Below are 55,837 nucleotides of genomic sequence, written 5' to 3'. Positions count from 1 at the left end.
TGACAGGCATCCATGCCTGTCACCTCCCTCCGCAAGCCCTGCGCTCGGCCTCCTGAAGTCGCGATCTGCGGCGCCTGGACGACCGCGCGCTTAGAAGCAAGAGCAAGAGCAGCGGCAGCGGCAGCGGCAGCGGCAGCGGCAGCGGCAGCGGCAGCGGCAGCGGCAGCGGCAAGGATTAAAAGCCACTTTGGCTACTTGATCAATGCCTCCGACTCTAGCTGCGGCAAACGCCGCTCGTCCTGCAACATGATCTCAACTGTCGTCTCGGTAACCCGCCGCTCAGGCTGCACCGCCTGTTGCTGCGCTTTGCGCGCTTCAACCCTGCGCTCGATCATGCTGGGATACCGAGACGCCAACATCATAAGCGCAGCAACAAACAGGAACACCAAAAGTATCGCACCTGCATCACCCTGAGCGCGACGCTTCTTCATCCTTGAACCACCGTGCAAATCCCTGCAAAACGCCCCCATCAACGATCCTTGAATTGCGCCTCACGCTTGGCGATGAACGCGGCCATGCCTTCTTTCTGATCTTCGGTAGAGAACGCCGCATGAAACACCCGCCGCTCGAATCGCACACCTTCGCTGAGGGTGACTTCGAACGCGCGGTTAACGCTCTCCTTGACCATCATGCTTACCGGAATGGACTTGGCAGCGATAGTGGCGGCCACTTTCAGCGCCTCCTGCAACAGCTCGTCCTGCGGCACGACACGCGCCACCAGCCCTGAGCGCTCCGCTTCCTCAGCACCCATCAGGCGACCGGTCAGGCACAACTCCATGGCTTTGGCCTTGCCCACCGCACGGGTCAAGCGCTGCGTGCCTCCCATGCCCGGCAACACCCCAAGGTTGATTTCAGGCTGACCGAACTTGGCATTATCGCCAGCCAAAATGAAGTCGCACATCATCGCCAGCTCACAACCACCGCCCAGCGCAAACCCCGACACGGCGGCAATGATCGGCTTGCGCCGGTTGGCGATGCGGTCGGCATCGCTGAACAGGTCGTCCACGTAGATTTGCGGGTACTTGAGCTCAGCCATTTCCTTGATGTCAGCGCCAGCGGCAAACGCCTTCGCCGAACCTGTGAGCACCACGCAGCCAATGCCAGGGTCGCGCTCGAGCTGATCCAAGGCCTGGTTCAGTTCGCTGACAATCTGCGCGTTCAAGGCGTTGAGCGCCTGCGGGCGATTGAGCGTGATCAGGCCAACCTTGCCATGAATGTCCAACAGGATGGTTTCAAATGCCATGTGGTCTGCTCCTTCAAAGATTGCGCGCAATGACCATGCGCTGAATATCGCTGGTGCCTTCGTAAATCTGGCAAACCCGCACATCGCGATAGATGCGCTCCAGCGGGAAGTCGCTCAGATAGCCATAACCGCCCAGGGTCTGCAAGGCGTGTGAGCACACCTTCTCTGCCATTTCCGAAGCAAAGAGCTTGGCCATGGACGCTTCCACCAGCGCAGGTTGCCCCGCATCGCGCAAGGCGGCAGCGTGCAACACCATCTGCCGGGCGACGGCGACCTGGGTTGCCATGTCCGCCAAGCGAAAAGCCACAGCCTGATGCTCAATCAGCGGCTTGCCAAAACTCTGCCGCTCCTTGGCATAGTCACGGGCCACTTCGAAGGCGGCGCGCGCCATGCCTACCGACTGGGCCGCGATGCCGATGCGCCCGCCCTCAAGGTTGGCCAAGGCAATCTTGTAGCCCTCACCTTCCTCACCCAGTCGGTTGGCCACAGGCACGCGCACGTTGTCGAACACGATCTGACAGGTATCGGAAGCATGCTGGCCGAGCTTGTCCTCGACACGGGCCACCTGATAACCCGGTGCGTCGGTCGGCACGATGAACGCGCTGATGCCGCGCTTGCCGGCCTGCGGATCCGTCACGGCGAACACGATCACCACCCCGGCATTCTGGCCGGAGGTGATGAACTGCTTGCTGCCATTGAGCACGTAGTGCTCGCCCTCACGGCGCGCGCGGGTTTTCAGGCTGCTGGCATCGGAGCCTGCCTGTGGCTCGGTCAGGGCGAATGCCCCGAGCATGGCGCCGGTTGCCAGGGGCGTTAGAAACGCACGCTTTTGCTGTTCAGAGCCAAAACGCAGAATAGGCACACACCCGACCGAGTTGTGCACGCTCATGATGGTCGAGCAGGCACCATCGCCGGCCGCGATCTCCTCCAGAGCCATAGCATAGGCCACATAACCGGTGTCGCTTCCGCCCCACTGTTCAGGCACCAGCATGCCGAACAGGCCGAGCGCTGCCATTTCCTCGATGGCTTCGCGGGGAAACCGATGCTCCTTGTCCCACTGTTCGGCAAAAGGGCGCAGCCGCTCCTGAGCAAAGCTGCGCACGGCATCGGCGATCTGTTGTTGTTCTTCGTTGACCAGCATGGTTTACCTCACTCCAGGCATTCGACAGCCATGGCCGTGGCTTCACCACCGCCAATGCAGATGGCCGCCACCCCACGACGCAGGTTGTTCTGGCGCAGGGCGTGCAGCAGCGTGACCAGGATGCGCGCCCCTGAAGCGCCGATCGGGTGGCCCAGTGCGCAGGCGCCGCCATGGATGTTGACCTTGCCGTGGGGCAGGTCCAGATGCTTCATGGCTGCCAGGGTCACCACGGCGAACGCTTCATTGATTTCAAACAGGTCGACATCGGCAAGCGCCCAACCCGTGCGCTTGATCAGCTTGTCGATTGCCCCGATAGGCGCGGTCGGGAACAGGGCCGGTGCATCGGCGAAGGCCGCATGACCGTGGATAACGGCCATCGGTTTCAAACCTCGCTTGTGCGCCTCGGAGCGACGCATCAGCACGAGTGCCGCCGCGCCATCTGAAATGGAGCTGGCGTTGGCAGCCGTTACCGTACCGCCGTCTCGAAACGCCGGGCGCAATTGCGCGATCTTGTCCAGGCGCGCCTTGGGCGGCTGCTCGTCGTCCTTGACCAGACGGCGTTGCTTGCTTTCAGTCACCTCCACCGGGACGATTTCATCCGTAAAGCGACCATTGAGAATGGCCTGCTGGGCACGGGTAAGCGATGCGATGGCAAAATCGTCCTGGTCTTTACGGCTGAAACCATTGGCCTGGGCACAGTCTTCGGCAAACGTGCCCATCAAGCGACCCTTGTCATAGGCGTCCTCAAGACCATCCATGAACATGTGATCGATCACCTTGCCATGGCCCATGCGGTAACCGCCGCGGGCCTTGTCCAGCAGGTATGGGGCGTTGCTCATGCTCTCCATGCCACCGGCGACCACCACGTCGGCGCTGCCTGCCGCCAGCAGGTCATGGGCAAGAATGGCGGCCTGCATGCCGGACCCACACATCTTGTTAAGCGTCGTACAGGTAGTGTGCTTGCCCAGGCCAGCGCCCAGTGCAGCCTGACGCGCCGGCGCCTGCCCAAGGCCTGCCGGCAACACGCAGCCGAACAGCACTTGATCGACGCTGTGCACCTGCACACCAGCGCGCTCAATCGCGGCGCCAATGGCCGCACTGCCCAACTGCACGGCAGACAGGCTGCTAAGCTCGCCTTGCAACCCCCCCATCGGGGTGCGTACTGCGCTGACGATGACGATGGGATCTTCTCGGGTGTTCATGGGTGTAATCCTCACTTGGCTGCCATGCGCAAGGCACCGTCCAGACGGATGACCTCACCATTGAGCATGCTGTTCTCGATGATGTGGCGCGCCAGCGCCGCGTATTCCTCCGGACGCCCAAGGCGCGGAGGAAAAGGCACGCCCGCTGCGAGCGAGTCACGAACCTCGGGCGTCATCCCGGCCATCATCGGGGTTTCGAAAATGCCCGGCGCAATGGTCATCACGCGAATCCCGTAGCGCGCCAGCTCGCGCGCTGCGGGCAACGTCAGGCTGGCAACGGCCCCTTTGGACGCTGCATAGGCACATTGCCCGATCTGACCATCGTAGGCCGCGACGGAGGCCGTGTTGATGATCACGCCCCGTTCGCCTTCGTCGTCCGCCTCTGCGTCGGCCATCGCCTCGGCACATAACCTCAGCAAGTTGAAGCTGCCCACCAGGTTGATATTGATGACACGGGCAAAACTGGCCAGGCCGTGCGGGCCTTGTTTTCCCAATACCTTTTCAGCGCCCACGATGCCTGCGCAGTTCACCAGACCGTGCAGACTACCGAACGCTGCAAGTGCTGCCGATACGGCCGCTTTTGCAGCTGCTTCGTCACTGATGTCGGCCACGCTGAAACGCGCGCGCTCGCCCAGCTCGCGGGCTTTGGCTTGCACGGCGTCGCCGTTGAGGTCCACAAGCATGACCGAGGCGCCTGCCTCGATGAGCATGTGCGCGGTGGCGGCGCCTAGACCGGAGGCAGCGCCGCTGACGATGAAGTGTTTGTTGGCTATTTGCATGGTCGGTTTCCTTTCAAGCGCTGGCCGTGGTGGCGAGCTGCGCGTGTTGTCGAGCTATTTCCTGATTGCGCAGGATGAAGCGTTGCAGCTTGCCGCTGGGGGTCTTCGGCAACTCGCTGACGAACTCGACTTCTCTGGGGTAGGCATGGGCGTATAGGCGCTGGCGAACATGCTGGCGCAGCTGCTCTTCAAGCTCGGCGCTGGCGCCGTAACCCTTGGCCAGTACCACGAATGCCTTGATCACCTCGGTGCGCTCAGGATCAGGCTTGCCGATCACTGCAGCCTCAATAACGGCTGGGTGCTCGATCAATGCGCTCTCCACATCGAAAGGCCCAACCCGATACCCGGACGTGGTAATCACATCATCGCTGCGCCCGACGAAGCTGATGCTGCCGTCGGGGTTCAGTTCGACGGTATCGCCGCTCAGGTAGTACTTGCCGACAAAGGCCTTGGTCGGCAACCCGTGGTAACCGGCGAACCAGCATAAGGGCGATTGTTCGCGATCCACCGCCAGGATACCCGGCTGACCGGCGGGTAGTTCGCGTCCCTGCTCATCGAGCACCACAATCCGATGCCCCGGTACGGCAAAACCTGCAGAACCTACGTGCACCGGGTGGCCCAGCCCGTGATGGTTACACAGCACCATGCCCAGCTCCGTCTGCCCGTAGTGATCATGAATGGTTACCCCGGCATGCTCGGCGAACCAGCGGATCACTTCCGGGTTCAACGGCTCCCCTGCACTGCTCACCACGCGCAGGCGTCCTTTGACTGGGGTACTGAACTGCTCGCCGGCTGCAATGAGCATGCGAAAGGCCGTTGGCGAGCCGGCCAGGTTGTTGATGCCCAACTGGGTAATGACCTGCGTGCAGCTGTCGACACTGAAGGGGCCATTGTAGAAGGTGGTCGCGTGGCCCAATGAAAGCGGCCCGGTGACTGCGTAATACAAGCCATACGCCCAGCCCGGATCAGCCAGGTTCCAGAACCTGTCCTCGGGGCGCAGATCGATGGCATCACGCATGTAGCCTTGGAACGCTACGATGGCCCGTAGCGGTACTTCAAGGGGTTTTGCAGGCCCGGTGGTTCCAGATGTGAACATCAACAGGAAGGGATCGTCACCTGTGAGCATGACCGGCTCGCAATCAGGCGAGGCGTTTTCAAGACACCGCTGGAAGTCCGGTTCGCCATCGCGGGCATCGACCGTGATCGTGAGCGGGCAAGCTTTGACATCATCGAGCTTTATCCGATTACTGCGGTCAGTCACCACAACACGGGCATGCGACTGATGCAGTCGGTGCTCGATCGCAGCAGGCCCGAAGGCGGTGAACAACGGCTGATAAACGGCACCCAGGCGCCAGGTGGCGAGAATGGTGATCAGCAGTTGCGGGGTGCGAGGCAACAGCCCCGCTACGCGGTCGCCCACACTGACACCATGGGCACGCAGGACACTGGCAAAGCGGGAGGCCAGCGCTTGCAGCCTATCGAAATTCAGCTGCTCGTAGTTGCCTTCACTGTCCAGCCAGTGCAGGGCCACCTTGTCGACGCCCGTGTGGCGATCACAACACTCGACACAGGCGTTAAGGGCCTGCAGCTCGCCCTGCAAGGCCGCCTGCGCGGCACCAAGGTAATGGAACGAGCGAGCGGCCTCGGCGTAGTCACGCATCGTCAGACTCCTGCTTTTTTATTGTTGGAGTGCACGGTTAAGTCCGGACGATGTTCGCGCCGCTCAGGCGTAACCACAATGGCCAAACCATTCATTGTGGATGATCGGTTTGGCCACAACGGCGGTTAGCCCAATCCGCGTTCGCGCCCCAACAGCAATTGCCGGGTCAATTCGAATACCAGCGACTGGTCCTGAGCGGCTTGTTCGGTGTCCAGGCTGTCGAGCTGGAGCTGATAATCGCCAGCGTCCATCGTCGACTGACGCAAGGCCAACGCTGTTCGACGTGCGACAAACTGGGCCTGGTGCGCATCGAACACCTCGGGGTGCCGTTCATGGATGAACCTTGTCCAGAACACACGTTGGGACAGGCTCATTGATAGCGCGTCAGGGGTCATCGCTGCCATCACCTCACGGTAGGCGTTCTCAAGCTGAATGCTGGTCAGCTCGGCAGCATCGGCGTAGAGCATGCTATGGGGCTGACACGGCAAGTTCAGGCGAGCCCGCAACCTCACACGGTAGGCCAGGCTGACGGCAGCCTGGTCCACCCTTTCCCGCGCAGCCAGGCGCTGCAACACATCGCGCCTGGCGACCTGCTCAAGTCGGTCCAGGCGAAACAGTTGCTGCCCGATACCCAATAGCTCATTGCCACGCTCCGGCGCGACGTTGCGCTCAGCCCCATCGACGAGTGCTCTGAGTTGTAGCTCACTGAACCGATCAGCAACGGTGTTCATGCAGGTCAATGGCAGACGAGCCAGACTTTGGATTCGCTGCCGCAGTTGCTCGTTGCCATCAATGGCTTGGAGTAGAGCCCACACCCGCTCCGCCAGCTGGAACGATGCAGTGTCGTAGTCACCGGTATCTTCAAGAAGCCCTAGCAGCCGTACCAGGCCATCGCTGTCCGAATCAGTCATCAGGCGCGACCAGAGAGCCTGACGGCTTACACGCAATTGCGGATCGCCTGCATCGAGCCAAAGATCACAGGTCACCTGCGGGTCGATTACTCGCCGCGGCTCGGGAAGATGGAAATGCTCGGCGATTGAATCAAGGGCAAAGAGCCGCTGCATCTCGACGCTGCTCAACCGGTTTCGCTCCACCATGAAGCTCATTCGGCGGGCGTGTGGCAGCTGTAGAATTTCCGCAGGCACAATGTGCAGGAGGTTGTCACGCAGGTCGACGCGTTCTAAGGTGCTGCACAACTCCAACCCGTGAGGCCATCCACCCAACCTGCAGTGACGCAAGTTGAGTTCCACCAGGCGCGTCAACTGGTTATAGCGCATCCCAAATGCCCCAAGCGGGTTGTAGCTCAGATCCAGGTGAGTCAACTGCGGCAGGCGGGTGAGCGCGTTCAAGGCGTGATCGTCCAGCCGAATGCTGTTGCGTGCAAGGCGCAGGGTTCGCAACTCGACCAGGTAGGCAATTTCCGTAGGCACGCCCAGCAGACCGTTGCTGCTCAGGTTCAACTCTCTCAAACGGGTGAAGCATGAAAGGAATCCAGCGGGCATGTGCGTAATCGGCACGTCACTGATGACCAATGATCTTGTGAGTTCGAACTCGATATGGGCAGGCAGCTCGGGCAAGCTGCCCACATTCAGATTGACAAGGCTCAGCCGCTGACCGGCCGCCTCATCGCCCAGAGGTTCGCTCGTCTGTCGCCAGGCCCGGCGGATCTGGTCGGCGACCTGCCGACGGACCCGCTGACGGGCCGGATTGGACTCGAAGTCTGTCCAGCGGCTCAGGTGTCGTTCGAGATCAGCATGGTCCTCTTCCAGCTCCAACAAGGCGTCATAGGGAGCATGAGGGCCCTCAAGCAAACGCGCTAAGCGGTTGTCGATTGCACTTTCATCCAGGCCAGGGTACAGATTGCGCAAACGGTTCCTTAGCAGGCTGTCGGGGCTACGCCTTAGAGCCGGACGACCGCTGAGTGGGTAGCCTACGCGACCGTCGGGCATACGTCGGCCTGGATTGAACCAACGATCCTTTCCAGGCCAGCCGAGTAGTTGTTCGACCTCGGCGTGCGTTTCAGGCATCTGTGCAATGAGGCGATCACGCAAGGTCGCGGCAGCGTGGTCGCCATCCAGATCAAGCGCTGTGCGCTGGGCAGGCTCCAGCAATGCGAGTAGCGTCTGGTAGAAGTCGTGCGACTCGTCTATCAAAGCTCCATAGCCTACACTTGCCTCTTCGATGGCCCGGAAACGCCCCTCCTTGTGAACGATTTTGATCAGATTTGCATCCGGCGACTGATCACCTATCGTCGCAATCCGGCGTGCACCCGGGCCGTCTGTCCAGAGCTCTATGTGCAAGGCCGGCCATGCGTCCAATCGCTGCAGCAGGGCCAATGCGAGTTCGCCCGCTTCATCGCAGTAAGCGTTGGGCAGGTACACACCGCACATGGCCCGGGTCAGCCTGGCAACACGCAGCAACGACGCACCCTGGCACAGGCAACGCAATGGCAGTTTTCCCGTGCTCAGGGCAAGATCACGCTCGGTTCGCCCAATGTCAGCGGCCAGAGCTTGGACATAACGCTCGGGCAGACCTGGCATGTCGGATCTGATGACTGAGGACAATGGATCATCGCCCTTCGGTATCTGGCAGAGGTGCTTGAACATGAGCCCGCGTAAGCGACCTGCATCCTCAAGAAGGCGCTCATGCAACTGCGACCCTCCACCAGCGACGGTTTGCTCCAGGCACCACTGCATCAACGCTTCTTCGTTTCGTGGGCTTGCACCAGCTTGCAGGGTTGTAAAAAACCTGCTGACACGCGCATCGGCTTCGAAACGCTCCAGGCTGTCACGCAGACTGGCTGGAATGTCCCGCGCCTCTACCAGTAAACCCCGTAGCGCGGCAACATCGATTCCGGCGGCCTGTAACACTTTGCTCGCCTGCTGGTGAGTGAGCGGTCTTGCCTGAGGCCAAAGCTGTTCGAGCATGAGATCGGGCTGATCCGCTTCCAGTGGTCGACCATCGTTCAACCGCCAGCTTCGCTCGCCAAAGTGTTCGAGAACAGGCCCGAAGCCTTCCGGACGCTGAGCATGACGCAAGCGCCATGGCCCACTAGGATCAGGGCGATGCGCCTGGAAATAGCGTTTGCCACTACGGAAGAACGCTCGCCCCCAGTCCCTGTACAAACCGTCGCTCCCAAGTTGTGGGTCCTCCGGCAAGCTGGCGTAGACCTTGAGGTCGTTGGCCCATAGCCGCGACTTCCCATCGAACCCGCGCACCGGTTCCAGTCCTTCTACAAAATCAGTGGTTGCATATCCCCTGGCCAGTATGTTGGCTCCGGCGCCGACAACGGCAGTCACTGCTATCGTCTCGGCCACACCAAGCATGTGCTCCAGAGCTTCGTGCTGATGACCGTGATACCAGTCCGCTGCGCCCTCGAAGACTTCCGAAAGCGTTTGCACTACCAATTGTCCAAGCAGCATTGCGCCCATCACAGGTATGAAAAGTCCAGCCAGATTGACCAGATTCCAACCCAACGAGCGCCACTGGTTGCGTCGCACTTCAGAAGCGTGTCGGTCCACCTGCGCGGTTGGCACCAACAACAGACGCGCGTCGTCCTTGATTCGCTGAACCTGCTGGTCGACCAGCCTTGAGAAAATATCCTCCGTTCCTGTGACGCCTTCAAGCGACAGGTCAGGCACGGGGTCGCTCAAGCGCTTGTTCAATGTATCGAGAAAGGAAGCGCGCCCCTCCACAGAGACCAACTGACTGAAGTAAGCCCGAAAATTCTCCTTCTGCAGAGCGGTCGCGAGCACGGCGTTCATTTCCTGGATGGACGTGAAATGGCGCAATGCCTGGCCAGGATCGCTGGGCCTGTAGAGTATGCTCCCGCGATCCGTACCGTGCTCATCGCGCAACTGGACGAGCACGACATCGCACAGGGTATGCCCCAGCATGCTCAGCAAGCCTGGGTAGGCACGCAGCTCGCCGTGATCGACCTCATCGCTCGCCAAGCCCGCCAACGCAATCTGTTGTCCAGCCGTCAGATCGCCGCGCAGTGCTGCCACTTCGGTAGCTAACTCAAGCGCCGCTCGCTTGTCTGCAATCAGTGCGTTGCAGGTGTCGTCGGTGAACACCTGCGACAAGAGCTTCTGATAGCGCCCGCCAGCATTCAGGTCCCGGCATGCCTGCACCAGGGCATCGATGTCTGCGGTGAGCAAGCTGTCTTCACCTGTATTCACCAGACCAGTGCCCAGGTAGAAGCTAGCCTGCTCGTGAAAATTCTGCATCAGGCGCAAAACGGCAGGCTCTCTCAACTCGATTACCTCATCGATCGGGAGGCCGGTGCCTTGCGGGACTTTGAAATTGCGCCGTATCTCCCGCCACTGCAGCGCATCCAGGGCCGGGCTGCCCGGCAGATCTGCAAGCAGCCTCTGCATATGCAACTCAGCGAAGCTTTGCAGTGGAATCAACCGCCGCGTAGAGGCGCGCACGCGTTCCTGGCTGGCCTGGTGCGCTTTGAAGCGGTCACGCAGCCGGTTGAGCTGAGCGGGAGAAGCGCGCTTGAGCCACTCAGGCAGGCGCGCGGCTATGAAGTCATGGGTAGCGCTTGCGACCTTGGCAGAGGACGCATTGAAGCCGGAAGCAGTCGTGAGGGAAGCTGACATCGTGTAGGTCCTGTCGATGCTGATTCAACCTGGACTGTGTGATGGGCGCTCAGCGAGTGGCAGACGGAAACCCGACCTAATCGACCTTCCCTGCACCCAGGACCAACGTTCGGTAGTGACCCGGATTGCAGCCAAACCACTTGCGGAAGGCCTTGTAGAACGAACTGCTGTCGGCAAAGCCCAAACGCGCTGCGATTTCCAGCATTCCAACCTGCTCCTGCGCCAACCAGCTGATAGCCAATTGGCGCCGCACGCTGTCCTTGAGGGCCTGATAGCTATGCCCCTCCTCTGCCAACCTGCGCCGCAGCGTGGAAGCCGACAGGCATAACCGGCGGGCGAGCCCATTCGCATCGGGCCACGACGCTGGGTCTTGCTCACTCAGCTCGCGTCGAATGCGTCGAGCGAGGCTGTCGGGATCTCGATACTTGACCAGGATGTTGGCAGGCGCCTGGGCCAGGAAACGGTGCAGCTCGTCATCGCTGCGCCGGATGGGCTGATCGAAGCAATCGGCGGCCAGGATCATACGGGTGCGCGGTCGAGAGAACTGTAGGTTTTCCGAAAACATGACACGGTAGTCATCGCAGAATGCAGGTTCGGTACAGCGCAATTCGATGGCCAGAATCGGAATGCGACGCCCTGCCAGCCAACACGCCACACCATGAACGATCATCCAGAATGTGAAGTAGGTGAAGGCTCGTCGAGGCTCATCAGTGGGCTCGACGATGACGATCTCGGCCAGGCTTTGCTGGCGAATCAAGTGAGGCTGTAGATAATCCAGGGTCAACGACAGGAAAGCCAGTGCGGTTTCGATGCCTGCCCCGACCGTTGGTTGCCCCCTGCTGGCACGGCAGAGAAATGCCAGGCTGCCGCTGCGTAGCCCGCGCGGGTCCATGGCAAAGAACTCATCGTTGCAGCGCCGCGCCAGCAGGCGCCAGAGGCGCGCGTAAGCAGTTGCCGGCACACGCGCACCTGGCAGCGAAAGCAGGTGCGGCTCGATGCCTGCCTTGCGTAGCACCAGAGGCGCGTGGCCTGCTTGAGGACAAGCCTGCAACAACGCCTCGCGTACCAATTCGATGGAGATAGTGTCCTTGTCGCTCATTGGCGGCCCAGTTTGCTCGAATGCAGCCATCTTAGGACCACTGGACAAAAACGCTAGCCTTCATGGCTATTGCTCTTGCGGTTGCCCACCCTCCCGCGCCAAGGATTGACGCGTCAGTTCAAGCGCCTTGGCTTTGACTGCCTCATCACTGGCCTTGGCAATCGATCTGGCCTGGGCATCGTAGTCGGCATCCGTGAGGCTTTCACGCCCTTCGTAGAGCGCTTCCATTTGTTGCACGAACGGCTCGCGCACCTGTTCAAACATGGCTTGATGTTGCCGTTGCAGATATTCGAACCAGAAGCCGCGCTCACTGATGTCAACGGCCAGTTCATCGCTGGCCTCGGCCTCGCGAACTGCGGCTTCGGCCTCTGCCAGGTGTTGCTCCGTCACACCTGCAATGGTCCTGAACTGCATGGTGATTGGCTGGCCTGGCAGCTCAAGTGTGCTCGCCAGCCCCACTCTGTATGCCAGGCTGACTTCGACCTGATCGACCTCCGAGCCACTGGCCCCGCGGCTGCTCATGTCCCGCCGCGCATAGGCCTCCACCCGGTCCAGACGAAAGAACCTTCGCGCCAAGTTCAATAATTGGCCTTCTGCTTGATCGCCAGCTCCGGCCTCAAGCGAGGCGCTGAGCAATCTGGTCTCCAGCCAGCCGAAACTGGATATGACACTGTCCACGCACGTTCGAGGTTCACTGGCCAGGGTGAACATAAGCTCCCGAAGGGCTGTATTGCTTTCAATCCTGTCCATCAGGGCCCACAGCCTAGCCTCAAGGTCATCTCTGGCCAGGCGAAAATCACTGGTGTCGGTCAGTTCGCCGACGAGCCTGAAGAAGTCTTCGCTACCCGACTCGTTCAGTAAACGGTTCCACTGAGCGGTACGAGAGGCGCGTTGCGTCGGGTCTAGACGCTCGAGCCACTGGTTGAAGTGGTAGGCGTCGCCGTCTGGGCTGCTATCGCTTGCAGAAGTGCGGCTGGCGTCGATCCACAGATCGCGGTAGAGCGCAGGGAGCGGATTGCCGACCAGTGCCAATCGGTTACGCCAGCGAGTGCGCTGGGCTCTCAAGCTCAGCGGCAACTCAGCGATATGGTTGTCACGCAGATCCACATACTCCAGCGAAACCGCTTGATCGAGGTGAGTCGGAACTTGGGTCAAGCCTGTTCTGCGCAGACCAAGTTGGCGTAGCCGGGGTAGTCGGTTCATCTCGATCGGGATGGCGCCGATGGTGTTATCGCTCAAGTCAAGAACGCTCAACCTCGGGATGCCGGCCAGCAACCGGAAACCAGCATCGCCGATGCTCAAACTGTTTCGTGAAAGGGTCAGTTCGGTCAACTCACGCAACTGAGACAGCCCCTGAGGAAGTTGAGTCAGCGCGTTGTTGTCCAGATTCAAGGTCAAGATGCCTCGAAACGGTGCGAGAAACTCTCCGGGAAGATCGGTAAGGCGCATGTTGACCAGAGAGAGCTCGCTGACGTGGCTGAAACCTTGCGCCGCGCTCAAGTCGGGCAGCTCGCCAACACCGATCCCCGATAGCGACAGCGCCATGCCTTGATCCCCATTGGCATGACGTCTGCCCGCGTACCCCTGAAAGCGCCAGCAGCGCCGTAGCTCGTCCGCGACCGATCGCCGCAGCGCTACATCTGCTGCAGCTGCAGGTTGTGCTGTCCATTGCTCCAACGTCAGATCCAGGCGCGAATAATCGTTCTCGAGCTCAAGCAGAACCGTGAAAGGCGAACCAGGCTGCTCTTGGAGCACTTGCAGGAACCGCTCCAGATTCTGCGCGCTGAACCCAGGAAAAAGGCTACGGACGCGGTCCTGGAGCGTGCGTTCAGCCAAGTGATTCGCGCTGGCGCGACCACTCAACAGGTAACCGAAACGCCGGTCAGCCAGGCGCGCTGGAGCTCGGAAAGTGGGTTGGTGCACCTGCATGCCCATCAGTTCCTGCACAGCCTCCCTGCGTGCCGGTAGTCTCGACTGCAAGCTTGCCCGCATCTGTTGTACGCCATTGGGCCCTGACCAGCCAAACCGCTCAAGCTCGGCTTCAGGTAAAAGCTGCCAGAGCCTTTCCAATAGCCCGCCAGGCCCTGAAAGGCTGTCTGAAGACAATTGGCCATGCTCGTAGAGCGACACCTGTCCTTGCTTCCAAACTAGCATCTTCACCTGTGCAGAATCGTTGACCGGGTACAGCTCAGCCATCACCCGCCCGGTGGGGGAAGACTCACGAATCTGAACATTGCAAGCCAACGGCCATGCGGGCTCCGTTCGCAGCAGCCCGAAGACCAGCGACGGCATATCAGGGTGATAAGCATTGTTCAGATACAGGCTCTGCAATGCACGACAGGCGCGAGCCTCCTGCAATGCCAGGCGTGCCTTTTCGGCAAGTGCCAGATCAATACGACCGCGCTCGAGTAGTCGTTGGCGCTGGTCAGCAGAAGCATTGGCTATCACATCTTCGGCATAGCGCGCAGGCAAGCCAGGAAAAACACGTCTGATTGCCGCGGTTTCAGGAGAGAGGACAAGTTCGTCCGTCAGGTGGCTCATCAGCCCCTGGCGCAGGGTGGGTGCATGCGCGAGCATCGATGCGGTTAATGACGAAGGTTCACGCTGAGGCTCGGTCAACGCACCGACGCACCACTGCAATAGACGTGGGTCACCGCTACCGTGATCGTCCGTGAATGTGGCAAAGAAGCTGTCGATTCGCGCGTCGGCCTCGAAACGCTCCAGCGTGTCGCGCAAGCTAACAGGCAGCGCCCGTTGTTCACCCACCAGCCGACGTAACGAGGTCTGATCCACATCAGCCACGTTGAGTATCTGCGTCAGGCGTGCCGAGTCCAGCTCGGCAGGTACGGGCCATAGATGCCCCAACAAGGCTCGCTCGCCCTCCCACATTTGCGGCCGCTGCCATTTCAGACGCCAGCCCTGCTCGCCGTTCCAGCTTAGCGCCGGCGCGAACCCTGGCTTACCGTCGTTGCGCACCAAGCGCCAGGGGTGGGACTCGGTTTTGCGGCTGACTTCGTAATAGTTGCCCTCGTGAAGCCACCAGTGAGTGTCGCCGTGCCTAAACAGCCCATCCCGACCACGCATGGCTTGGCGAGGCACTCCTACCGCCCGGTAGGGCTTGAGGTCTTCAGCCCATAATCGAGAAGCGCCATCCTCCTGTTCGACCGGCATCATCTCATCAATAAAAGCACTGCGCTTGAAGCCGCGTGCCACGGCCTCACCACCCGTTGCCATCAGCGCAGTGACGGCTACCGTTTCAGCCACGCCCAGCACATGCTCCAGCGCTTCATGCTGATGGCCCCGTGACCAGTCGTGTACCGCGGCCATGACTTCACTCAGCACCTCGGTCACCGTAGCGGCCAGCATCAGCGCCCCCAATTGAGGTACGAACAATGCTGCCATTTGAGTCAGGTTCAGCCCGACTTGCTCGAGCGTGCGCAGCCGCTCAAGCCTTTGCAGCCGATCCACGTCTGCAACCGGCACCAGAAGAAAACGGGCGTCTGCCTTGATACGGGCCACTTGCAACTCGGCCATCTCCGGAAAAAGCAAGGCACGGGCGACCTTGCCTGTCACTTCAAGATCGGGCACGGCGTCGCTCAGACGTTTTTTCAGTGCTGCCTGAAACGCTATCCGAGCGTCGGCCGCGACCTGGCCCAGCAGGCAAGATGCGTGCTCAGGTTGCCTGAACAAGCTCGCCAAGTGGGCGTTGAGACTTGTCAAGTTCGCGAACTGTCGCAAAGGTTGGTGAGGGAGATAGAGCAAGACCCCTCCAGCAGGATCCGCCGAGCCGCCCGACGAGTCATTCGAGCGCTCGAAGATCAGCCCTCCGACCATGGCGTGCCCAAGCACATGAAGATGCTTGGGTACGACCGTGGGATGCCGCGGATCGGGTACTGGCACCTCTCCCAGGGTGTATTCGAAGCTGGTGACATCCGACTCAGGGACCTCCCCCCGTATCCCTGCAAGCTCCATAGCAAGCGCAACCCTTTTGCGCACACTCTGAGCAAGGAGCGTTACGGCGGCATCGTCGAAGAAGGTCTGCAGGTAGGCTTGGTAGCGCTTGCCTGTATCCACCGAACGGCAAACCCCCGCCAATTTCGCGCTGTCTACCAGGAGCGGCGCATTGGGTGACATCCCATGTGCCCCCGAGATGATGCCGCTGCGCGCATCGAAGCTCGATCCGGCCGGAAAATTCTGCATCAGATGGGTGATGGCCGGATGAAACGTGTAATGGTCACGAAGCCCTTCACCACCAAGCATGCTGTAGTAGTCGAGGCGCTCACGCCAGAGGGTATGGGCTAGCTCAACAGATACTCCGAGCTTCTGCTTTATCGCTGTGGTCAGCGTCTGGCGCGCGAACGAATCTGGGGAAAGCAGGCGCTTGAACATGGCTTCCAGCCGCTGCTCGACCCAGCGATTTTCCTCTACGCGCTTGCGTAGACTCTGTATCTGCTCTAAAGAGGCTGCGTGCAGCCAGGAAGGAAGCTGTTTGTCAATAAAACTATCGGTATGGTTTGAGGGCGTAACGAGGCTGACCATCATCGGCTCCAGGTAGGTGACTACACCGCACCTTTGCCGAGTTTTCGAGATTAAAGCAGTTGGAAGTCAGCCAGTGGGAATCCTGCCTTGCGCCCGCCTTGACCCAGCTTTTCAGGGGTGACCGCCAGGGCCAATCCCTTCTTTGCGACGGCCGAGCCCCTGGCGAGTCATTGCGGAAGTTGAACCCGAGGCTTGCTCGAGGCAAAAATCGCCCAACTGGAAATGAACAGTGCTGCGATCAGCGGGCCAATAACGAAACCGTTAAGACCGAATACCGACAGGCCGCCCAAGGTGGAGACCAGGATCAGGTAATCTGGCATACGGGTATCCTTGCCGACCAGAATAGGCCTAAGCACGTTGTCGACAAGGCCGATCACCAGCACGCCAAATGCGGTCAGGATCACACCTTGCAAGATCGCCCCGGTCATCAGGAAGTAGATCGCCACCGGCCCCCAGACGATGCCTGCACCAACGGCGGGCAGCAGCGAAAGGAACGCCATCATCACCGCCCAGACCAGCGCGCTGGGGATCCCCAGTATCCAGAAAATCAAGCCGCCCAGCGCTCCTTGAGTGATGGCCACTAGCACGTTGCCCTTGACCGTGGCACGCACCACACGCTTGAACTTCAACTGCAGGCGGCGCTTCTGGTGTTCAGGCAGTGGCACGGCCATGCGCACCTTGCGCACCACCTCGGCACCTTCGCGCAGGAAGAAGAACAGCAGGTACATCATGATGCCGAAGCCCACCACGAAATCGAATGTGCCCTGGCCAAAGCTGAAGGCCTGGGTAGCCAGGACCTGGCTGCCTTGGGAGGCCCAGGTGGTGATCTTGTCACGCAGGGCTTCCAGGTTGCCCATGCCCAGGTTATCCAGCGCGTTCTGGGCAAACGTTGGCAGCATGTCCTTGCCCCGCTCAACATACCCTGCGATGTCCAGCTGGCCGCTCTGAATGCGTTGATACAGCGTTGCCCCCTCCTGCACCAGCAGGCCGCTGATGATGATCACCGGCAATACCGCCACCAGTAAGCAGATCAGCGTGGTCACGGCAGCGGCCACGTTGCGGCGGCGCCCGAAGCGCATGAGCAGGTTGCGTTGCAACGGCGCGAACAGGATGCCCAGGATTACTGCCCAGAAGATGGCGCCGTAGTAAGGCAGCAAAATCCAGACGAAGGCAACGGTCACCAGTGCCAGGAGCACCGCCAGCGCCTTGTTCTGCAAAGCAGTTTCGTTCATTTCCGGTCCTCGGATGGGTTCTGGGGTATTAGTGCGTGGCGCTGGGGTAAAAGTGCCACCTGCCCCTTGATTCAGATCAATAAGGCCGAACCGCAAGCGGCTTAGCATCCGCGCCCTTTACCCGGTGTATTCATGACTTCTGTTGCCAAGCCCGAATTGCTGGCGCCTGCCGGCACGCTCCACACCATGCGCTATGCCTTCGCCTACGGTGCTGACGCGGTCTATGCCGGTCAGCCCCGCTACAGCCTGCGGGTGCGCAACAATGCCTTCGACCATGCCAATCTGGCGTTGGGCATCCAGGAGGCTCATGCGCTGGGCAAGCGCTTCTATGTGGTGGTCAACATCGCGCCTCACAATGCCAAGCTCAAGACCTTCCTCAAGGACCTGGCGCCTGTGATCGCCATGGCACCGGACGCGTTGATCATGTCCGACCCGGGCCTGATCATGCTGGTACGCCAGCACTACCCGCAGATGCCGGTGCACCTCTCGGTGCAGGCCAACACGGTGAACTGGGCCAGCGTGCAGTTCTGGCAGCAGCAAGGCATCAGCCGCGTGATCCTGTCGCGGGAGCTGTCACTTGAAGAGATCGAGGAAATTGGTCAGCAAGTACCTGGCATGGAGCTGGAAGTCTTCGTGCATGGGGCGCTGTGCATGGCCTATTCAGGCCGCTGCCTACTGTCGGGCTACCTGAACAAGCGTGATGCCAATCAGGGCACCTGTACCAACGCCTGCCGCTGGAAGTATGACGTCACGCCGGCGACCGAGAGCGTCACCGGCGATATCGTGCACCACGTGCAGCCGACGCTGGGCCAGGGTGCGCCCACCGACCAGGTGTTCCTGTTGCAGGAAAGCGAGCGTCCCGGTACCGAAATGCCCGCGTTCGAAGACGAGCACGGCACCTACATCATGAACGCCAAGGACCTGCGGGCCATCCAGCACGTCGAGCGACTGGCGCGCATGGGCGTGCACTCGCTCAAGATCGAGGGCCGCACCAAATCGCATTTCTACTGCGCACGGGCCGTGCAGTCCTACCGCAAGGCCATCGACGATGCGGCCAATGGGCAGCCTTTCGACCGCACCTTGATGGACAACCTCGAGTCCCTGGCGCAACGGGGCTACACCGAAGGTTTTTTGCGCCGTCATGTGCACGATGAGTACCAGAATTACCAGCGCGGCAGCTCGGTGTCCGAGCGCCAGCAGTTCGTGGGTGAACTGACTGGGCTGCGGGTAAATGGTTGGGCCGAGGTCAAGGTCAAGAACCGCTTCGCCCTGGGCGACCATCTGGAGCTGATGACACCTCGCGGCAACTACCACTTCGACCTGAATCAGCTGCACAACCGGCAACAGCAGCCCATCGAAGTCGCACCCGGGGATGGCCATGTGGTGTATCTGCCAGTCCCTGAACAGGTGTCGTTGGCGTTCGGGCTACTGATGCGCGACCTGCGCAATGACCAAGCCACTGGCTGACGAAACTGTAATGCGCCGGTCAGCAGGTTGAAAGCCAGAGGGGGCGACCCTGCCGCCTTGCACGTTTGGACCAGGCCGTGCGCTATGCTGGCCGCAGGTCACACGTTTATAAGGAACTTGCCCATGCTGCGTTCAAATTGCCTGGCCCTTGGCCTGTTGACCTTCACCGCCCTTGCACAGGCCACCGACACCATCGACGTCTACCGCGACCCCCACTGTGGTTGTTGCAAAGCCTGGATCAGTCACCTCCAAGAGAACGGCTTTACCGTGAACGACCATGTCGAACCAGACATGAGCGCCGTCAAGCAACGCCTGCAAGTACCGCCGCGCCATGCGTCGTGTCATACCGGGGTCATCGCTGGCAAGTTCGTCGAAGGCCATGTCCCCGCTACCCACGTGCGTGAACTGGTTAGCCGCAGTGATCTCAAGGGCATGGCCGTTCCAGGCATGCCAGCCGGTTCACCGGGCATGGAAATGGGTGAGCGCAGGGATGCCTATCGGGTGATCGGTATCGACTCGGAGGGGAAAGATACAGTAGTCGCCGATTACTGACGTGGCGCCGGTTTCACGGTTGGTAACACCTTGGGCCTCTATGGCCACTGTCCTGCTGCTACAGTCGAGTCTTCCTACTTGATCTGACATGGAGTGCCTCATGCTGCGTGCATCCGCCCTGGCCATGGTGTGCCTGGCCAGCGGCCCGGCCATTGCCGGCCAATCGCCTACCTACGGCGCACAGCTCGAAGGGTTTGACTACCCGCATACGCTCAAGCACTTCGACTTCGAATCACAGCGCCAATCGCTGCAAATGGGTTACATGGACGTCCCGGCGTCGGGCAATGCCAACGGCCGCACGGTCGTGCTCATGCACGGCAAGAATTTTTGCGCAGCCACCTGGGAAACCAGCATCGATGCCTTGAGCAAGGCAGGCTACCGCGTTATCGCCCCAGACCAGATCGGTTTCTGCACATCCAGTAAACCTGCGCACTACCAGTACAGCTTCCAGCAACTGGCCAGCAACACCCATGCACTGCTCGAGCACCTGGGGGTGAAGCAGAGCATCGTGCTGGGGCATTCGACCGGGGGGATGCTAGCCACCCGCTACGCCTTGATGTACCCGCAGCAGGTCACGCGCCTGGCCATGGTCAACCCCATCGGCCTGGAGGACTGGAAGGCCCTGGGGGTGCCCTACCGCACCGTTGACCAGTGGTATGCCCGCGAACTCAAGCTCGATGCGGCCGGGGTGCGTGACTATGAGCGCAAAACCTACTATGCCGGCCGCTGGAAACCTGAATATGAGCGCTGGGTGCAGATGCTGGTGGGCCTGAACCAGGGCCCAGGGCACGAGCGGGTGGCGTGGAACTCTGCCTTGATTTACGACATGATCTTCACCCAACCGGTTTATCACGAGTTCAAGGACCTGCAGATGCCAACCCTTTTGTTGATCGGTGACAAGGACACCACGGCAATCGGCAGTGACATCGCACCACCGCAAGTCAAGGCCAGGCTGGGCAACTACGCCTTGCTCGGCCCGCAGGTGGCCAAGCTCATTCCCAAAGGCGAACTGATCACTTTCGAAGGCATGGGCCACGCGCCGCAGATCGAAGAACCCAAGCGTTTCAATCGCACACTGATCCAGTGGCTGGATCGCTAATCGTGCGTGGCTGCATCAGGCGAAGCGCTGCAGCTGCATTTCACGCAGCCGGCTGAGGGTGCGCTGGTAGGGGAAGGCGAGATACCCCTGCGTGTACAGCGCCTCGAGCGGCACCTGCGCCTCCAGGTACAGCGCCACACGGCGGTCGTAGCACTCATCGACCAAGGCGATGAAGCGGCGCACGGCATCGTCCTTGGGCGAGAGTGCCGGCAAGTCGCGGTCGCCCGCTAGCACGCGGGAGGCGCCGTCCTCTGTGCCACGGGCGATACGCCCGGCCTGTTGCTGACCACTCAGCGCCGGTATGTCCGCGACCAGGATCGCCGCGAAACGGTCGCACAGCGCCATGAATTCCTGGGTAGCCATCGGCTGTTCGCACAACGCGTCGAAACGGCACCAGATGGCCTTCGCACTTCGGCGCACCACCTGCACCTGCCGACTGCCCAGCATGAGGGGCTGGTCGGTGCCTGGGTCGTCCGGGCTCAGTCGCTCGAAGACCGCGGCAAGGTGACTGCCCCGGTCGTCGGTGACCCAGTAGCGCTGGCACGGCAGGCCCGGGTGTTGCCGATGGTCTTGCTCGCCCGCTACCGGCAGCACACGCATGTGCCGCTCGATGGCAGCGATGGCGGGCAGGAAGCGTTCGCGGTTGAAGCCATCGCGGTACAGTTGCCCTGGCGGCTGGTTGGACGTGGCAACCACCACCACGCCCAGGTTGAACAGTACCTGGAACAAACGGCCGAGAATGATTGCGTCGGCAATGTCACTGACGAACAACTCATCGAAGCACAGCACGCGGATTTCGCTTCCTAGCTCCTGCGCCAGCGCCATAAGGGGATCCGCCGTGCCATTGAGCTGAAACAACCGACGGTGCACCCAAGCCATGAAGTGGTGAAAATGCTGGCGGCGACTCGGCACGGTCAGGCACCGGTGAAACTGATCCATCAACCAGGTCTTGCCCCGCCCCACTGGCCCCCACAGGTAGAGGCCCTGGCTGGATCGTCCACGTTCGACAGCCTCGAAGCAGGCCTGCAGCGCCTCGATGGCGAGGCGCTGTGCGGGGTCAACGACAAAGCCCTCGGTTTCCAGGGCTTGCTGGTAGCGTTGCAAGGGTTCGATGGTCATGGCGCATTGTACCTGTCGCCTCCTTGCCGACGACAGCGCGGCTTCAGTCAGGCCGCGCCAGGCCCACCTTCAGCAGCTCGCCATCCTTGGCATCGGTCAACACGTACAGGTAACCGTCCGGCCCTACCCGAACATCACGAATGCGCGCTTTCATATCGCCCAGCAGGCGCTCCTCGTGCACCACCTTGTCGCCCTTGAGCTGCAAGCGGATCAGCTCCTGCGTGGCCAATGCGCCGATGAACACGTTGTGATCCCATGCGGTGAATACGGGGCTGTCATAGAACGCCATGCCGCTGACACCGGGCGACTTCTCCCACACGTGGTGCGGATCGACCATGCCATCTACATGTTTACCCTTGGCCTCTGGTATGGGCAGCATCGAATAGTTGATGCCGTGGGTTGCGATGGGCCAACCGTAGTTCTTGCCCGGCTTCGGGATGTTGATTTCGTCACCGCCACGGGGGCCGTGTTCGTTGGTCCACAACGCGCCCGTCCAAGGATTCAACGCAGCGCCCTGCTGGTTACGGTGGCCAAACGACCAGATTTCGGGGCGCACGTTCTTCTGGCCATAAAATGGGTTGTCCTTGGGAACCTCGCCATCTGGCAGGATGCGCACGACCTTGCCCTGCAGCTTATCCAGGTCCTGAGCCGTCGGGCGCTGATTGTTCTCACCCAGGGCGATGAACAGATACCCGTTGCGGTCGAACACCAGGCGCGACCCAAAATGATTGCCCTCCGACAACTTGGGTTGCTGGCGGAAGATAACGGTGAAGTTTTCCAGGCGGGCACGATCGGTCGACAGCTGGCCACGGCCCACAGCGGTCCCGGCCTTGCCGTCGCTGCCCTCCTCGGCATAGGACAGGTACACCGTACGGTCCTTGTCGAACTCGGGCGACAAGGCCACATCCAGCAGGCCGCCCTGGCCCTCGGCCCAGACTTTGGGCACGCCACTGATGGGCGGGCCGACCTTGCCCTCGGCATTGATCACGCGCAGGTTGCCGATGCGTTCGGTGACCAGCATGTCCTGGCCGCCAGGCAGGAACGCCAGCGCCCACGGCGTACGCAGACCGTTGGCCACGGTATCGACGGTAAGGGTGCCTTCTTCACTTTTGAACGTCTGCTGGGCAGCGGCATGGGTTAACAGAGGCGCTAGTGCAGCAGCGGCCAGGGTAACCAGCCAGGTTGCTCGGGACATGCGAAGTTCCTTTGACAGATACGGGATGCTGGAGTCAGGGCGCGCGCGGGTTGTCCCGCGGGGGCCGCGTAGGTTCCAGATTGGGCGTTCGCTGCTGACGGCGCAGGTTCTCACCGTTGCCGATGCCGCGGTTCTCTACCGTCGGGGTGCGCGGCACGGGCTGGGTAGACGGGCCGCGCACAGGCGGCGTCGCCGGGACGCTGCCCTGACGGCTGTTGGGGTTGGCGCGTTGCACGGGGCTGTTGTAGGGGTTGTTGCCATTGGCGGCAATGTGCAGCCACGGCTGCGCGGTCGCATGGGTAGGTAACCAAACCGCCATACCTATTACCAACAACGGTAGTGTCAGTTTCATGCTTCACCTCCGTACGAAAACGCCTGGCCTGGTGGCTTTGATAGCCTACGGCCCAAAGGGTTCGAGTCAAAAGGCTTGGCGACGCCGCAGGTGATTCACGATGTTTCAACCAGCGCCCCTTGATCGGGGCGCCGGCGTTGCCTGGGCCGAGCGCATAAGCCTTAGTACGCAAGGCTCCAGGTCAGCGTGTAGGTCCTGCCTCGCCCTTGGTAATCGTAGAGGTAGGCAGGCCCGTAGGTGGGCGAGTAGAACAGCGTCGCCCGCTGGCCCCACACGGTGCTGTATTGCTTGTCCAGCAAGTTCTGGATACCTGCGCTGAAGGTGCCGTAGTCGGTGTCCTGGCTGCCCAGTAGATCGAGCGTGGTATAGCCATCGATCTTGTGTTGGGCATCGTCCTTCAAGCTGAAGGCCCGATTGGCCTGCAACCGCGCACTGCGCCCGTCATCCTTCCAGCCAACGAACGCGGTGGCTTTGGACAAGGAAGCATAACGCGCATCACGCTTGCGCCACCCGCCGCCGTCTGCCTCTTCCTCGGAACGGGTGAGGTGCAGCGTGCCGCCGGCTTCCCAACCTCGGTCGAAGTGGCGGGTGAGTGCCCCTTCGAAGCCAAAGTCGCGACTTTTCTGGTCTTCGACGTCAATGGTGAGGGTTTGCGAATCCACATTGATGATCTTGTCCGACCAGATGTAGTACAGCGCGGCTTGAGCGTCCCACTGCACGTCGGCATAGCGCCAGCCTAGCTCCACCTGGCGGCTCTTGATCCCGGCCAGCGGGTTGTCCCCGACACTAAGACCAGGTTTGCCGTAATACTTGGCCGGATCGGGCAGGTCAAAGCCTTCGCCGTAGTTGGCCCACAGCTGGTGGCCGTTCTTGAAGTCGTAGATCGCCCTCAGGTTGTAGAGATTGACCTGATAGTCGTTACTCCCACCTGGAACGCCCTTGTAGTCACCCACCTCCACATCCATCTGCTGGCGCCGGGCGCCGCCGGAGAACGTCAGGTTGTCGGTGGCGCGCCATTCAAGCTGGCCATACAGCGAGACCCCATCGATCACGTAGCTGGGGTAGCGCGCAGCCTTGCTGGCCTTGTCCAGGTCCAGCCCGCCGCTTTCAGAGGACACCCGCGCATCGAACACGGTCTGGTCAGCGTTGAAACGTTCGCGGTCAATGTCCACGCCATAGGTGAATTTCAGCGTGTCCCACTGCTGGGCGAACAGCCCTTTGAGGCTGGTGACCTCGAAGTTCTGCTGCGAGGCTGCAAAATACACACCGCGCGAGCCGGTCGGTGTACCACGGTTGTAGTACGGGAACGGGTAGAAGTTGTTGTTTTCCTTGCGGTAGGAAGCCTGCAGGTAGAAATCCTGGCCCAGCACATCATTGTGGTGGTAATTGGCATTGAGCAGCACGCGCCGGGTGCGCGGGTTCAGGTCGGACGAGTACCCGCTGCGCAACTGGGCCTCTTCGAGGTCGGAGGGGCCATTGTAATTGAGGTTGGGAAACCAGATGCCGGTGCTGCCATGGTTGCCGGAATCGTAGTACTGGGCCAGCAGGTCAAAGCTCTGTTGGTTATCGAACTGCATGCCCAGGCTGCCAAGCAGGTCCAGGGTGCGGTTGTATTGCAGGTCGGTCTGGGTATTGTCGATGAAGATCTGATCGCCTGCTCCATCGTAGAACGCCTCGTTCTGCTCGCCGGACACACCAAGACGCGCATTGAACCGCTCGTTGCCACCGCTGATCGACTGGGCGAAGCGGGTCGCCAGATCATCGCTGTTGTTGAAGCCGCTGCTGGCACCCAGCTGGGTTTCGAAACGCGCAGGGCCTGCCTCGCCCTTTTTTGTCACGATGTTGATGATGCCCCCGGTCGCACCGCCCCCGTAGATGGCGCTGGCGCCGGACAGCACTTCGACGCGCTGCACGTTGAAAGGCGAGATACTGTCGAACTGGCGCGACAGGCCTCGCGAGCTGTTCTGGCTGACGCCATCGATCATCACCAGCACGCTGCGCCCACGCATGTTCTGCCCGTAGTTGGTGCGCCCCTCCGGCGCCAGGTCAAGGCCAGGCACCAGTTTGCCGATGGCTTCCTTGAGGCTTACGCCACTGTCGATCTGCTCGCGCAGTTGCTGCTGATCGACCACCCACACGGTGCCTGGGATCTCGCTGATGGCAGTACTGGTGCGCGAGGCCACGCTTACTTCAATCGGCTTGAGGTTGATGGCCTGCAGGGAGGTATCGTGCTTGCGCAGCGTCACCGTCCGCGCATCGGTAAACTGCCAGCTCAAGCCGGTGCCTTCGAGCAACCGCTGCAAGGCTTGCTCGACACTGTAGGCGCCCTGCAGGTTCGGGCTCTGCAGGCCAGCCACGTCAGCGGTGGTGTACAGCAAATGCAGGCCGGCCTGATCGGCAAAGCGCGTCAACGCCTGGTCCAGCGGCTGCACCGGGACATCCAGCTGTACCTGCGCGGTCTGCACATATCCCTGCTGTGTTGCAGCAGCGACGTGAGCGGGCAGCGCGCCGGCCAATACGGCCAACGCGCCGCACGACATCAACACAGGTGGCAGAAAACGGCAGCGGCTATTCGAGAGCGTGGGCATGAGAGGCACAAGAAAGCTTCCAGGCGAGTCGTGAATGGGAATGGTTTGCGGCTTAGCCCCACTACGACGATCCAGCCCACGAGAACTTGCAGTGCCGATGAAAAGTTTTTTCGGTAGGTTTCGACAGGGCCGCTTTGAAGATCAATACACCACGGCGAGCCACGGCAGGTAGGTGACTTTCAGGCCATACCGCTGCTCCAGGGTGCGCAGCATGGCATGCGGATCATCCAGGTCGAACACGCCACTGACCTCAAGGCCCGCTAGCTGTTGATCCGACAACACGATACGCCCAAGGCGATAGCGCTCAAGCTCAGCCAGCACTTGGCCTAGAGGCTTGCCATTGAAGATCAACTTGCCCCGTTGCCAGGCCAGTTGCGCATCGGCATCGGCCGCTACGCTCAAGGCTTGAGCGCCCTGCCGCGCAGCACCCTGGCCAAGGACCACATGCCCGTCGCGCCGCACGCTGAACCTCGCCCCGGTGCCGTTTACCGGCAGCCCTGCCGTTTCGACCACGAAAGGACGGGCCTCGGCGGACGTCTCGAACAGCGCCTCGCCAGCCACTATCACCACCCGACGTGCGTGCGCGTCGAATTCCACCTTTATGGCACTGGCGCTGTTGAGGGTGACGCGGGTGCCATCGGGCAAGGTGAGCATGCGCCGCTCGCCGGTACCGGTGTGATAGTCGGACAACCATACAGGTGCCTGCTGCCACGCCAACCAACTGCCCAGCATCAACGCCATGCACGCCGCGACACCGGCCTTCTGCAGCCATCCCCGGCAATGCCGCAGCGCCTGTCCGATGTACTTGGCCACCATGCTTTCGGACACGCCGAGCCTTTGCGCCACCTGCCTTTGCGTCAACCCTTCCACGCGATTGAGCAACAGCGCCTGGCGCGCTTTGGGGGGCAGTTGCAGCAGAGCCTGATCGAGAATCTGCAGGCGCTCGCTGGCCAGTAACGCCGCCTCCGGTGCCGGCGCGCCACAGGCCACGTGTACCATGCCCTCACTGTCGTCGTGGCAGGCGGCAAGGCGCTGGTCACGACGCAGGGCATCGATCGCAATGTTTCCCGCCACGCGAAAGATGAAGCTACGCGGGTGCAGCACCGGCACAGCGTGCGCATCGATCTGCGCAAGCCTCAAGTAGGTTTCGTGGGCAACGTCCGCAGCGCGCTGGCGATCACGCATGCGCCGGGTCAGAAACTGCCACAAGTCGTCATAGTGTTCCTGGAAACTTGCCAGCAGGCCCGGCACGTGAGACGTCAGCATGGTTAGGCAACTACACAGTAAGAGAAATTATCGGGCGTTAATGAGAAACAGTATCTTTCATCTCTACCGACACTTTCAACGCTGCCGAGCATTTGCCACACTGCCGGACGATTCTTTCCAAGGCCTCGCCCATGACCCTTCGCCCTTCGCTCATCACCCGTCTGCTCACTGTCCTGCTGATGTCGGCGACCTTGGGCGCGTGCGCGCTGTTGCAACCCCGGGATCCGGTTTCGATCAGCGTGATCGGCTTGGAGCCCTTGCCTGGACAGGACCTGGAGTTGCGCATGGCGGTAAAGCTACGGGTGCAGAACCCCAATGAGACGCCGATCGAGTACAACGGTATTGCAGTGAACCTGGAGGTCAACGGCCAGCCATTGGCAGCGGGCGTCAGCGACCAGGCCGGACAGATTGGCCGGTATGGCGAGGCGGTGGTCCAAGTGCCGGTGAGCATCACCGCATTTGCGTTTCTGCGCCAGGCCTATGGGCTAGGCAAGCTGAACGCGCTGCAAGGCCTGCCCTACACGCTGCGCGGCAAACTGGCCAGCGGCCCTTTCGGCACGGTGCGGTTCAGTGACAAAGGCACGCTGGACCTGCCCAAGGGCGACGAGTGGTAAGACGGCACATGCACCCGCTCAGCGAGCGGCGCTGGCAGCGGCCATGAGCTTGTTGACTTCGCTGCGCACCATGCTGGCGTATTCGGGCGGGGTCATGTTGTCCAGCTCATTGCGCACCCATTCGGCCCACTTGCCCTTGCGCCGAGGTTTTTCGGCGATAAGCCGGGCCGCCTCGCCCTTGGCCTTACCCAGGTTGGCCTGCCACATCTCGAACAGCCGGGCTTTCTCGGCCTCGATCTGTGCCCGTTCCTCGTAGCTCATGTTGGCCAGATTGAAACTCATGAATCACCTGCCTGATGGAAATGACCGGTATCTTACACCAAGGCGCCAGCGCCCACTGCGAGGCAACTTTTCTGGCGCACGAGTATCCATTGTTCTAACGACCCGTCCAGGAGGAGCATGGCATGGCCCGTAAAAATGCCGCAGTACCCGACAGCGACCAGATCAAGGACCAGGTATTCAGCGAGCTGCAGGCGCTGATCGAGGAATCCGAGCGGTTGCTCAACGACAGCGCTGCGCTGGTTGGCGAAGAGGCCGAAACCCTGCGCACCCAGATCAGCCTCAAGCTGCGTCAGGCCCGGGAAGCGGCCGGCAACCTGCGTGACAAGGCAAAGCCCATGGTCGCGGCCACCCAGGACTACATTGGCGGCCACCCGTGGCAGACCGTGGCACTTTCAGCGGGCGTTGGCCTGGTGGTGGGCCTGCTGCTGGGCCGGCGCGACTGACACCTATCCTGCCGCCTGCTGTGCTCAGGCGGCCAGTGCCAGCGGTATACCGCTGTGAAAACGCAGCTCTTGATCCGGTGAGGCGATGAGTTCCGCTTCAGCGGCGCGTACCAGTTCAACCCGGCGCGCAATGTCCGCCTCATCGCCATAGTGGTGCGCCAACTTCAGGTAGCCCTGATAGTGGCGCGCTTCACTCTTGAGCAGGCCGTGATAGAGACGGCCCAGTTCTTCATCCAGGTGCGGCGCCAGGGCCGCGAAGCGTTCGCAGCTGCGTGCTTCGATAAATGCCCCGACCACCAGCGTATCTACCAGCTTGACCGGCTCGTGGGCACGCACCAGACGACGCAGGCCCGAGGCGTAGCGACCCGCCGACACAGGGCGCAGGGGTATGCCTCGGCGCTTCATCAGCCTCAAGACCTGCTCGTGATGAACCAGCTCCTCGCGCGCCAGGCGCGACATCATGTTGATCAGGTCAACATGGGTGTTGTACTTGGCGATCAGGCTCAATGCCGTGCTGGCCGCCTTGAACTCGCAATTCTTATGGTCGATCAGCAGTGTTTCCTGATCGGCCAGCGCCGCCTCGATCCAGGCATCGGGTGTAGGGCAGCCCAGGAAGGCGTCGATTTCAGGGATCAGGGACATAAACGATACGACCATACAGAGACAGACAGGGGCGGCGATTATAGCGGCGGCAGGCAACGGCGTCAGTTGCTATGCTTGATGTGCATCAAGCGTCAGCGCCACGCGCGCGGCCTATAGTCTGGCACCGCCTGCCCACGTTCCAGGGAGTACACGCCCATGCAAGCCGTCCGCAGCATTCTCGTCGTCCTTGACCCTGAGCACGCCCACAGCCGGGCGCTGACGCGCGCCAAGCTGATCGCCAGCGTCACTGACGCGCGCCTGCACTTGTTGATGTGTGACAAGCGCCGCGACCACAGTACGCTGTTGAGCCTGCTGGGCAAGCAGTTACAGGAAGACGGCTTTGACCACGTCACCCATGAAGCGGCGTGGCGAGACAACCTGCATGACACCATCATCCACGTGCAGCAGCGCGAAGGCTGCGAGTTGGTGATCAAGGAGCATCGCCCCGACAATCCGCTCAAAAGGGCCCTGCTCACCCCTGCCGACTGGAAGCTGCTGCGCGCCTGTCCGTGCGCGGTGCTGATGGTCAAGAGCGAGCGCCCATGGACCGGCGGCAACGTACTGGCGGCGGTGGATGTGGGCAACCAGGACGAAGACCACCAGCGCCTGCATGCCAGTATCGTCGACCACGGCTACGAGATTGCCAGGCTGGCCAAGGGGGCGCTGCATGTGATCAGCGCCCACCCATCGCCGATGCTGTCGGCGGCCGACCCTGTCTATCAACTGAGCGACACCATCGAACAGCGTTATCGCCAGGCGTGCGCGGCTTTCCAGGCACAGTACGGTATCGCCGACGATTGCCTGCACGTGGCTGAAGGCCCGGCCGATGTGCTGATTCCCCATACGGAAAAACAGCTGGATGCGGTGGTGACGGTGATCGGTACCGTGTGCCGCACAGGGCTTACCGGCGCGTTGATTGGCAACACCTGCGAGGTAGTACTCGATGCACTGGAGGGGGATGTACTGGTGTTGAAAAGCGAGGAGGCGATGGCGCATCTGGCGGATGCAGCACGATAGTGAGCCGCATGCAGCCCCCTGTAGGAGCGGCCTAGTGCCGCGATGGGCCGCAGCGCGGCCCCGGCAATATGCGCTGCGAAGCTGAAATTCTGGGGCTGCTGCGCAGCCCATCGCGGCCGGTCCGGTGCCCCAGCAAGGCCGCCAGACGGCACCTCGCCAGCCGTGTACTAGATGACAGCTAACACCTTCTAACCCAACGCCTCCTTAACCTTAGGATCCAACCCCTCCCCCGCATTGGCCTCGATCCATTCTCCCAGCTGCCGGCGCATGGCCGGCGTCCAGAAGTTGTGTAGATGCTGGCGAACGCCCTGCACAGCCAGGTCCCGATTCGGCTCGCTGTCGAAGTAGTGGGCAATCTGGTTGGCCATCTTCACCAAGCTGTCCTGGCTCATTGGCGCACCTCGGCTTTCTCGACAGATCGGCGCTCCTGCAACAGCCGACGCTGTTCGTCACTGAAATCCTGGTAACGCTTTTGCCACTCAGACGGCTGGAACACTTTGACCACCTCAACTGCCGTTACCTTGTATTCGGGGCAGTTGGTCGCCCAGTCGGAATTGTCGGTGGTGATCACGTTCGCGCCCGACTCCGGGAAGTGGAAGGTGGTGTAAACGACGCCTGGCGCCACGCGGCTGCTGACCTTGGCGCGCAGCACGGTCTGCCCGGCACGGCTGCCGATACCGACCCAGTCACCGTCCTGGATGCCACGGCTTTCGGCATCGGTCGGATGGATCTCGAGGCGATCGGCATCGTGCCAGGCGACGTTGCCCGTGCGCCGGGTCTGGGCACCGACGTTGTACTGGCTGAGAATGCGCCCGGTGGTCAGCAGCAGCGGATAGCGGCTGTTAACCTTCTCGTCGGTCGGTACGTACCCGGTCAGCATGAACCGCCCCTTGCCCCTGACGAACTGATCGATGTGCATGGTGGGCGTGCCATCGGGCGCTGCATCGTTGCACGGCCACTGCAGGCTGCCGTGACGCTCGATTTCGGCGTAGCTCACCCGGCGGAAGGTCGGCGTCAAGCGGGCGATCTCATCCATGATCTCGGAGGGGTGACGGTAATTCATCGGGTAGCCCAGCGCATTGGCCAATGCCACGGTCGCTTCCCAGTCGGCCTTGCCCGCCAGTGGCTCCATGACCTTGCGAACCCGCGAGATACGGCGCTCGGCGTTGGTGAACGTGCCGTCCTTTTCCAGGAACGAGCTACCCGGCAGGAACACATGGGCGAACTTGGCGGTTTCGTTGAGGAAAATGTCCTGCACCACCACGCACTCCATGGCCAGCAGGGCGGCGGTAACGTGCTGGGTGTTCGGATCGCTCTGGGCGATATCCTCGCCCTGGCAGTACAACGCCTTGAAGCTGCCATCCAGGGCCGCTTCGAACATGTTGGGGATGCGCAGGCCCGGATCAGGGTGCAGCGTCACACCCCAGGCCTGCTCGAACTCGGCCCGTACACCTTCGTTGGAAATGTGCCGGTAACCCGGCAGCTCGTGAGGGAACGAGCCCATGTCACAGGAACCCTGGACGTTGTTCTGCCCACGCAGCGGGTTGACCCCTACCCCTTCACGGCCGATGTTGCCAGTGGCCATGGCCAGGTTGGCAATGCCCATCACCGCGGTGCTGCCCTGGCTGTGCTCGGTCACGCCCAGGCCATAGTAGATGGCCGCGTTGCCGCCGGTGGCATACAACCGGGCCGCGGCGCGAATCTGCTGCGCTGCAACGCCACACACCTGGCCTAGCACTTCGGGGGCATTTTCCGGCAGGCTGACGAAGTCGCGCCAGCGGGCGAATTCTGTGGTTTCGCAGCGCTCGTCGATGAAGTCCTGGGCCAGTAGCCCCTCGGTCACGATCACATGGGCCAGGGCGTTGAGCATGGCCACGTTGGTGCCGGGACGAAGTTGCAGGTGCAACTCGGCCCGGGCATGGGGCGAATCCACCAGGTCGATGCGGCGAGGGTCGATCACGATCAGGCGAGCGCCTTCGCGCAGACGGCGCTTGAGCTGTGAACCGAACACCGGGTGCGCATCGGTCGGGTTGGCGCCGATAACCAGCACCACATCGGCCTTCATCACCGAATCGAAGCTCTGCGTACCGGCCGACTCGCCCAGCGTCTGTTTCAAGCCATAGCCGGTGGGGGAATGGCAGACACGCGCGCAGGTGTCGACGTTGTTGTTGCCGAAGGCCGTGCGCACCAGCTTCTGAACCAGATAGGCCTCCTCGTTGGTGCAGCGGCTGGAGGTGATACCGCCAATGGATTCCCGACCATACTTGAGCTGGATGCGGCGCAACTCGCTGGCGGCGTAGGCCACCGCCTCGTCCCAGCTCACTTCCTGCCACGGATCTTCCAGGCGCTTGCGAATCATGGGTTTGGTGATGCGGTCCGGGTGCGTGGCGTAGCCCCAGGCGAAACGGCCCTTGACACAGGCATGGCCGTGGTTGGCCCCGCCGTTCTTGTCCGGGACCATGCGCACCAGTTGGTCGCCCTTCATTTCGGCACGGAACGAGCAGCCAACCCCGCAATAGGCGCAAGTGGTGATCACCGCACGTTCCGGCTGGCCCAGTTGCACCAGGCTTTTCTCGGTCAGCGTCGCGGTCGGACAGGCCTGCACGCAGGCGCCGCACGACACGCACTCGGACGTCAGGAAATTATCGCCGCCTGCCGCCGCCACCCGGGATTCGAAGCCACGTCCGGTGATGGTCAGGGCAAAGGTGCCCTGGATGTCCTCGCAGGCACGCACGCATCGGCTGCAGACGATGCACTTGCTGGGTTCGTAGTCGAAGTACGGGTTGGAAATGTCCTTCTTTTCGGCCAGATGGTTGGCACCGTCATAGCCGTAGCGCACCTCGCGCAGCCCCACCTGCCCGGCCACGGTCTGCAGTTCGCAGTTGCCGTTGGCCGAACAGGTCAGGCAATCGAGGGGGTGATCGGAGATGTACAGTTCCATCACGTTACGGCGCAAGCCCGCCAGGCGCGGCGTTTCGGTGCGCACGACCATGCCTTCGGTGACGGGCGTGGTGCAGGAGGCCGGGTAACCGCGCATGCCCTCGATTTCCACCATGCACATGCGGCAGGAGCCGAAGGCTTCGAGGCTATCAGTGGCGCACAGCTTTGGAATGGTCGTGCCAAGCATGGCGGCTGCACGCATCACCGACGTGCCAGCAGGAACGCTGATCGCGCGGCCGTCGATGTTCAGGCTGACCTGCACTTCGCTGTCACGGGCTGGCGTGCCCAGGTCGGTTTGCGGATCGAAGATATGGATCATTGCGCGGCCTCCGCTTGGGTCAGCCCGAAATCGGCAGGGAAATACTTGAGGGCGCTGGCGACCGGGTAAGCGGTCATACCGCCCATGGCACACAGCGAGCCGTACTGCATGGTGTCGCACAAATCGCGAAGCAGCAGTGCCTGGTCATGGCGCTCGGTGATGTCATCGCTGGCAATCAGCCGGTCCACCACTTCCATGCCACGGGTCGAGCCGATACGGCACGGGGTGCACTTGCCGCAGGACTCCTCGGCACAGAACTGCAAGGCGAAGCGGGCCATGCTGGCCATGTTCAAGGTGTCGTCGGCCACCACCACACCGCCGTGGCCGAGCATGGCGCCCACGGCCGCGAAGGCCTCGTAGTCCAGCGGCGTGTCGAAATGGCTGGGGGGTACCCAGGCGCCCAACGGCCCACCCACCTGGGCGGCCTTCAGCGGCCGGCCACTGGCCGTGCCGCCGCCGTAGCCCTCCACCAGTTCACGCAGCGTCAAGCCGAAGGCGCGCTCCACCAGGCCGCCGTGGCGAACATTGCCGGCCAGCTGGAACGGCATGGTGCCCAACGAGCGGCCCATGCCGAAATCGCGGTAGAACGGTGCTCCCTTGGCCAGGATGACAGGCACCGAGGCCAGGGTCAGCACGTTGTGCACCAAGGTCGGCAGGCCGAACAGGCCTTCCAGCGCCGGGAGCGGCGGCTTGGCGCGAACGATGCCGCGCTTGCCTTCGATGGACTCGAGCAGCGCGGTTTCTTCACCGCAAATGTAGGCGCCTGCGCCCACGCGCACTTCGAGGTCGAACGCCTTGCCGCTACCGGCCACATTGGTACCCAGGTAGCCTGCCTGACGTGCGATGACGAATGCCTGGTCGAGTGTGGCGATGGCGTCCGGGTACTCCGAGCGCACATAGATGTAGCCCTTGTCGGCACCCACCGCCAGGCCAGCGATGATCATGCCCTCGATCAACAGGTACGGGTCGCCTTCCATCAACATGCGGTCGGCGAAGGTGCCGGAGTCGCCTTCGTCGGCGTTGCACACCACGTACTTCTGGGCAGGCTTGGCGTCGCGCACGGTGCGCCACTTGATGCCGGCAGGAAACGCAGCCCCGCCACGACCACGCAGGCCGGAATCGAGCACGGCAGCCACCACCTCGGCGCCGTCCATGGCAACGGCCGCTTCCAAGCCGGCAAAGCCACCATGGGCGCGGTAATCGTCCAAGGACAAGGGGCGAGTAATGCCAGCACGCGCGAACAGCAGGCGCTGCTGGGTCTTGAGGTAAGGCATGTCTTCCACAGGCCCCAACGCCAGCGGATGGTCTGCCTGCCCACCGATCATGGCGTCCAGCAGGCCGGGTACATCCTGCGGCGTCACCGGCCCGAAACCCTGCCGGCCCTGCTCGCTGTCGCACTCGAGCAGCGGCTCGAGCCAATAGAGGCCACGGGAACTGGTGCGCCGAATGTCCAGCTGCACATTGCGCCGCTCGGCCTCGCGCTGCAACGCCTCGACCACCTGGTCTGCGCCGACGGCACGGGCCACCGAATCGCGGGGGACATGGACCTTCAGCATGTGGCGCCCTCCTGGCAACGCTTGACCAACTCGCGTAGCCGCTCGGGCGTGAGCCGGGCGTGCACCTGACCGTCCAGTTCAAGGGCTGGCGAACAGGCACAGGCGCCCAGGCAATAGACCGGGCGCAGGCTGATGGCACCGTCGGCGCTGGTGCCATGGTCATCGAGCGCCAATTGCTCGCGCAGCTGCGCGGCCAGGGCCTCGGCGCCACGGCTCTGGCACGACTCGGCCCGGCACAGGCGCAGGGTGTGCCGGGCTGGCGCGGCAGTGCGGAAATCATGATAGAAGCTGATGACGCCCTGGACCTCGGCCCGGCTCAGGTTGAGTGCGTGGGCGACCACGCCGACGGCGGCATCGGGAATGTACCCGACAGCATGCTGGATGGCGTGCAGTATCGGTAGCAGCGCACCAGGGGTTTCTTGGTGATCGGCCACGATACGTTGGACAGCGGGCAGGTGGAGCATTTGATCAGGCATACAGCGGACCTCGGCATCACGGCCCGCCCCTGTTGTTGTACTGGCGGGTTCCGGCGTGTTCTGCTGCGGCGCGCCAGCCACGTCACGGTTGCGTGGAGCAGGCGGCCTCCTTGCCATCGTCCATGCGTCTGCGCGCGGGTCCAATGGCATCCTGCAAGCATGGCACTTGCTGCACCGGAAGGTTGCGCGCGAACGACCAGCCGCATTCTGAAACCGACGTCCCACGGCTTTACGGGCTGATCGAGCTTCGGGCTCGCCAGCACGCGCTTGTGCCCCCTGACGGTCAAGGACGTGCGAAAACCGCTTCCCAGGCACCTGCCACCGACACGTGTGGCCAGAACCGGCTCGACTCCCCTTGGCGCTACGTTTAAGCTGGCGCCTTTTCCTACGCATGGAATCGCGTTTGTCTAGCACATACCAGGGAAGCTGCCTTTGCGCGGCAATCGGTTATGAACTGCTCGGCCCGCCCAAGGCCGTGAGCCACTGCCATTGCAGCCAGTGCCGCAAAGGCCATGGGGCTGCCTATGCCTCATACGGCAGTGTGCCGCGTGAGGCGCTGCGCATGCTGCGCGGCGCTGACCAGCTTGCGGCCTATGCCTCGTCCCCCACGGTCCTACGGCAATTCTGTGCAGCCTGCGGCTCGAGCCTGTTCTGGTCACGCAATGCAGGCCAATACGCCGATTGGATCTCAATCGCCCTTGGCACGCTCGATACCCCCTTCGTACCCACACGTGATACCCACCTGCATCTCGACGCCGCGGCGCCCTGGCACCTGCCATCAACCCTGTCGAACGAGATTGACTCACTGAAAAGGAAGCTCAATGCGTAAACTCAAACTCGCCCTCGCCGCCCTGCCGTTTTTCGTCATCGCCGGTTGTGGCAACGACGCCCTGGAAGGCACCTACGAGCAAACCACGACCGTGATGGGTATCCAGAGCCCGAAACAGACCTGGGAGTTTTCCAAGGACTACATCATCACCAACGGCAACAAGCTGAAGGTAGATGAATGGGAGCGCAAGGATGACGTGGTCACCGCGCGCAACAAAGATGGCATGGCGCTGATCAACGTACGCGTGCTCGACGGCGGCAAGCGCCTGGAGGCCGTCGGCGGTAGCGACATGGCCAAGAACGTCTTCGTGCGCGTCGACTGAAAGCCCTCGCGCCGCCCTCCGCAGGTAAGTGCACCACTGCAGTGGGCGGGGCATGACACGCTACAGATCGTCTACGCCCTGTTCAGAGCTTGAAGGTGCTGACCATGTCGTTGAACGAGATGGCCAGGCGGGACAGCTCCTGGCTGGATGCGCTGGTTTGATGCGCACCGGCCGAGGTCTGGGTCGACAGGTCCTGGATGTTGATCAGGTTGCGGTCCACCTCGCGGGCCACATTGGCCTGCTCTTCGGACGCCGTGGCGATCAACAGGTTGCGGTCGTTGATCTGGGCGATGTTCCGGGCGATCCGCTCCAGCGATTCCCCGGTCGCCTGGGCCAAGGCCTGGGTGCTATCGGCCAGGTTTCGGCTGTTGCCCATGGCCTTGACCGCATCGTCGGCACGGGCCTGAACGCCTGTGATCATGGCTTCGATCTCGCCCGTTGAGGCCTGGGTACGCGCCGCCAATGCCCGCACTTCGTCTGCCACCACCGCAAAACCTCGGCCCTGCTCGCCAGCCCGCGCCGCCTCGATGGCCGCGTTGAGCGCCAGCAGATTGGTCTGTTCGGCAATGCCGCGGATCACATCGACCACCTTGGCGATGTCGCGCACGCTACCGGCCAGCTCCCCAACGATGACCGTGGACTGTCCGATTTCGCTGTTCACGCTGGTTATGGCCTGCACGGCTTCGCGCGCCTGGTCACGGCCACTGGCCGCTTCCGCGGACGTCTGCCGGGAGGCTTCGGAGGTGGAGGTGGCGTTGCGTGCCACCTCCTCGACCGCCGCACTCATTTGCGTGACGGCCGTGGCGGCCAGCTGAATTTCATCATTCTGGCGCGTGAGCCCGCGGGTGCTCTCATCGGTGACGGCGTTGAGCTCTTCGGCCGCGGAGGCGAGCTGATCCGCTGCGTTGGCGATTTGCTCCAGGGTGCGCTTGAGGCCTTGCTGCATGACCCCCAGGGCGTTTAGCAGTTGGCCGGTCTCGTCGGCGTGACCTGTCGCCACGGGTTTGCTCAGGTCGCCGCCTGCGATGCGCTCGGCCGTATTCACCGCCAGCGCGATCGGTTTGCTGATGACCCGGCTGATGAACATACCCAGCAAAATGGCGGCTACGAACGCCGCACCGATACCCAAGTACAGGTTGAACTTGGCCGCCGCCTCGTTGTGTTTTGCAGCTCGCGCACCTTCATCGATCTGCCGGTTATTGGACTCGACCATGGTGGTCAAGTCGTCGAGCACGGTACGAAATGCCTGGTGCAATTCGCCGGCCATCAATTGCCTGGCTTCGGCCAAGTCACCTCGTGCGATGGTGGCTACCGTCCGATCCATGATGGCCTGGTAGGCTGGCCAGTCTTTTTCCATACGATCGCCCGCAAGGCGTTCATCGTCGGACAACGGCGTTGCTCGATAGATCGCGAATGCCTGCTCGCTGCTCTGCCGGTTTTCTTTCATGGACGCAAGAATGGCAGCGCGTTCAGCTTCGGGCGCATTGATTGCGGTAGCCGCTACAAGCCGGTAAAGGTCCTGGCTCTGGGCAATGGCACTGGAACGCGCCTCTGCAACCTGGGCCACCGACACGAGATTGTTGGCAAATACACTTTGCAAACTAGACGAAAGCGAGCCGATTCCTTGGCTACCGACAACTCCTACACTCAAGGTGATCAGCGCGCACAGCGCGAAAGCGAGGTACAGCTTGACCGACAACCTGGCATCGTAGAACCAATTCATGAGTTAAACCCTGGAACGAAGTGAGAGAAAAACGAGCTGTCAGCCGCGCATCATGTCGGCCGCCTGCTCGGTAGCCTCCGTCGTGCGCGTGGCCAACTTGCGTACTTCATCGGCCACCACCGCAAACCCCCTGCCCGCCTCCCCGGCACGTGCTGCCTCGATAGCGGCATTGAGCGCCAGCAGGTTGGTCTGGCTGGCAATGCTCTGAATGGTGCCGACGATCTGGGTAAGCTTGGTGATGTTGGATTCCAGGGTGCGCTGGTGGGCTGCTTCGGTCTCACGCATGGCAGACTGCTGGTGCTCCAGATCAACGTCCACCAATGCCCCGACCACACGTAACGGCGCGCCGTAGGAATCGCGTTTGGTCTGGCCACGGGCGCGGAACCAGCGGTACTCCCCGCTTTTCATTTTCAATCGGTACTCGATGTCGAACGGCGTCTTGCCCGTACGGTCGTTCAGGTGCGCCTGGAAGGCTTCCAGGCTGTAGGCCTTGTCCCCCGGGTGCAGGCGTGAGGCCCAGCTGTCCAACACGTCCGGGAATTCTTCGACGGTTTCGAAGCCCAGCAAACGGCGGAACTGCGGCGACCACCAGAAGGGATTCTTGGGATTGACGGGGTCACCGGCGATCACTTCCATGTCCCACAGCCCGTCCGAGAGCATTTCCCGCGCCAGTTCGAAACGGGTGATGATCACGTCGTGCTCATGTTCGCGCTGCAACTCGTCGTGGATGTCGCGCAAGGCGCCGGCAACGCGCAAAGGCACGCCCCGTGCATCGCGCAGGGTTTCACCCTGGGCGAAGAACCAGCGGTAGCTGCCGTCTTTCATGGCCAGACGGTTGCGCACCCGGTAGGGGGTCATGCCTGATTTGTCGTTCAGGTGGCGAGCGAAGGCGTCCAGGGTGGCGGCCTTGTCTTCCGGGTGTAGGCGGTCAGCCCAGCTGGCCAGGACATTGGGAAAATCGCGCTCGTCGCGAAACCCCAGCATTTCGCGAAATTGCTGCGACCACCAGAAGCGGTTGCGCGGGTTGACCGGGTCACCAGCCACCACTTCCATGTCCCACAAGCCTTCGCTAGATGCACGATTGACCAGGTCGAATCGGGTTTCCGAGGCGCGCGCATTGGCGTCGGCCTCGGCCAGCATCAACCGGGCGTTTTCCAGCTCGCGCTCAAGCTCGGCAATACGGCCTTCACGCTCAATGGCATGCAACTCACGCGAGGTCCATTCACGTTGCACGTCTGTCCAACTGGCGGCAGTGCGGCCACCGTCGGTGTGTGTTTGCGGGAGGGAGGCAGCCAGCTGCGTGAGCGCCTGGCGCTCGCCGCGGTTACGAAAAAGATGAAGCATGGGTCGGTACTCGGAGGAAGACAAAAAAGACCAATCCCTGGCTTCGTTACCGGCTCACGCATGGCCATCGCAGGATGCGACCCTTGCTGCCTGACCGGTAGTGCGAACTACGACAGCGGCACAACGACAAAGGTTGCGCGACAATGACATCATTACGATATCAGTTATGGAAGGGTACGGGCACGTCCCTCGCCCAACAGCACGAAAGAAGATCCTACTGGCACTCCTTGAAATGAAACTGTAACACCTGACTTCAGATTCCCTTCAGATAAGCCCCCGACACTGTCCCCCATCGAACCTGTTGGGAGACGTTTCATGACCCACCGTGACTGGAGCCATCTGCTTCCATTGGCCATCGGTAACCAGGCCGATCGTCAGGCAACATTGTCGCTACACCTGCAAGACGACCCTGGACGAATGCCACTCGAGCGGTTCATCCATCAGTGCTTTGCGTTGAGCCATCAGGCCGATATTCAGCATTTCCTGCCGCAGTTACTGGCGTTTCACGACAGCCAAGGCCGGTTGACAGCCGCCGCGGGCATTCGCCCAGCCGATGACGGGTCCCTGTTTCTGGAGCGCTACCTCGACATGCCTCTGGAAGACGCCGTGTCCCGTGTGGTCGGGACAACCCTGCCGCGCAGTTGCATGGTCGAGGTGGGCAACCTGGCCTCGCTCAGCGCCGGCAGCGCGCGCCTGATGATCGCTGCGGTCACGTGGTTGCTGGCCTCACGCGGCCTGCACTGGGTCGCGTTCACCGGCGCGGCGACGCTGATCAACAGCTTCCAGCGACTGGGGCTGATGCCCGTCGTCCTGGCGCCAGCCGATCCTGCTCGCCTTGAGGACCAGGCTGAAAAATGGGGCACCTACTACAGCCATTGCCCTCAGGTGTTTGCCGGAAATATCCGTTACGGCTTCGATGCCTTGACGCGCACAGGCGTCTTTCAGCGCCTTGGCTTGCCGGTCCTGAGAGAGGAATCCGGTCATGCGGCATGAACTGAACCGCTTCAAGGCCTTGCTGAAGGAACACGCCCTACGTCAGCCTGACGCCATCGCCGTGCAAGGTGCCGACCAGCACCTGACCTATCGCGCCTTGTTCGAGGCGGTCGAGGTACGTGCCGCCTGGCTTGGGAGCCAACCTCAGGGTGCATTCGCACTGGCCTTGGACAATGGCCCGCAACTGTTGCTGTGGGACCTTGCAGCGCTGTTCGCCGAACGCCCATGCGTGATCATTCCCCCGTTTTTCACCTGCGCTCAAATGTCCCACTGTCTCAGCCAAAGCGGCGTCACCCTGGTGCTGAGCGAAACCGGGTGGGACTCACGTCTTGTCGAGCTGGGCTACGTGCCACAGGCTCGGCCGGGGTTCTGGCTATGCAAGTCGCTCGCAGGGGTGGCCATTGCGCCGGAAACGGCAAAAATCACCTACACCTCCGGCAGTACGGGATCCCCGAAAGGTGTCTGCCTGAGTGCCGAGGCATTGCTTGGCGTGGCCCGTGAGCTTGAGGCAGCTAGCCGAGCCAGCGCACCCGAGCATCACCTGGCGGTGCTGCCACTGGGCGTTCTGCTGGAAAACCTGGGCGTGTATGCCGCGCTGATCGCCGGAGCCTGCGTGCACCTGCTCAGTCAACAGCAACTGGGGATCAGTGGCGCCACCCAGGTGGACTTCAAGCGACTGGTGGGTGCAATCGTCCAGAGTCAGGCCCAGAGCCTGATCCTTGTGCCGCAGTTGCTGCTAGGGCTGGTCACTGCTGTTGAACAAGGGGCGATGTCAGCTGAGCAGTTGAGGTTCGTCGCCGTAGGCGGCGCTCGGGTGTCGCCCAGCTTGCTGGCTCGCGCCGAGGCTGTCGGGCTTGCGGTGTACGAGGGCTATGGGCTGTCTGAATGCGCCTCGGTGGTCGCCCTCAACCGTCCGGGCAGCGTACGCCGGGGCAGTGTGGGCAAGCCGCTACCCCATGTGCAGGTGCGCATCGCGGAAGATGGCGAGGTGCTGGTGGCCGGTTGCACGCTGCTGGGCTACCTCGATACCGCGCTTTTCCACGGTCCATGGTGGGCCACCGGGGATCTGGGCCATTTGGATGACGATGGTTTCCTGTACCTCGATGGGCGCAAGAAGCACCAATTCATCACCAGTTTCGGTCGAAACGTCAGCCCTGAATGGGTAGAGGCCGAACTTACCCAGAGCGGCATCATCGCCCAAGCATTCGTACATGGCGAGAGCCTGCCCAGCAATGTGGCGTTGATCTGGCCGATGGACCCAAGCCTGAGCGACGACCAGATCGATCAAGTGGTGAGCCAGTGCAATGCACGGCTGCCCGACTACGCACGTGCCCACCACTGGCGACGCCTGACGGCGCCGCTGAGCCTCACCGATCAAACCCTGACAGCCAACGGCCGCCCTCGGCGCGAGGCAATTCTTGAACGCTATCAATCCCTGATCTGCATACCCCAGGAGTGAGCTGACCATGTCCTTCTTTGAAACGTTGCAACTGCAAACCACCCACGAGCGCCAGGCGTTGTTCGGCGTGCCGGTGATCCGCGAGGCCATGGCTGGACAGGTCAGTCTCGATAGCTACATCGCATTTCTCACCCAGGCCTATTACCACGTGCGCCACACTGTCCCGCTGATGATGGCATGCGGGGCGCGCCTGCCTGCCCGGCTCGAATGGCTGCGCGGTGCAGTGTGCGAGTACATCGAGGAAGAGTACGGCCATGAGCAGTGGATCCTCAACGACATCGAGGCCTGTGGGGGCGACTGGGAAGCGGTACGCGACGGCCGACCCGCACCGTCGATCGAGCTCATGGTCGCCTATCTTTACGACTTGATCGCACGGGGCAATCCGGTAGGGCTATTCGGTATGGTCAACGTCCTGGAAGGCACCAGCATTGCCTTGGCCACACAGGCCGCCGGCGCCATAGCACAGAGCCTGTCGCTGCCAGACCGGGCGATGAGCTACCTCAAGTCCCACGGCGCGCTCGACCAGGACCATATGGTGACCTACAGGCAGTTGATGGACCGCCTGGACAACGCCGAAGACCAGCAGGCGGTCATCCAGGCAGCCAAGATGGTCTACCGCCTGTACACCGAGATGTTCCAGGGGCTGCCCCGCGCGGACCAGCCAGAGGTGCGCCATGCGGTTGCATGAGTCGGTCGTGGTGCTCACCGGCGCCAGCGGCGGGATTGGCCTTGAGCTGGCCGAGCAGCTGTGCCATGCCGGCGCGCAGGTCCTGGCGGTCAGTCGGCACATGGGCAAACTGGCAAGCCTGATGAACCGCTACCCAGGCAGCCTGCGCTGGCAGTCGGCGGACTTGCGTACACAGGAAGGCCGAGCACAGGTCGTGTCGCGCGCGCGCGAACTGGGCGGCTTCAATGTGCTGATCAACGCTGCCGGGGTCAATCGCTTCGCCTTGCTCGAACAGCTGGACGAACAGGCCCTCGATGAGCTGCTGGACATCAACCTGAAGGCACCTTTGCAACTGACCCGGGCTTGCTTGCCACTTCTGCGCGAGCAGTCCAAGGCGCTAATCGTCAACGTCGGCTCGACGTATGGCTCGATCGGCTACCCCGGCTATGCCAGCTACTGCGCCAGCAAGTTCGCGCTGCGCGGGTTCTGTGAAGCACTGCGCCGTGAATTGGCCGACACCCCGGTCAACGTGCTGTACGTCGCGCCGCGCGCAACCCGCACCAGCATGAACAGCAGCGCCGCTACCGCCCTCAACCAGGCGCTGAAAGTAGGCATGGACGACCCGGTCTACGTTGCACGGGCTGTACTCCAGGCGGTCCAGTCCGAGCGCAGCGAGCTCTACCTGGGCTGGCCGGAGAAAATGTTCGTGCGCCTGAACGGCATCCTGCCAGGGCTGGTGGATCGAGCCTTGCGTAAACAACTGCCATTGATTCGGCGCCATATCGGCAGCCCCATGAAGGAACCGAGCAAATGAAGCCTATCGTATTGGCCAGCTTGCTGGCATTTACCCCGCTTGGCTGGGCGCTTGATCAGACAGGGGCCCAACACCTGCACGACTTGCAGCAGCAATGGGCGCATATCCAATATCAATTGCCCAAGGATCAACGCGCAGGCGCGTTCGAGAAGCTGGCGAACGAGGCGGCCGTTTTCGTCCGCCAGAACCCCAATGCCCCGGAGCCTCTGATCTGGGACGGCATCATCAATAGCAGTTGGGCTGGCGCGACCGGTGGGCTGAGTGCGCTTGGCAAGGTCAAGGCCGCCAAGGCCAGCCTGGAAAAGGCCATTACCCTCGACCCTCAAGCCCTGCAAGGCTCGGCCTACACCAGCCTGGGCACTTTGTATGACCAGGTTCCAGGCTGGCCCGTTGGCTTCGGGGATGACGACAAAGCCGACACGCTGCTCAGGCAGGCCTTGAAAATCAATCCCGCAGGCATCGACAGCAACTACTTCTGGGGCGATCATCTGGTGCGTCAGAAACGCTACAGTGAGGCCAGAGTTGCGCTGCGCAAGGCCTTGCAGGCGCCGCCCAGACCCGGCCGAGAATTGGCCGATGAGGGCCGACGTGCCGATATCAATGCTTTACTCGACACCATCAAGGACAAACAGGACTAGACATGCGCCTGCTGCTGGTTGAGGACGATAGCGCGTTGGGTGAAGGCATCTGCGATGGTTTGCGCCAGGAGGGCTACACCCTTGACTGGTTGCAGGACGGCGTCAGTGGCTTGCACGCCCTGCAGCATGAAGCATTCGACGTGCTGATACTGGACCTGGGCCTCCCACGCCTGGACGGTATCGAATTGCTGCGCCGGCTTCGAGCAGGAGGCAACAGCCTGCCGGTGCTGATTCTCACCGCACGCGATGCCCTGGAGGACCGCATCGCGGGGCTTGATGCCGGGGCGGATGACTATCTGGTCAAACCCTTCGACCTCAACGAACTCAAGGCACGCCTGCGTGCCCTGCTGCGCCGCAGCGCTGGCCGGGCCACGGTGCTGATCGAGCACGGTGGTGTCAGCTTGGACCCGGCAACCCAGCAGGTGCATTTCAAGGGTGCCGAAGTGGTGCTGACGCCCAAGGAGTACCGACTGCTGCATGAGCTACTCGCCCAGCCCGGCAAGGTCTTCACCCGCGAACGCCTGACGCAGTTGCTCTATGGCTGGGACGAGGAGCCGGAAAGCAACACCCTGGAAGTGAACATCTACCAACTGCGCAAGAAACTGTTCAATGGCCTGATACGCACTGTGCGCGGCATCGGCTACCTGGTCGAGGCCAAGGTATGAGGTCGCTACGCCAGCGCACGCTGTGGCGCGTCATGCTCTTGCTGCTGATCGGCACCGGCTTGCTGGCGTTGTACAACTACCATGACAGCCGCCATGAAATTAACGAAGTGTACGACGCGCACCTTGCCCAGAACGCACGCCTGCTGCAGGGGGTAATGAGCATGCCGGTTCAAGGCGGCGCGCGTGACGAGCTGTACCGTGCCTTCAACACCGCGCTGGCCCAGGCGGGCCGACACCGGGTGGGGCATCCCTACGAGAGCAAGCTGGCCTTCCAGGTCTGGGACGAAAACGCCGCACTGATGGTGCAAACGCCCAGCGCACCTCGCCTGGATCCGCGGCCCATGCGGCCTGGGTTTTACGATTTCACCAGCGACGACGAGCAATGGCGCGGTTTCGTGCTACCGGTGCCCGACAAAGGCTGGGTGATCTGGGTGGGTGAGCGCGATGACGTGCGCTATGACTTGATCGACCGTATCGTTCGTCACACCCTGATGCCATTTCTGGTGGGCGGCCTGGCGCTTGCCGTGCTGGTATGGGCCGCCATCGGCTGGGGGCTCAAGCCGTTGAAGAACATGGCCGACGTCATTCGCGCGCGGCATGCCGAATCACTCGAACCGCTACAACTGGTGCCGCTGCCCTCGGAGCTCGAACCCATGCAGGCTGCCCTCAATCGCTTGCTGGCCCAGATCAAAGACCTGCTGCGTCGTGAACATCGCTTCATTGCCGACGCTGCTCACGAAATGCGAACACCCTTGGCGGTGCTGCGCCTGCATGCGCAGAACGCACTGGCTGCCAGCAACGAAGCCGAACGCAACAAGGCCTTGACGTTCCTGATGGGCGGCGTTGATCGATTGACGCGGGTGGTCAACCAACTGCTGACACTGGCCCGGGTGGAGCCTCGAATCGGCCAGCGCCCCCATGAGCACGTCGACCTTGCCGAGGTGGTCACTGACATCCTGGCCGAGCTTACCCCCTGGATACTGGACAAAGGCCTGGAACCCTCCCTGGAAATAGAGGGCGGCGAGCACCGTGTAGCCGTCGATGCCAGCGCATTGGGCATTGCGCTGCAGAACCTGATGACCAATGCAGTCGAGCACTCGCCCCTTGGGGGGCGCATCACCGTCTCGCTGCGGGGCAACGATGAGCGTGTCGAATTGGTGGTGCAGGACGAAGGGCCAGGTATCGACGAGGCGAGCCTCTCGCGGGTGTTCGAACGTTTCTACAGCCGCAACAGCCCCAACGGCGCTGGCCTTGGGCTGTCGATCGTGGCAGCCATCATGGAGCACCTGGGTGGCCGGGTGGTCCTGAAAAACCGGGCGGCAGGTGGGCTTGAGGCTGCGCTGCTCCTACCGAGGGAATAAGCCGCGGTACCGAGCCTACGTCCCAAGGCCTACGATACATGCCTGCGCCGCCTCCCCCAACATCTCCCCCGCCAACACCCGAAACCGTCGAGTCAGCACGTTCTCAGGCCGGTCGGATGAGAGGAGCAGATACGTGTAGAACCGCAACTGCGGCGTAAACGGCCGTATGTCGATGCCGGTGTGCAAGTATTCTGCCGCCACTAGCGGACTGACCACGCTCACCCCCAGCCCTAGCCCGACCAGTGAGCACACGGTGGCGGCATGGGTGGCGTCCAGGTTGAGCACCCGCGGGTCATCCTCGGCGAACAGCCGGTCGAGCCGCGTGCGGGAGCCGTCGGTATGCGAAAGCGAAATGAATTCTTCGCCCTTGAGGTCAGCAGGCGTCACGGCTTGCAAGGCACCGAGCCGGTGGCCCTTGGGGAAGATGCACACGCCAGGGACATCGCAGATGATCTGGGACTGCACGCCCGCCATGTCCTCGGCCACATAGGACACCAGGCACACATCGCAGAACCGGGTCGCGGCCCAGTGCGCCACGTTCGGCGAGTCATTGGTGTGGATGGAAATATGAACGTGCGGGTTCTGCTGGCGAAAGCGCTGGATGATCTTTGGCAGCAGACCATGGGTCAGGGAGGGCACCGCGCCGATACGCAACTGCCCGGTACCGCCGCGCTTGAGGTGCTCGGCGGAGGTTTCCAGGCTGTGCAGCCCAATGAAGGCGCGCTCTACGTCGGCGAAAAACTGCGCGCCCTCATCGGTTGGCAGCAAACGCCCCCCTACCCGTTCGAACAACTTGAACCCATTGGCCCGTTCCAGTTGCGCAATCAGCCGGCTGACATTGGGCTGGGAGGTATGCAGCGCCTGCGCCGCTGCTGTCATGGAGCCGCTGAGCATGACCGCGCGGAAGGTTTCGATCTGCTTGAAATTGATGGCCATATCATTTCTGCATGACGGGTTGATGTATTGTCATTTGATTGCATGACGCGCAGATTTTATAACTACAACCACATCGACGTCTGCTCCGATGCAGCGCGATACCCCCGAGCGCATACCGGCAACAACACACATAACACCGGTGCTCCAGCGTCACTTCAGCTCTGCCCTTGTACTCACGCATCGCGCCCGCACAGTGGCGCGGTGCAGCCCGGTAATCAGGAGGCATCATGTCGTTCTCGTATAAAAAACTAAGCGCTGCACTGGCCCTGACGTGCGTGTCGTGGGCGGCGGTATCCACCGTTCAGGCCGCCGACCTGCCCGCCGTCCCCGCAGCCATCAAGGAGGCGGACCACCTGCGCGCTGGCGTGCGCTGCGACCAGCCACCGTATGGCTACCAGGACAACAAAGGTGAATTCGCAGGCGTCGAGGTCGAGATGGCCAAGCAGATTTCGCTATGGGCCCTGGGCTCGAAGGACAAGGTCAGCTTCACCTGCGTGACCGCCGAAAACCGTGTGCCGCAGCTGCTGGGGCGCAAGGTGGACTTGCTGATCGCCACCCTGGGCGTCACCCCGGAACGCCAACGGGTGATCGACTTCACTACGCCCTACCGGTGGGGCGCCAGTGACGTGGTGGTGAAGAAGGACAGCCCGGCCCGCGCGATCGCCGACCTCAAGGGCAAGACCCTCGCCACGCTCAAAGGGTCGGTGCAGGCCAAATGGTTCGAAGACCACATGCCCGACGTCAAGACCCTGCGCATGAACAGCGCCGCCGATGCCTTGCAAGCCTTTCGCCAGGGCCGCGCCGACGCCTACACCCACGATGCCGCCACCCTCGTGGTGGTCGCCGACAACGACCAGGATGCCCGCCTGATAGGTCAACCGTTCCAGATCTCTGACGCGGCCATCGGCGTGCGCAAGAACGAAGCGCAGTGGCGCGACTTCCTGAGCGCGGCGGTATTGCGCATGCGCGAGGAACACCTGTTCCGAGGCTGGGTGCAGCAGTTCGTACCCGAAAACATCCAAAGCTACTACATCAGCGTCTTCGAGCAGGCCAAGCCTGCCGAAGCGCTTTGATCGGCCGCCATCATGGAGTTCGACGTCCATTATCTGGTCGAGCAATGGCCTGCCCTGCTCGACGGTGTGCTGATGACACTGCGCATCACAGCCCTGGCCATCCTCTGCTCGCTGTTGATCGGGGTGCTGGGCGGGGCGGTGCGCGTCATGAAGATCCCGGTGCTGTCCCAGGCCGTGGCGCTGTACGTGGAGCTGATCCGCAATACGCCGATCCTGGTGCAGTTGTTCTTCATCTTCTACGGCCTGCCGGCCATTGGGCTTGGGTTATCGCTGTTCTGGTCGGGTGTGGTGTGCCTGTCGCTGTGGGCCGGTGCGTACCAGATCGAGAACATCCGCGGCGGGCTAGCCACGCTGGAGCGTGGCATGCGCGAGGCGAGCCTGGCACTGAGCCTCAAGCCCGTGCAGTACTTTGCCCTGATCGCCATGCCCATCGCCTTTCGCACCAGCCTGCCGGCGATGCTCAACACCGCGATCTCACTGCTGAAGAACTCTTCCTACCTACAGGCCATCGGCCTTGCGGAATTGACCTTCGTCGCAGTGGACCGCATCGCCACGGACTTTCGCGCCATCGAGATGTTCACGGCCATCTGCGTCATGTACCTGGTGCTGGTGGGGGTACTCGCGTTGATGACTGCGCGGCTGTCCGCCCACCTGCAACGCCCTTTCCGGCAGTGAGGCGACCATGAATTTCCTACTCGAAAACTGGAGCTTCGTGTGCAAAGGGTTGTTGATGACCCTGTACCTAGCATTGGTGGTGTTGCTGTTCACCACGCTGATCTCGGCCGTGCTCGGCGTGCTGGCCACGGTCAAGAACCGCCTGTTGGGGTGGACGATCCATGGCTACGTGGAGCTGTTTCGCTCCATTCCGCTGATCGTCAACGTGTTCTTCATCTTCTTCGGTGCGCCGATGTTCGGTGTGGACCTGAGCCCTTTCGCCGCCGTTACCGTGGGCCTGACCTTGTGGGGAAGCGCCAACGGCATCGAGATCGTGCGTGGCGGGCTGGAGTCGGTGTCCAGGCATCAGTGGAAAAGTGCCTGGGCCCTGGGCCTGCGCCCCTGGCAGATCTACCTGCATGTGGTTGTGCCGCAGTCGATGAAAGCCATCCTGCCGGCCTACACCGGGTTGCTGACGATCCTGGTGCAAGCCACGTCCCTGGGCGCCCTTGTGGGTGTGGGGGAGTTTCTCAAGGTCGGTCAGATCATCATCGAGCGGGAAACCGTCATGACCGGCGTGAGCCCCGCCTTCGCAGTCTACGGCGTGGTGCTGTTGGTGTACTTCGTCATCTGTTCGGCGCTGACCTGGCTCAGCCGTTATCTCGAACGTCGTCTGGGTCGTCCGGCGGCACGTACTTCCACTGAAGAGGTTCCAGCATGCAAGCATCCAAAGTCAGTCGGCGCCTGAAGGAAAGCACCGCGCCGCAAGTGAACGAGTACATCTACCGCCCGCGCCTGGAAGGCTTTGCCAGCGGCTTCGCGAACCTGGGTAACGTCAACAAGGCGCACATTCTGATGCTGGCCGAACAAGGCCTGATCCGCGGCGACCATGCCAGCGTGCTGGCCAAGGGTGTGCTGGACATGGAGCAGGCAGGCGCGGATGCGGTCGAGCTGGACCCTTCGCGTGAGGACGCCTACTTCAACTACGAGGCGCACCTGATCGAGCAGATTGGCGCCGACATTGGCGGTCGCCTGCACACCGGTCGCAGCCGCAACGACATCCTGGCCACCCTCGACCGCCTGCGCTGCCGCGACCTGCTGATGGACCTGATCGACGAGTTGGCAACGGTACGCGCCACGGCCCTTGACTGCGCCGAGCGGTACGCCGAAGTGGTGATGCCTGGCTACACGCACCTTCAGCCGGCGCAGCCGATCACCTACGGCTATTACCTGAGTGCGGTGGAACAGGCCCTGGAGCGCGACAGCAAACGCCTGACCCAGACCCTGGAATCGATGAACCAGTGCCCGCTTGGAGCAGCCGCCTTCGCCGGCACGCCGTTCGACATCGACCGCGCCCGCACCGCCGAGCTGCTGGGCTTCGACGGCTACCTGGACAATGCCCTGGATGCCATAGGCTCGCGGGATTTTCTGCTCGAAAGCCTGTCGCACCTGAGCAACCTGGCGGTGTTCTGGAGCCGCGTGGCGCAGGACTACTTCGTGTGGAGTACCCATGAGTTCAACCTCATCGACTTCCCCGACAGCGTCGCTGCCACTTCCAGCATCATGCCGCAAAAGAAGAACCCCACCGTGCTGGAGTACCTCAAGGGGCGCAGTGGTCATATCGTCGGCCTGCTGATGGGTGCGAGCGTGACCATCAAAGGCACCAATTTTTCCCATACCGGCGACGGCAATCGCGAAGGGCCACGGGGTTTCTGGGAGGCTGCCGAAGAAAGCCTGCGCTGCCTGAAACTGCTGGACCTGGTGCTGCGCACCGCCACCCCCAACAGTGACCTGGCGGCACGCCGCGCCGGTGAGGATTTTTCCACCGCCACCGGCTTGGCCGACCTGATGGTGCGCGAGGTCGACCTGTCGTTCCGCGAAGCCCACCATGTGGTCGGGGGCGTGGTGCGCATGGCCATGGACCAGGGCCTGCCGGCCAATCAGATCACCACCCGGATGATCGACACCTGCGCCCTGGAGCAGTTGGGCCATGCCCTGCACCTACCCGAGCAGAAGGTGCGTGATTGCCTGGACCCGGCCAGCAACGTGCAGGGCCGCAGCTCTGCCGGCGGCCCGTCGCTTGGGTCCTTGATGCCGAGCCTGGCGCGCGCCAGCAAGCGCCTGGGCGCAGAGCGTGCGGCCAACCAGCAGCGCCGCGAGCGCATGAGCGCGGCCGACCTCAACCTGCAAGCCCTGACCCGGGCACAGGCGGGCCTATGAGCACAATCCTGACAGTTCGCGGCCTGCATAAAAGCTTTGGCACCCATGAAGTGGTCAAGGGCGTCGACATGGACGTGCGCCAAGGCGAGGTGGTGGTCATCATCGGCCCCAGCGGCTCGGGCAAGTCCACCTTCATCCGCTGCCTGAACAGCCTGGAACCGCCCTCCAAGGGTACCGTGGTGGTTGGCGATGGCGATCAGACGCGTGCGGCAGACCGCAAGGCCTTGGCCCGGCTACGCGAGGACGTGGGCATGGTGTTCCAGGACTACACGCTGTTCCCGCACATGACGGTGCTGGCCAACATGATGCTCGCCCCGGTCAAGCTCAGGCGCGCAACCAAGGCGCAAGCCCAGGCCCACGCCCTGGCCTTGCTCGAGCGCGTCGGCCTGCGGCACAAGGCCGGGCATTACCCGGCCGAGCTGTCCGGCGGCCAGCAGCAGCGGGTGGCGATCGTTCGCGCCTTGGCGATGAAACCCAAGCTGATGCTGTTCGACGAGCCCACCTCTGCGCTGGACCCGGAAACCGTCGGCGACGTGCTCAATGTCATGAAGGGCCTGGCGGCCGAGGGCATGACCATGATCGTTGTCACCCATGAAATGGGCTTCGCCCGCGAAGTGGCCGACCGCGTGGTGTTGTTCGACGCCGGCAAGGTCATCGAGACCGGGCCGCCGTCGCAGCTGTTCAGCGCCCCGCAACAGGCCCGCACCCGGCAGTTTCTGCAAAGCGTTCTGCACTGAACGAACAGCGTGTACAACCCTTCTTTGCGCAGCCAGCGCCCGCTTGCACCGGCCAAGCGTGTCTGCGCGCCAGCCAGGAGTATTTCAGATGAACGAAGCGACCCAATCCCTGGATACACCGGGCATCCAACCCATGATCCAGATGGAGAACGTCAACAAGTGGTACGGCGACTTCCAGGTGCTCAAGAACATCAACCTCAGCGTGCAGCCAGGTGAGCGCATCGTGCTGTGCGGCCCGTCCGGCTCAGGCAAGTCGACCACCATTCGCTGCCTGAACCGCCTCGAAGAACACCAGCAGGGCCGCATCGTCGTCGAGGGCGTCGAGCTGACCCACGACGCGAGGCAAGTCGAGACCATCCGCCGCGAAATCGGTATGGTGTTCCAGCACTTCAATCTGTTTCCGCATTTGACCATCCTGCAGAACTGCACCCTGGCGCCCATGTGGGCGCGCAAGATGCCGCGCCACGAAGCGCAAGCCTTGGCGATGCATTACCTGGAGCGGGTGCGTATTCCCGAACAGGCGCACAAGTACCCCGGCCAATTGTCCGGCGGCCAGCAGCAGCGCGTGGCGATTGCCCGGGCACTGTGCATGAAGCCCAAGATCATGCTGTTTGACGAACCCACCTCGGCACTGGACCCGGAAATGGTCAAGGAGGTGCTCGACACCATGGTCAGCCTGGCCGAGGACGGCATGACCATGGTGTGCGTGACCCATGAAATGGGCTTCGCCAGGACCGTGGCGCACCGGGTGGTGTTCATGGACCAGGGCGAGGTGGTCGAGCAGGCCGCGCCGGCGGTGTTTTTCGAGCGCCCTCAGAGTGAGCGAGGGCGGTTGTTCTTGAGTCAGGTGCTGCATTGAACAGGGACGCCCCTTGGGCGCCAACTGTGCAGCGAACGGGAATATCAGCGACGACCCGCTCTGGCTCTCAGCGATTGGACCGAGCCGCGCATTTCCCGCAGGCATGCCCCGCACATATTGGATGTCGGGGCAGCTTAACCTGCTGCTTCCACGTTTTTGAATACTGCCTCTACTTCACTTTCCAGTTGATTGATCGCGCCGAGGTACTCGATCAATTCCGCCGCCCGGCTGCCCCGCAGCCCCGCCGTGGTCATTTCCCCATCGACCACGTAGCTGTACACGCCACTGATCGCGAAAGCCTTCAAACTTCCGATGTGCCGGGCCTGATCCGCCAGCGTCCGCTTGAACGCCTGCCCCTCGAAAAACCGGCGCCGGGCCACAGGGTTTCCGAAGGCGACTTCCATGATTACCAGTTCGGCACGCTCCTGCGTGGCCGTGTGCGCAACGTCTGGTGCCGGCGGATGATTCCCATCGTTCTGGAAGGGGGCACACAGGTGCACTTGCACTTTCAATACCGAGGCATCCTGCGCTAGGGTCGGCGCGAGTTTGTCGCGCACATACGTTTGCAGATCTTCAAGGCTTTGTCGCGGGCTCATGTGCACATGAATCCGGTCGGCATGATCGAGCCCATTGAGGCGCTCGTCCGCCAGCCGATTCACCACCATCATCGATCCCTGGGGCAAATCGTACGCGAGCGTTTCGTCGAACATGTTCTGCTCGTCAGAAAACAGGATAGGGCTGGCTTGCTTGAAGCGCGCCTGCTGGTCGGCGGACTTGAAGCCGATCTCCACACCGCCATCGAGTTCGTAGTCTGCGATCTCTCGCACGCCCTCGGCCAATGGCCAAAGGTGTGCGTCCTGGTGGCGCGAAAAGTGGTGCTGGATGTACAAGCCCAGCCCTGGCAGCCGTGAGCACAACGGGCCGTGCACGTCGCGCCAGTAGTGGGCGAAGATCGCGTGAGGGACACGTTCGCGTCTTTTGACGGTGGTGTAGCTGTTGAGGGTGATTGTCATGGTCTGACCTTGTTGAGCTTACAGTGTGTTCAAGGTCAGAACCGCCTGTGGGGATGGCGTTCAGTTGAAAGTGCTGGCGATCTGGCGTTGGAGTATTTTGGCTAGTCGTTCGAGCGGTTCCTCCGGCCGAGAAGTGCTGTCGATGGTGACTCTCTGAACTGAAGACCCGACAGAATTCAGCCCTTTGAGTTTTAATTGACCCGAACTTCAGACTTGGCTAGCTAGCCCTCACTCCTGAGAGGAGACGACGGTGAGGGGTTAGATGTGACCCTGGTAGTTGTGCTGGATATCAGTTGTAGCGGATCGAGAGTCAACAAAAAGCGGTAAACGACAGAAACCGAACGATTTCCAAATGCTCCCCGACACGCCAGAAAACGCGGCCAGCTCAAAAGCCGCTGTAAGCAATGCAGCTATTCGGGATCCTCCGATCAAGTCAGCACGGAGCATCTGACCTGTGCTGAAACGGCTTTCAGTCCAACTGCCTCCAACAAGCCCGCCATCCCATGAGCCAGCTGAGCTTTTCCGATTTTAAGTCTGCCGGTAAACGCGAGATTAAGCCTCACTACTTAAAGACTGGCGGTGGCCGCAAGCCGTGTTCACGGTAAACTGAATCAATCCCGCGTGATAAAGCGCCAATTCGGCTATGTGAGACCCCGATGCCATTGCTTGGCCAAGAACACGGCGCAAATGGCCACGCTGTTTGCCCTGTCGAAGCGGTGGATGGTGAGCCGACAACTATTGCCTGTTGCAAAAGGAGGGCGTCCAGGAGGGCAAACAACCAAGGCTATGCTTTGGCTATCCAATTATTAGCGGCTGAAAATCGGGCTTTCGGCATCCTTAAGCCGTCCATTTCCAGCTGATGGGCAACGTGCTCGGAGTTTCCCTGATCGCAGGACTCACTGAGAGATTACACGATAAGGAGTTCCGAACAAGTTAATCATAGGCAGGAAATGGGCGGCTGACGGGAAAGCTGTTCGAAGCTCCCCTAATGGACTTTAACCGGCATTGGCTTCAAACCCATCTCCCGAATTTTTTCTACCATAGGGTTGAGATCGGAGTACTTAGGCCGGTAATGCCCCGAAACGTTATAAATGTGTATTTTACGCTCCACACCAACAATGAGCGTGCCTGCACTGACTACCCGCTTATCGTTCAGAAGTTTCGCCAACAGAGGGTGACTAACGTAATCAGGCTCTCCCTTCCTACCTGACAAGGCAATCACCAGCTCATTATCAGCACCTAAAACAAACTTCCTCGGCCTCGAATTTTCGTTAATGAGATCGGCCACGTCACGCACCCGCCTTCTAGGATCATTAGCGCGGCGTGATTCGAGTATGTCGGATTCCTTCGCCAGTTTTCGTTTTTTGTGATTTCTCAAGACCCTTGCTCCATCAGGCAGCGGCGGGGATTCTCCGAAACTAGCCAAGAGCTCCCGAAAATAACGCCACATATATCCTGAAGGATCCACACGGTTTACTGGATCACCGGCGCAGTATCCGTAGGTGCTGATTCCCGCCCCAGCGAAAGGTGCATAAGGATCAGGGCTAAAAAATCTCATGAGTATCGGTGAGTAGACACGAACACCGCTCCCAAGAAAATAAGAGCTTAGATGGCGATCTTGCATCTCGCCATTGAAAGCCACATGCGCAGACGTGAAACCACCAGCGGGAGAATAACCATAGCACGAATACCAGGGCATAATTTACCCCTCCACCGCAAAGCAGTCACAACAGTACTATGCAAGCTCAGCCCTTCCAACTATCAAAAATACCAGTCTATTGAAAAATACCGGCCTATTGAAAATTCATTTGAGCATTAGGGAAACCTCCAACAACCTGCCCATCAGCTGGAGATGGACGGCTCAGATGCTGTATGAAATTGGTATAAACCCAATTATCGCCCCGGTATCGTCAAGAATCTTACAACCTCCCCAGTCACCACGGGAAAAGGTGCTGGAAGTGCCGTATGACGAGCCTGCCTATCACGCTCTAGGCTCTGTCTGAAAAAAGCCGTCGCATATACCGCAGGACACAAGCCAGCGAAACCATCGCGGCGTAACTTTTTGCGAGCTTGTCGAAGCGCGTGACGATCCGGCGGTTCT

Annotated in this window: 46 protein-coding genes and 4 pseudogenes; 22 read left to right on the top strand and 28 right to left on the bottom strand. The window is 61.7% G+C overall.

The window, feature by feature from the left end; translation table 11 throughout:
- Positions 1-191 precede the first annotated feature (191 nt).
- The 10 genes from FS777_RS20835 to FS777_RS20790 form a co-directional block, all read right to left on the bottom strand.
- A complete protein-coding gene (locus FS777_RS20835; protein ID WP_145257510.1) occupies positions 192-431 on the bottom strand; it encodes a hypothetical protein in 240 nt (79 codons plus the stop codon).
- A 38-nt stretch (positions 432-469) separates the two neighbouring features.
- The gene (locus tag FS777_RS20830) at positions 470-1,243 is read right to left on the bottom strand and encodes an enoyl-CoA hydratase (protein WP_058605646.1); all 774 of its coding nucleotides are present in this window, start codon (positions 1,241-1,243) and stop codon (positions 470-472) included.
- 13 nt (positions 1,244-1,256) lie between these two features.
- On the bottom strand, positions 1,257-2,384 hold the full coding sequence (locus tag FS777_RS20825; RefSeq protein WP_058639406.1) for an acyl-CoA dehydrogenase: 1,128 nt from the start codon (positions 2,382-2,384) through the stop codon (positions 1,257-1,259).
- 8 nt (positions 2,385-2,392) lie between these two features.
- Positions 2,393-3,586, bottom strand: coding sequence for an acetyl-CoA C-acyltransferase (locus FS777_RS20820; RefSeq protein WP_058639405.1), 1,194 nt, complete (start codon positions 3,584-3,586; stop codon positions 2,393-2,395).
- Between the two features lie 11 nt (positions 3,587-3,597).
- Positions 3,598-4,365: an SDR family NAD(P)-dependent oxidoreductase gene (locus FS777_RS20815; protein ID WP_078478299.1), complete on the bottom strand. Its 768-nt coding sequence runs from the start codon at positions 4,363-4,365 to the stop codon at positions 3,598-3,600.
- A 13-nt stretch (positions 4,366-4,378) separates the two neighbouring features.
- Positions 4,379-6,025: an AMP-binding protein gene (locus FS777_RS20810; RefSeq protein WP_078478298.1), complete on the bottom strand. Its 1,647-nt coding sequence runs from the start codon at positions 6,023-6,025 to the stop codon at positions 4,379-4,381.
- A gap of 125 nt (positions 6,026-6,150) precedes the next feature.
- Positions 6,151-10,632 (bottom strand): NEL-type E3 ubiquitin ligase domain-containing protein, encoded by a 4,482-nt coding sequence (locus tag FS777_RS20805; protein ID WP_145257506.1) that lies wholly within the window; start codon positions 10,630-10,632, stop codon positions 6,151-6,153.
- Between the two features lie 76 nt (positions 10,633-10,708).
- Positions 10,709-11,731 carry an AraC family transcriptional regulator gene (locus tag FS777_RS20800; RefSeq protein WP_058639409.1) on the bottom strand — a complete coding sequence of 341 codons (1,023 nt, stop codon included), beginning with the start codon at positions 11,729-11,731 and terminating at the stop codon, positions 10,709-10,711.
- Between the two features lie 66 nt (positions 11,732-11,797).
- Positions 11,798-16,270, bottom strand: coding sequence for an NEL-type E3 ubiquitin ligase domain-containing protein (locus tag FS777_RS20795; RefSeq protein ID WP_178091304.1), 4,473 nt, complete (start codon positions 16,268-16,270; stop codon positions 11,798-11,800).
- Positions 16,271-16,437: 167 nt separating this feature from the next.
- Complete coding sequence (locus FS777_RS20790; protein ID WP_058639400.1) at positions 16,438-17,502, bottom strand: AI-2E family transporter; 1,065 nt, start codon at positions 17,500-17,502, stop codon at positions 16,438-16,440.
- Between the two features lie 132 nt (positions 17,503-17,634).
- Between FS777_RS20790 and yegQ the strand changes: the two genes are divergently transcribed.
- The 3 genes from yegQ (at position 17,635) to FS777_RS20775 (ending at position 20,620) form a co-directional block, all read left to right on the top strand.
- Entirely contained in the window at positions 17,635-18,969 is a 1,335-nt protein-coding gene (yegQ, locus tag FS777_RS20785) for a tRNA 5-hydroxyuridine modification protein YegQ (protein ID WP_058639399.1), read from the top strand.
- A 123-nt stretch (positions 18,970-19,092) separates the two neighbouring features.
- Positions 19,093-19,521, top strand: coding sequence for a DUF411 domain-containing protein (locus FS777_RS20780; protein WP_058639398.1), 429 nt, complete (start codon positions 19,093-19,095; stop codon positions 19,519-19,521).
- A 100-nt stretch (positions 19,522-19,621) separates the two neighbouring features.
- A complete protein-coding gene (locus FS777_RS20775; protein WP_058605657.1) occupies positions 19,622-20,620 on the top strand; it encodes an alpha/beta fold hydrolase in 999 nt (332 codons plus the stop codon).
- A 15-nt stretch (positions 20,621-20,635) separates the two neighbouring features.
- Here FS777_RS20775 and zapE read toward each other — a convergent pair whose 3' ends face one another.
- The 5 genes from zapE to FS777_RS20750 form a co-directional block, all read right to left on the bottom strand.
- The gene (gene zapE, locus FS777_RS20770; RefSeq protein ID WP_058639397.1) at positions 20,636-21,739 is read right to left on the bottom strand and encodes a cell division protein ZapE; all 1,104 of its coding nucleotides are present in this window, start codon (positions 21,737-21,739) and stop codon (positions 20,636-20,638) included.
- A gap of 43 nt (positions 21,740-21,782) precedes the next feature.
- Positions 21,783-22,934 (bottom strand): PQQ-dependent sugar dehydrogenase, encoded by a 1,152-nt coding sequence (locus FS777_RS20765; RefSeq protein ID WP_145257500.1) that lies wholly within the window; start codon positions 22,932-22,934, stop codon positions 21,783-21,785.
- Positions 22,935-22,968: 34 nt separating this feature from the next.
- Positions 22,969-23,286, bottom strand: a complete 318-nt coding sequence (locus FS777_RS20760; protein WP_058639395.1) for a hypothetical protein — start codon at positions 23,284-23,286, stop codon at positions 22,969-22,971.
- A 161-nt stretch (positions 23,287-23,447) separates the two neighbouring features.
- A complete protein-coding gene (locus FS777_RS20755; RefSeq protein ID WP_145257497.1) occupies positions 23,448-25,874 on the bottom strand; it encodes a TonB-dependent receptor in 2,427 nt (808 codons plus the stop codon).
- A 141-nt stretch (positions 25,875-26,015) separates the two neighbouring features.
- Entirely contained in the window at positions 26,016-27,140 is a 1,125-nt protein-coding gene (locus FS777_RS20750; protein ID WP_145257493.1) for a sigma-70 family RNA polymerase sigma factor, read from the bottom strand.
- A 131-nt stretch (positions 27,141-27,271) separates the two neighbouring features.
- Here FS777_RS20750 and FS777_RS20745 point away from each other — a divergent pair, with 131 nt between their 5' ends.
- Positions 27,272-27,754, top strand: coding sequence for an LEA type 2 family protein (locus FS777_RS20745; RefSeq protein ID WP_058639392.1), 483 nt, complete (start codon positions 27,272-27,274; stop codon positions 27,752-27,754).
- An 18-nt stretch (positions 27,755-27,772) separates the two neighbouring features.
- Here FS777_RS20745 and FS777_RS20740 read toward each other — a convergent pair whose 3' ends face one another.
- Positions 27,773-28,036 (bottom strand): hypothetical protein, encoded by a 264-nt coding sequence (locus tag FS777_RS20740; protein WP_058605664.1) that lies wholly within the window; start codon positions 28,034-28,036, stop codon positions 27,773-27,775.
- Between the two features lie 122 nt (positions 28,037-28,158).
- Between FS777_RS20740 and FS777_RS20735 the strand changes: the two genes are divergently transcribed.
- Positions 28,159-28,479 (top strand): YqjD family protein, encoded by a 321-nt coding sequence (locus tag FS777_RS20735; protein WP_027914998.1) that lies wholly within the window; start codon positions 28,159-28,161, stop codon positions 28,477-28,479.
- 24 nt (positions 28,480-28,503) lie between these two features.
- On the opposite strand, the gene FS777_RS20730 is transcribed toward FS777_RS20735, so the two are convergent.
- Positions 28,504-29,121 (bottom strand): tRNA-(ms[2]io[6]A)-hydroxylase, encoded by a 618-nt coding sequence (locus FS777_RS20730; protein WP_145257490.1) that lies wholly within the window; start codon positions 29,119-29,121, stop codon positions 28,504-28,506.
- 156 nt (positions 29,122-29,277) lie between these two features.
- Here FS777_RS20730 and FS777_RS20725 point away from each other — a divergent pair, with 156 nt between their 5' ends.
- A complete protein-coding gene (locus FS777_RS20725) occupies positions 29,278-30,138 on the top strand; it encodes a universal stress protein (protein ID WP_058639389.1) in 861 nt (286 codons plus the stop codon).
- Between the two features lie 188 nt (positions 30,139-30,326).
- On the opposite strand, the gene FS777_RS20720 is transcribed toward FS777_RS20725, so the two are convergent.
- From FS777_RS20720 to FS777_RS20705, 4 genes are read right to left on the bottom strand one after another with little or no spacing between them, the layout of a single operon-like run.
- Entirely contained in the window at positions 30,327-30,530 is a 204-nt protein-coding gene (locus FS777_RS20720; RefSeq protein WP_058639388.1) for a formate dehydrogenase subunit delta, read from the bottom strand.
- Positions 30,527-33,397 carry a formate dehydrogenase subunit alpha gene (gene fdhF / locus FS777_RS20715; RefSeq protein WP_078478291.1) on the bottom strand — a complete coding sequence of 957 codons (2,871 nt, stop codon included), beginning with the start codon at positions 33,395-33,397 and terminating at the stop codon, positions 30,527-30,529. Before fdhF ends, FS777_RS20720 begins: the two co-directional genes overlap by 4 nt.
- Complete coding sequence (locus FS777_RS20710; protein ID WP_145257487.1) at positions 33,394-34,953, bottom strand: NADH-quinone oxidoreductase subunit NuoF; 1,560 nt, start codon at positions 34,951-34,953, stop codon at positions 33,394-33,396. Before FS777_RS20710 ends, fdhF begins: the two co-directional genes overlap by 4 nt.
- Positions 34,947-35,429 (bottom strand): formate dehydrogenase subunit gamma, encoded by a 483-nt coding sequence (locus FS777_RS20705; protein WP_145257484.1) that lies wholly within the window; start codon positions 35,427-35,429, stop codon positions 34,947-34,949. Before FS777_RS20705 ends, FS777_RS20710 begins: the two co-directional genes overlap by 7 nt.
- Positions 35,430-35,832: 403 nt before the next feature.
- On the opposite strand from FS777_RS20705, the gene FS777_RS20700 reads away from it, so the two are divergent.
- Positions 35,833-36,258 carry a GFA family protein gene (locus tag FS777_RS20700; protein ID WP_058639408.1) on the top strand — a complete coding sequence of 142 codons (426 nt, stop codon included), beginning with the start codon at positions 35,833-35,835 and terminating at the stop codon, positions 36,256-36,258.
- Positions 36,251-36,580: a hypothetical protein gene (locus FS777_RS20695; RefSeq protein ID WP_058605671.1), complete on the top strand. Its 330-nt coding sequence runs from the start codon at positions 36,251-36,253 to the stop codon at positions 36,578-36,580. The genes FS777_RS20700 and FS777_RS20695 overlap by 8 nt, the downstream gene beginning before the upstream one ends.
- Positions 36,581-36,662: 82 nt before the next feature.
- On the opposite strand, the gene FS777_RS20690 is transcribed toward FS777_RS20695, so the two are convergent.
- The 3 genes and pseudogenes from FS777_RS20690 to FS777_RS21975 all read right to left on the bottom strand — a co-directional run.
- Entirely contained in the window at positions 36,663-38,303 is a 1,641-nt protein-coding gene (locus FS777_RS20690; RefSeq protein ID WP_145257481.1) for a methyl-accepting chemotaxis protein, read from the bottom strand.
- Positions 38,304-38,366: 63 nt separating this feature from the next.
- A pseudogene (locus FS777_RS21980) lies at positions 38,367-38,555 on the bottom strand (methyl-accepting chemotaxis protein); the annotation flags it as partial.
- Positions 38,556-38,684: 129 nt separating this feature from the next.
- Positions 38,685-39,287 (bottom strand): annotated as a pseudogene (locus FS777_RS21975) (PAS domain-containing protein); the annotation flags it as partial.
- Between the two features lie 675 nt (positions 39,288-39,962).
- Between FS777_RS21975 and FS777_RS20680 the strand changes: the two are divergent.
- The 7 genes from FS777_RS20680 to FS777_RS20650 are packed head-to-tail and all read left to right on the top strand — an operon-like array spanning position 39,963 to position 46,244.
- Positions 39,963-40,640 (top strand): thermostable hemolysin, encoded by a 678-nt coding sequence (locus FS777_RS20680; RefSeq protein WP_058639382.1) that lies wholly within the window; start codon positions 39,963-39,965, stop codon positions 40,638-40,640.
- Entirely contained in the window at positions 40,630-42,099 is a 1,470-nt protein-coding gene (locus tag FS777_RS20675; RefSeq protein ID WP_078478287.1) for an AMP-binding protein, read from the top strand. The genes FS777_RS20680 and FS777_RS20675 overlap by 11 nt, the downstream gene beginning before the upstream one ends.
- 7 nt (positions 42,100-42,106) lie before the next feature.
- Positions 42,107-42,787, top strand: coding sequence for a TenA family transcriptional regulator (locus FS777_RS20670; protein ID WP_058639380.1), 681 nt, complete (start codon positions 42,107-42,109; stop codon positions 42,785-42,787).
- On the top strand, positions 42,774-43,580 hold the full coding sequence (locus FS777_RS20665) for an SDR family oxidoreductase (RefSeq protein WP_145257476.1): 807 nt from the start codon (positions 42,774-42,776) through the stop codon (positions 43,578-43,580). The genes FS777_RS20670 and FS777_RS20665 overlap by 14 nt, the downstream gene beginning before the upstream one ends.
- Positions 43,577-44,218: a hypothetical protein gene (locus tag FS777_RS20660; RefSeq protein ID WP_058639378.1), complete on the top strand. Its 642-nt coding sequence runs from the start codon at positions 43,577-43,579 to the stop codon at positions 44,216-44,218. The genes FS777_RS20665 and FS777_RS20660 overlap by 4 nt, the downstream gene beginning before the upstream one ends.
- A gap of 2 nt (positions 44,219-44,220) precedes the next feature.
- Positions 44,221-44,883: a response regulator gene (locus FS777_RS20655; RefSeq protein ID WP_058639377.1), complete on the top strand. Its 663-nt coding sequence runs from the start codon at positions 44,221-44,223 to the stop codon at positions 44,881-44,883.
- Entirely contained in the window at positions 44,880-46,244 is a 1,365-nt protein-coding gene (locus FS777_RS20650; RefSeq protein WP_145257473.1) for an ATP-binding protein, read from the top strand. Before FS777_RS20655 ends, FS777_RS20650 begins: the two co-directional genes overlap by 4 nt.
- 15 nt (positions 46,245-46,259) lie before the next feature.
- Here the strand turns inward: FS777_RS20650 and FS777_RS20645 are convergent, their stop codons facing one another.
- Positions 46,260-47,180 (bottom strand): LysR substrate-binding domain-containing protein, encoded by a 921-nt coding sequence (locus tag FS777_RS20645; RefSeq protein WP_230375144.1) that lies wholly within the window; start codon positions 47,178-47,180, stop codon positions 46,260-46,262.
- A 227-nt stretch (positions 47,181-47,407) separates the two neighbouring features.
- Between FS777_RS20645 and FS777_RS20640 the strand changes: the two genes are divergently transcribed.
- The 6 genes from FS777_RS20640 (at position 47,408) to FS777_RS20615 (ending at position 52,723) form a co-directional block, all read left to right on the top strand.
- Positions 47,408-48,253 (top strand): transporter substrate-binding domain-containing protein, encoded by an 846-nt coding sequence (locus FS777_RS20640; RefSeq protein ID WP_145257469.1) that lies wholly within the window; start codon positions 47,408-47,410, stop codon positions 48,251-48,253.
- A gap of 12 nt (positions 48,254-48,265) precedes the next feature.
- Positions 48,266-48,928, top strand: coding sequence for an amino acid ABC transporter permease (locus tag FS777_RS20635; RefSeq protein ID WP_145257466.1), 663 nt, complete (start codon positions 48,266-48,268; stop codon positions 48,926-48,928).
- 7 nt (positions 48,929-48,935) lie between these two features.
- Positions 48,936-49,655 (top strand): amino acid ABC transporter permease, encoded by a 720-nt coding sequence (locus FS777_RS20630; RefSeq protein WP_058605676.1) that lies wholly within the window; start codon positions 48,936-48,938, stop codon positions 49,653-49,655.
- Complete coding sequence (gene argH / locus FS777_RS20625; protein WP_145257463.1) at positions 49,625-51,127, top strand: argininosuccinate lyase; 1,503 nt, start codon at positions 49,625-49,627, stop codon at positions 51,125-51,127. Before FS777_RS20630 ends, argH begins: the two co-directional genes overlap by 31 nt.
- The gene (locus FS777_RS20620; RefSeq protein WP_145257460.1) at positions 51,124-51,864 is read left to right on the top strand and encodes an amino acid ABC transporter ATP-binding protein; all 741 of its coding nucleotides are present in this window, start codon (positions 51,124-51,126) and stop codon (positions 51,862-51,864) included. Before argH ends, FS777_RS20620 begins: the two co-directional genes overlap by 4 nt.
- 88 nt (positions 51,865-51,952) lie before the next feature.
- A complete protein-coding gene (locus tag FS777_RS20615) occupies positions 51,953-52,723 on the top strand; it encodes an amino acid ABC transporter ATP-binding protein (RefSeq protein ID WP_144968079.1) in 771 nt (256 codons plus the stop codon).
- A gap of 134 nt (positions 52,724-52,857) precedes the next feature.
- On the opposite strand, the gene FS777_RS20610 is transcribed toward FS777_RS20615, so the two are convergent.
- The gene (locus FS777_RS20610; RefSeq protein WP_145257457.1) at positions 52,858-53,736 is read right to left on the bottom strand and encodes an EthD domain-containing protein; all 879 of its coding nucleotides are present in this window, start codon (positions 53,734-53,736) and stop codon (positions 52,858-52,860) included.
- 618 nt (positions 53,737-54,354) lie between these two features.
- On the opposite strand from FS777_RS20610, the pseudogene FS777_RS20605 reads away from it, so the two are divergent.
- Positions 54,355-54,546: pseudogene (locus FS777_RS20605) on the top strand (hypothetical protein); the annotation flags it as partial.
- 175 nt (positions 54,547-54,721) lie between these two features.
- Here FS777_RS20605 and FS777_RS20600 read toward each other — a convergent pair.
- Together FS777_RS20600 and FS777_RS20595 are read right to left on the bottom strand one after the other, a co-directional pair.
- Positions 54,722-55,435 carry an RHS repeat-associated core domain-containing protein gene (locus FS777_RS20600; protein ID WP_145257454.1) on the bottom strand — a complete coding sequence of 238 codons (714 nt, stop codon included), beginning with the start codon at positions 55,433-55,435 and terminating at the stop codon, positions 54,722-54,724.
- A 289-nt stretch (positions 55,436-55,724) separates the two neighbouring features.
- Positions 55,725-55,837, bottom strand: a pseudogene (locus FS777_RS20595) (IS5/IS1182 family transposase); the annotation flags it as partial.

The organism is Pseudomonas sp. DE0157 (assembly GCF_007678615.1).
Taxonomy (GTDB): domain Bacteria; phylum Pseudomonadota; class Gammaproteobacteria; order Pseudomonadales; family Pseudomonadaceae; genus Aquipseudomonas; species Aquipseudomonas parafulva_B.
The sequence above is the reverse complement of the archived record's forward strand: the minus strand, read 5'-3'. Positions and strand labels throughout refer to the sequence as shown.

Bases quoted from the DNA above. Each gene is read 5' to 3' on its own strand.
- FS777_RS20815 (WP_078478299.1), bottom strand. From the start codon at position 4,365: ATGCAAATAGCCAACAAACACTTCATCGTCAGCGGCGCTGCCTCCGGT.
- FS777_RS20780 (WP_058639398.1), top strand. From the start codon at position 19,093: ATGCTGCGTTCAAATTGCCTGGCCCTTGGCCTGTTGACCTTCACCGCC.
- FS777_RS20720 (WP_058639388.1), bottom strand. From the start codon at position 30,530: ATGAGCCAGGACAGCTTGGTGAAGATGGCCAACCAGATTGCCCACTAC.
- FS777_RS20615 (WP_144968079.1), top strand. From the start codon at position 51,953: ATGAACGAAGCGACCCAATCCCTGGATACACCGGGCATCCAACCCATG.
- FS777_RS20660 (WP_058639378.1), top strand. From the start codon at position 43,577: ATGAAGCCTATCGTATTGGCCAGCTTGCTGGCATTTACCCCGCTTGGC.
- FS777_RS20695 (WP_058605671.1), top strand. From the start codon at position 36,251: ATGCGTAAACTCAAACTCGCCCTCGCCGCCCTGCCGTTTTTCGTCATC.
- FS777_RS20730 (WP_145257490.1), bottom strand. From the start codon at position 29,121: ATGTCCCTGATCCCTGAAATCGACGCCTTCCTGGGCTGCCCTACACCC.
- FS777_RS20820 (WP_058639405.1), bottom strand. From the start codon at position 3,586: ATGAACACCCGAGAAGATCCCATCGTCATCGTCAGCGCAGTACGCACC.
- FS777_RS20750 (WP_145257493.1), bottom strand. From the start codon at position 27,140: ATGCTGACGTCTCACGTGCCGGGCCTGCTGGCAAGTTTCCAGGAACAC.
- FS777_RS20610 (WP_145257457.1), bottom strand. From the start codon at position 53,736: ATGACAATCACCCTCAACAGCTACACCACCGTCAAAAGACGCGAACGT.
- FS777_RS20705 (WP_145257484.1), bottom strand. From the start codon at position 35,429: ATGCCTGATCAAATGCTCCACCTGCCCGCTGTCCAACGTATCGTGGCC.
- yegQ (WP_058639399.1), top strand. From the start codon at position 17,635: ATGACTTCTGTTGCCAAGCCCGAATTGCTGGCGCCTGCCGGCACGCTC.
- FS777_RS20645 (WP_230375144.1), bottom strand. From the start codon at position 47,180: ATGGCCATCAATTTCAAGCAGATCGAAACCTTCCGCGCGGTCATGCTC.
- FS777_RS20800 (WP_058639409.1), bottom strand. From the start codon at position 11,731: ATGAGCGACAAGGACACTATCTCCATCGAATTGGTACGCGAGGCGTTG.
- FS777_RS20600 (WP_145257454.1), bottom strand. From the start codon at position 55,435: ATGCCCTGGTATTCGTGCTATGGTTATTCTCCCGCTGGTGGTTTCACG.
- FS777_RS20690 (WP_145257481.1), bottom strand. From the start codon at position 38,303: ATGAATTGGTTCTACGATGCCAGGTTGTCGGTCAAGCTGTACCTCGCT.
- FS777_RS20620 (WP_145257460.1), top strand. From the start codon at position 51,124: ATGAGCACAATCCTGACAGTTCGCGGCCTGCATAAAAGCTTTGGCACC.
- FS777_RS20830 (WP_058605646.1), bottom strand. From the start codon at position 1,243: ATGGCATTTGAAACCATCCTGTTGGACATTCATGGCAAGGTTGGCCTG.
- FS777_RS20790 (WP_058639400.1), bottom strand. From the start codon at position 17,502: ATGAACGAAACTGCTTTGCAGAACAAGGCGCTGGCGGTGCTCCTGGCA.
- FS777_RS20655 (WP_058639377.1), top strand. From the start codon at position 44,221: ATGCGCCTGCTGCTGGTTGAGGACGATAGCGCGTTGGGTGAAGGCATC.
- FS777_RS20775 (WP_058605657.1), top strand. From the start codon at position 19,622: ATGCTGCGTGCATCCGCCCTGGCCATGGTGTGCCTGGCCAGCGGCCCG.
- fdhF (WP_078478291.1), bottom strand. From the start codon at position 33,397: ATGATCCATATCTTCGATCCGCAAACCGACCTGGGCACGCCAGCCCGT.
- FS777_RS20650 (WP_145257473.1), top strand. From the start codon at position 44,880: ATGAGGTCGCTACGCCAGCGCACGCTGTGGCGCGTCATGCTCTTGCTG.
- FS777_RS20735 (WP_027914998.1), top strand. From the start codon at position 28,159: ATGGCCCGTAAAAATGCCGCAGTACCCGACAGCGACCAGATCAAGGAC.
- FS777_RS20725 (WP_058639389.1), top strand. From the start codon at position 29,278: ATGCAAGCCGTCCGCAGCATTCTCGTCGTCCTTGACCCTGAGCACGCC.
- FS777_RS20825 (WP_058639406.1), bottom strand. From the start codon at position 2,384: ATGCTGGTCAACGAAGAACAACAACAGATCGCCGATGCCGTGCGCAGC.
- argH (WP_145257463.1), top strand. From the start codon at position 49,625: ATGCAAGCATCCAAAGTCAGTCGGCGCCTGAAGGAAAGCACCGCGCCG.
- FS777_RS20675 (WP_078478287.1), top strand. From the start codon at position 40,630: ATGCGGCATGAACTGAACCGCTTCAAGGCCTTGCTGAAGGAACACGCC.
- FS777_RS20680 (WP_058639382.1), top strand. From the start codon at position 39,963: ATGACCCACCGTGACTGGAGCCATCTGCTTCCATTGGCCATCGGTAAC.
- FS777_RS20740 (WP_058605664.1), bottom strand. From the start codon at position 28,036: ATGAGTTTCAATCTGGCCAACATGAGCTACGAGGAACGGGCACAGATC.
- FS777_RS20630 (WP_058605676.1), top strand. From the start codon at position 48,936: ATGAATTTCCTACTCGAAAACTGGAGCTTCGTGTGCAAAGGGTTGTTG.
- FS777_RS20755 (WP_145257497.1), bottom strand. From the start codon at position 25,874: ATGCCCACGCTCTCGAATAGCCGCTGCCGTTTTCTGCCACCTGTGTTG.
- zapE (WP_058639397.1), bottom strand. From the start codon at position 21,739: ATGACCATCGAACCCTTGCAACGCTACCAGCAAGCCCTGGAAACCGAG.
- FS777_RS20745 (WP_058639392.1), top strand. From the start codon at position 27,272: ATGACCCTTCGCCCTTCGCTCATCACCCGTCTGCTCACTGTCCTGCTG.
- FS777_RS20665 (WP_145257476.1), top strand. From the start codon at position 42,774: ATGCGGTTGCATGAGTCGGTCGTGGTGCTCACCGGCGCCAGCGGCGGG.
- FS777_RS20710 (WP_145257487.1), bottom strand. From the start codon at position 34,953: ATGCTGAAGGTCCATGTCCCCCGCGATTCGGTGGCCCGTGCCGTCGGC.
- FS777_RS20805 (WP_145257506.1), bottom strand. From the start codon at position 10,632: ATGTCAGCTTCCCTCACGACTGCTTCCGGCTTCAATGCGTCCTCTGCC.
- FS777_RS20810 (WP_078478298.1), bottom strand. From the start codon at position 6,025: ATGCGTGACTACGCCGAGGCCGCTCGCTCGTTCCATTACCTTGGTGCC.
- FS777_RS20670 (WP_058639380.1), top strand. From the start codon at position 42,107: ATGTCCTTCTTTGAAACGTTGCAACTGCAAACCACCCACGAGCGCCAG.
- FS777_RS20635 (WP_145257466.1), top strand. From the start codon at position 48,266: ATGGAGTTCGACGTCCATTATCTGGTCGAGCAATGGCCTGCCCTGCTC.
- FS777_RS20795 (WP_178091304.1), bottom strand. From the start codon at position 16,270: ATGGTCAGCCTCGTTACGCCCTCAAACCATACCGATAGTTTTATTGAC.
- FS777_RS20835 (WP_145257510.1), bottom strand. From the start codon at position 431: ATGAAGAAGCGTCGCGCTCAGGGTGATGCAGGTGCGATACTTTTGGTG.
- FS777_RS20765 (WP_145257500.1), bottom strand. From the start codon at position 22,934: ATGTCCCGAGCAACCTGGCTGGTTACCCTGGCCGCTGCTGCACTAGCG.
- FS777_RS20640 (WP_145257469.1), top strand. From the start codon at position 47,408: ATGTCGTTCTCGTATAAAAAACTAAGCGCTGCACTGGCCCTGACGTGC.
- FS777_RS20760 (WP_058639395.1), bottom strand. From the start codon at position 23,286: ATGAAACTGACACTACCGTTGTTGGTAATAGGTATGGCGGTTTGGTTA.